Below are 45,858 nucleotides of genomic sequence, written 5' to 3'. Positions count from 1 at the left end.
AAGAAGTCCGCCTAATGGGATCTGCCGGGTCGGTAAGACCCGGCCCTGCGGCCGGCTCGGCAACCGCCTGGCCGACGTCCTGCACGGGTGCCTGAAGACCCGCACCCTCTACGACGAAGCGACCGCTCGGTCGCACCACGCACACCCCCATGCCGCTTGACACCGAACGACACGGGGTGTCCGACACCTCGCCGGGCACCCCCGGACCGAGGACACGCGGCCCCGCCACCGCCCCTTTCACCGCGTCCGTGGTGTGAGATGGCGCCAGGGGGTGGTGCACTGTGGCGCCGACGGATGCTCAGGGCGAATACCTGTTCGACGAGCTGGTCCGGTCGGTGCACGACCGGGCACCGCTGGAGGTCCTGGAGGCGGTCGAGTCCTACGCCGCGGCCATCGGCCTGGGCCGGATCATCGTCTACGTGGTCGACCTCCAGCAGCGCCTCCTGGTCCCGCTCACCGAGGGCGAACCCCTCCCGGTGGACGGCACCACCGCCGGCAGCGCCTACCGCTCCGAGACCCTGCGCCTGGCCGAGGGCGACGGCGAACTCGAACTGTGGCTGCCGCTGCGCGACGGGGTCGACCGCATGGGCGTCCTGTACGTGTGCGCCCCCTTCCTGGACGAGCCCACCCTGCGCCGCTGCCAGACCCTCGCCGCCCTGCTGGCCCTGATCATCACGTCCAAACGCGCCTACAGCGACACCTACGCCCGGCACACCCGCACCCGCCCGGTGCATTTGCGCACCGAGATGCTGCGCGCCTTCCTGCCGCCCCGCACCCTGGGCACCGCCCGCGGCATCTCCACCGCCGTCCTGGAACCCGCCTACGAGTTGGGCGGCGACGCCTTCGACCACTCCATCACCAAGGACGTCCTGCACGTGGCCATCCTCGACGCGATGGGCCACGACCTCGCCTCCGGCCTGACCGCGTCCGTGGCCATGGCCGGCGCCCGCAGCGCCCGCCGCAACGGAGCGGGACTGCGCGACCTCACCGCCGAGGTGGAGGAGGCGCTCACCACCTGGCTGCCCGAACGCTTCTGCACCGGTGTCTTCGCCACCCTGAACCTGAGCAGCGGCCTGTTCTCCTGGGTCAACTGCGCCCACCCCGCCCCGCTGCTCATCCGCAAGGGGAGACTGTCCCCGGGCGCCCTGGAACGCGACTCCGAACTCCCCCTGGGCCTGGCCGAGGTCGGCGCGGACGCCGGGGCGCGCACCGTCCATGAACTCCGTCTCGACCCGGGCGACCAGATCCTGCTCTACACCGACGGGGTGACCGAGGCCCACGACGAGCAGGGCCGCATGTTCGGCCTGGAACGGTTCGCCGACTTCATCATCCGCGCCACCTCCGCCGAGGAACCCGCCCCCGAGACGCTGCGGCGGCTCATCCACTCCATCCACGACCACCAGCGCGGCAGCTTCACCGACGACGCCACCATCATGCTGCTGGAGTGGACCCCCGACGGGCCCGGCGCGAAGGGGTGAACCACCCGCTCACCACAGGGCCAGGACCCGGCTGGGCCCGCCGGAGGCGTCCGCGCCCGGCAGCACGCCGACGGTGAGCAGGGCCCCCGCGGGCGGCAGCCGGTCCAGACCCCGCAGTGCCTCCAGGCCCCACCGGTCGGCCCGGCCCACCACTTCGTGGGCCTCGAACTCCGCGGACACGGCCGGGTCGGTGCTGAGCGTGTCCACCCCGGTGCCGACGATCCCCCGCCGGGAGATGAGGAAATCGCAGGCCTGGGCCGAGAATCCGGGGAAGTGCCACGACCCGTCCCCGGCCGCGCCGCGCACCGCGGCGTCGCCCCGTTCCCAGCGGGCGCTCCACCCCGAGTGCATGAGCACCGCCGAGCCACGCGGGATCTCCCCGTGCGTGCGCTCGAACGCCAGCACGTCGTCCACCGTCACGGCGGTGTCGGGATCCTCGGCGGCCCGGGCGGAGATGTCGATCACCACGGCGGGCGCCACCAGCTCCTCGGGGCGGATGTCGGGCACCATCCGGCCCCCGCCGATCACGTGGCCGGGCGCGTCCAGGTGGGTGCCGGTGTGCTCGCCCAGTGTCCACCGCTGCACGTAGAACCCGAACTCGCCGTCGGGGGCGGGCCCGGTGACCGTCTCCCGGCGCGGCTTCTCGTCGTCCCACCCCGGCAGGGTCGGCGTGATCACATGGCTGAGGTCGGCGACGTTCCGGTACCCCTGCGGCCACGGGAGGCGCTCCGCCGGAGACCGTCCGCCCCCGGAGACGGCGGCCCCGGCCGCCCCGGCCGCCCCGGCCGCCCCGGCCGTCCGGGCCCGGACGGTCTCACCGGTCCCGTGCAGACACATGTGCCACTCCTCGTGCTCGCTCCACCGCGGTACGCCCGGTCCACGGGCGCTGCCACCCTACCGGGGTCGGACAGGGGTTCGGCCGGGGGCGCGGCAGGGCAGGAAGCAGGGGCGAGCGCCACTGCGACCCCCGGAGACACCGATGCCCCAGACTCCCGGCGACCCCTGGTGGAAGTCCGCCGTCGTGTACCAGATCTATCCGAGCAGCTTCCAGGACGGGGACGGCGACGGAATGGGCGACCTCCCCGGCGTCATCGACCGGCTCGACTACCTGCACACCCTCGGGGTGGACGTGGTGTGGCTGTCGCCGGTGTACCCCTCGCCCCTGGACGACAACGGCTACGACATCAGCGACCACCTCGACATCCACCCCCGGTTCGGGACCCTGGCCGACTGGGACCGGCTGCGCGACGGCCTGCACGCGCGCGGCATGCGGCTCATCATGGACCTGGTCGTCAACCACACCAGCGACGAGCACCCCTGGTTCGTCGACTCCCGGGCGTCGCGGGACTCCCCCTACCGCGATTTCTACTTCTGGCGCCCGGGCCGCGGGGACGGCCCGCCCAACAACTGGGGCTCGGTCTTCTCCGGTCCCGCCTGGACCCGCGACGACGCCACCGGCGAGTACTTCCTGCACCTGTTCAGCCGCCGCCAGCCCGACCTGAACTGGGAGAACCCCAAGGTCCGCGCACAGGTGCACGCCATCGCCCGCTGGTGGCTGGACCGGGGCGCCGACGGGTTCCGGATGGACGTCATCAACTTCGTGTCCAAGGTCCCGGGGCTGCCCGACGGCCCCGTGCCGCCCGGGGGCCGGTACGGCCTGTTCGCGGAGTACTCCATCAACGGGCCCCGGCTGCACGAGTTCCTCGGCGGGTTGCGCGACGCCGCCTTCGCCGGGCGGGACGTGCTCACGGTGGGGGAGATGCCGGGGGTGGACGTGGAGCAGGCCCGCGCGCACACCGACCCGGAGGGCGGTGAGGTGTCCATGGTCTTCCAGTTCGAGCACGTGGACCTCGACCACGGGCCCGGCGGCAAGTTCGACCGGGTGCCACTGGACCTGCGCCGCCTCAAGGGTTCCCTGGACCGCTGGCAGCTCGGGCTGGCCGACCGGGGGTGGAACAGCCTGTACCTGAACAACCACGACCAGCCCCGGGCGGTGTCCCGGTTCGGCGACGACGGGGAGCACCGGGTGGCCTCGGCCAAGACCCTGGCCACCACGCTGCACATGATGAGGGGGACCCCGTACGTCTACCAGGGCGAGGAACTGGGGATGACCGACGCCGGCTTCTCCGACATCTCCGAGTACCGCGACGTGGAGACCCTCAACCACCACCGCCACGCGCTGGCCGCCGGGGCGGACGGGTCACGGGTGATGGCGGGGATCGCCCGGATGAGCCGGGACAACGCGCGCACCCCGATGCAGTGGGACGCCTCTCCGAACGCCGGGTTCACCACCGGCACCCCCTGGATCGCGGTCAACCCGAACCACACGGAGATCAACGCCGAGGCGGCGCTGGCCGACCCCGACTCGGTGTTCCACCACTACCGGCGGCTCATCGCGCTGCGCAAGGAGCACTCGGTGGTCGTGCACGGGGCCTACACCCCGCTGCTGCCCGACCACCCGGCCCTGTACGCCTACACCCGCACGCTGGACGGCACGGTGCTGACGGTGCTCGCCAACTGGAGCAGGGACACGGTGGCGGTGGCCCCGGACCCCGCCGTCGCAGGGCCCCGTCCGGAGCTCCTGCTGGGCACCCATCCGGCGGCGGAGGGGGTGTTCGCGCCGCTGCGGCCCTGGGAGTCGCGCGTGCTGCTGTCCCGCTGAGCCCGGCGGGGCGCGCCGGTGACCTGCGGGAGCCTTCCTCCGAAGCGATTTCAACTTTTTTGAAATGTCGGCGAAGTGAGGTTAGACTAACCTTCGTTTGTCGGGGTCATCCCGTTTCGCCCCTTTGCGCCTCCCCCGGGTCTCCCGACCCGTGCGCAGCGGCCGCCTGCCCAAAGCACGGCCGATCCCCATCGAGAAAGCACCTGTGCACATGGACTCCACCCTGCGCCGCGCCGGCGGCATCGGAATCGCGGCCCTGCTGACCCTGGGCCTCGCCGCCTGCGGGACCCCCGCCGAGGAGGAGGCTCCCGCGGCGGACTCGGCCGACGGAGCCTTCCCCGTCAGCGTCGAGAGCGCCCTGGGCACCGCCGAGATCCCCGCCCAGCCCGAACGGATCGTCACCCTGGGCCAGGGCTCCGCGGAGACCGCCATCGCCCTGGGCACCGTCCCCGTCGGCGTCGAGAGCTACGAGTGGGGCAGCGACGAGACCGGCTACCTCCCCTGGGTCCACGAGGCCGTCACCGAGGCCGGCGCCGAGCTGCCCGCCCAGTTCGCCGGGGCCGACGACATCGACTTCGAGGCCATCATCGAGCTGGAGCCCGACGTCATCCTCGCCCCCTGGTCCGGTGTCACCCAGGAGCAGTACGACGTCCTCACCGACATCGCCCCCACGGTCGCCTATCCCGACCTGCCCTGGAGCACCGACTGGGACCAGCAGATCGAGATCATCGGGCAGGCCCTGGGCAAGCCCGAGGAGGCCCAGGGGCTCATCGAGGAGATCGAGGCGCAGTTCGAGGAGGCCGCCGCCGCGCACCCCGAGTTCGCGGACCTGACCTTCTCCTACATCTACAACACCGGCCCCGGCACCCTCGGTGTCTTCCTGCCCGACGAGCAGCGCGTCGCCATGGTCCGCGGCCTGGGCCTCCAGGTCGACCCGATCGTGGAGACCTTCCCCGAGACCGAGGGCACCGACTCCGCCGTCATCGGCCTGGAGAACGCCGACAAGCTGGCGGACAGCGACCTGGTCTTCACCTTCTACAGCAGCCCCGAGAACCGTGAGGAGATCGAGGCCCAGGACCTGTACCAGGCGATCCCCGCCGTCGAGCGCGGCTCCGTCGTCGCCCCCGAGGACCAGCCTTTCGTCACCGCCTCCTCCATCATCAACCCGCTCACCGTCCCCTGGACGCTGGAGCGCTACGTGCCCCTCATCGAAGAGGCCGCCGCGAACCTCGACGGCTGACCCGCACCGGTAAGGCGACTGTGAGAACACGCACGACGCCGCCCCGGACCGGCCCCGCCCGCGCCGTGCTCATGCTCGGCGCGGGCGCCGCCGCGCTGTCCGGGGCGATCCTGCTCAGCCTCGTCGCGGGCGGCAAACCCACCCCGATCCCCGAGGTCTGGCGGGTGCTCACCGGCGGGGCCGACCCCTACATCACCACCGTGGTGCACAGCCGCGTCCCCCGCACCGCCCTGGGCATCCTGGTCGGGGCGGCCCTGGCCCTGGCGGGCACCCTCATGCAGGGTGTCACCCGCAACCCCCTGGCCGACCCCGGGCTGCTCGGCGTCAACGCCGGGGCGGCGGCCGCCGTGGTCACCGCCACCGCCCTGTTCGGACCCACCTCGGTCACCGGCACGGTGTGGTGGGCGCTGCCCGGCGCCCTGGCGGCGGGACTGGCCGCCTACGCCGTCGGCAGCCGTGGCGGCGACGCGGGCCTGGTCCGCCTGGTCCTGGCCGGGGCGGTGGTCTCCGCCGTGCTCATGGCCTACGTCCAGGCGATCGCGCTGAGCATGCCCGACACCTTCGACAGCTACCGCTACTGGGTGGTGGGCTCCCTGGCCGGACGCGGATTCGACGTGATCGCCGCGGTGCTGCCGGTCATCGGTGCCGGGCTGCTGCTCGCCCTGCTCACCATGGGCGGCCTCAACGCCCTGGCCCTGGGTGAGGAGGCGGCCACCGCCACCGGGGCCAACCCGGTCTGGACCCGCTCGGCCGGACTGGTGGCGGGCGTGCTGCTGGCCGCCGGGGCCACCGCCGCGGCCGGGCCCATCGCGTTCGTCGGCCTGGCCGTGCCGCATGTGGTGCGGGCCCTGGTCGGCGTCGACTTCCGCCTCCAGGTGCCCTTCGCGCTCCTGGTCGGCCCCGTCCTGCTGCTGCTCGCCGACGTGGTGGGCCGCACGGTGGTGCGGCCCATCGAGCTCATGGTCGGCGTGGTCACCGCGTTCGTCGGCGCCCCCGTGCTGCTGTACGCGGTCCGGAAGATGCGGACCATCTCATGAACCGAACCCTCACCGGGACCGCCCCGCAGGCTCCGGCCGCCACCCGACACGACCCCGTGCTGCGCCTGGGCCGGGCCGTGGCCCTGCCCGTCCACCCGCGCTCCCTGTTGTGGGGGGCGCTGCTGCTGCTCGCGGTGCTCGCCGTCGCGGTCGCCACACTCTCCCTGGGTCGGCTCGGCATCCCGCTGCCCCGGATCCCCGCCGTGGTCGCCGGCGGCGGCGAGGGCACCGAGACGTTCGTGTTCGAGCGCCTGCGCGGACCCCGGCTGACCGTCGCCCTGGGTACCGGAGCCGCGCTGGGCCTGTCCGGTGCGCTCTTCCAGTCGGTCACACGCAACCCGCTGGGCAGTCCCGACGTCATCGGACTCAGCGCGGGTGCCGGGGCCGGCGCGGCCTGTGCCGCACTGCTGCTGCCCGGCGTCGTCCCGGTACCGCTGGGCGCGCTGGCCGGTGCGGCCCTGTCCATGGCCGTCGTGGCGGCCGCCACCGGGACCGGGCTGCGCCACCCAGGGCGGCTCATCGTCGCCGGGATCGGTGTGGCTGCCATGGCCCATGCCTTCACCCACTTCGTGGTGTCGGTCCTGGCCCGCGACCAGGCGAGCGTGCTGTCGGCCTACATCAACGGCAGCCTGGGCGCCCGTGACTGGGACCATGCCGTGACCATCTGGGGCGTGGTCCTGCTCGCGGTGCCGCTGCTGCTGTACCTGGCCGGTCCCGTGGCCGTCAACGAGATGGGCGACGAGCTCTCCGACGCCCTGGGCGCCTCCGCGGCCCGCACCCGCACCCTGGCCATCGGCCTGTCGGTGGTGTTGTCGGCGGCCGCCGTGGCCGTGGCCGGGCCGATCGCGTTCGTGGCACTGACCGCGCCGCAGATCTCCCGCCGGCTCACCGGGGCGACCGGCCCCCACCTGGTCCTGTCCGCGATCACCGGCGCCCTCCTGCTGGCCGCCGCGGACCTGGGCGTCCAGCAGTCGCCCGTCGGCGACGGCCTGCCCGTCGGCCTGTTCACCATGGCCCTGGGCGGCGTCTACCTGGGCCACCTGCTCATCCGCGAATGGCGAAAGGGAGCCCTATGAGCCCGGTACTGTCCGCCGAGGCCCTCACCCTGGGGTACGGGGCCGAGCCGGTCGTGCGCGACCTGGACCTGAGCATCGCCGACGGCGAGTTCACCGTGATCGTCGGCCCCAACGGGTGCGGAAAGTCCACCCTGCTCAAGGCCCTGGGGAGGATCAACAGACCGATCTCGGGCCGGGTGCTGCTGCACGGCACCGACATCCGGGCCCAGCGCGCCAAGGCGGTCGCCCGCCGAATGGCCATGCTGCCGCAGAGCCCCACCGCCCCCGAGGGCATCACGGTGCGCGGGCTGGCCGCCCGCGGCCGGTTCCCGCACCACACACTGCTGCGGCAGTGGAGTCCGGCCGACGACGAGGCCGTCGATCGCGCCCTGGAGGCGACCGGGCTCACCGGCCTCGCCGACACCCGGGTGGGATCCCTGTCGGGCGGCCAGCGCCAGCGGGCGTGGGTGGCGATGGTCCTGGCCCAGGACACCGGGGTGCTCCTGCTCGACGAACCGACCACCTACCTGGACATCGCCCACCAGTACGACCTGTTGGAGCTGTTCGCCGACCTGCACCGGCGCGGCCGCACCGTGGTCGCGGTGCTGCACGACCTGGCCCAGGCGGCGCGGTTCGCCACCCGCCTGGTGCTCATGGACCGGGGGAGTGTGGTCGCCGACGGGGCCCCGGAAGAGGTCATCACGGCCGACCGGGTGCAGCAGGTCTTCGGATTGCCCTGTGACGTGGTGCCCGACCCGCGTACCCGCACCCCGCTCGTCATCCCGCACGAGCGGTCCTGAGCGCTCGCCCCGACGCACTCGGATGCCGTGACCATCCGGATGCGGGCGCCATCCGGAGGTGGCGCCCGCTGGGAACGGAGGCCGTCCGGGGGGCGGGGGTCCGTGTGCGGTGGTCGCCGGAACCCGGTGGGTTTTCGGATGTCGGTGTCATTCGCGTGTGGTCGGCATCGGGATGTTCGGCCCATCCGGGTGCGCGGGGTGTCGGTGTACGGGCGTGCGAACGTGGATGGCGTGCGAGTGCCGAGGCCGTCCGGGGGGCGGGTGTCCGTGTGCGGTGGTCGCCGGAACCCGGTGGGTTTTCGGATGTCGGTGTACGGGCGTGCGAACGCCGAGGCCGTCCGGGCTACTCCTGCCTGGCGGCCTTGAACTCCTCCCACTGGGCGAGGAGCGCGTCGTGGTGGTCGTCCAGCCAGGTCATGTAGTCGTGCATGTTCCGCAGCCGGGTGCGGGCGTGGGGCTTGAGCCCCGGCAGCCGCTCCAGGGCGTCGGCCGCCAGCGCCTTCTGCCGTTGGAGGTAGGTGCGCTCGTTGCGCAGGAACCCGCCCCAGACGTCCTCGTCCACGGTGACGCGGCGGGTCCGTTCGCCGGGCGTCTCGACCAGGTCCACGAACCCGGCCTTGCGCAGCCGGCGCACCGCCTCCGACACCGAGCCGCGGCTCACCCCGGCCCCCTCGGCGATCTGCTCGGCGCTGACCGCCTCGTCGTCGGCGACCAGCAGGTAGCCCAGGATGCGCCCCTCGGACCGGGGCCCGCCCTGAGCGTGCCAGTGGTCCGCGAAGCGTTGGACGAAATCGTTCCGGAACCCCTGTTCCGCGTGGTTCTCCCGCTCTTCCGGCATGGGCACGACCTTATCGGTCACCGCCCGGGTCGCGGGTCCGGTCCGCGGTCCGCGCGCAGCGACTCCAGCATGGGCTCCAGTGCCTCCCACACGGCGTCCAGGTCGCCCGGGCCGCTGCGGTCGGCCAGCCACAGTGCGGCCTCGTTCATCGCCCCGGAGAGCAGGTGCGCCGCGGGCTCCACCGGGCGGGGCGCCAGGATCCCCGCCGCCGCCAGGTCGGTCAGTGCCTCGGTGAGGTGGCGGGCCGAGTTGGCCTCGTCCATCTCCCGCCAGGTGCTCCAGCCCAGCACGGCCGGGCCGTCGACCAGCATGATCCGGCGGACGTCGGGGGCGGTCGCGGCGGCCAGGAAGGCCCGGCATCCGGCGGTGAGCCGGTCCCACGGGTCGGGTTCGGCGTCGGCGGTGGCCGCGACGGCGGCGGCGACCTCCTCCTGGACCTCGTGCAGGACCGCCCGGAACAGCGCGGGCTTGCCGTCGAAGTGGTGGTAGAGCGCGCCCTTGGTGACCTTCGCCGCGGCCACGATCCCGCTGAGGCCGACGTCCGCATAGCCGTGTTCGGCGAACAGGCGACGGCCCTCGCGCAGCAGGGTGCGGCGGGTCTGTTCGCGCTGCCGGGCGCGCACCCCGGTGGTCTCGGGCATGGGGTGTCCCTCCGATCATTGACATACCGACGGTATGTGAATATCCTAGTTCACATACCGATGGTACGCGAAAGGAAGCGTCATGAAGCTGAACTCCTTCTATCCGGTCCTGGGCACCACCCGCCTCCCCGAGTCCCGCGACTTCTACGTCACCTGGTTCGGCTTCGAGGAGACCTTCGCCGCGGACTGGTACGTCAGTCTGCGCCGCCCCGGTCCGCCCGACATCGAACTGGCCCTGCTGGACCCCACCCACCCCACCGTCCCGGAGGGCTTCCGGGAGCCCGCGCGCGGGATCCTGCTGAACTTCGAGGTGGCCGACGTCGACGCCGAGTGGGAGCGCCTGGTGGTGCGCGGCGGCCTGCACCCCGAACTGGGGATCCGTACCGAGGAGTTCGGGCAGCGGCACTTCATCGTGGCCGACCCCGCCGGAGTGCTCGTGGACGTCATCACCGAGATCCCGCCCGGCGAGGAGTACGCCGCGAACTTCCTGGACCGCTGAGCCCGCCCCGCCGCCTACCCTGGTGTCACCCCACCCCCGTCACACCCAGCGGAGGCGACACCATGGCCCTGACCCCGGCACAGGCCTCGGAGCTGGCCGCCCGCGCGCACGCCGGGCAGGTCGACAAGGCCGGCCGCCCCTACACGGAGCACGTCCACGCGGTCCGCGACCTGCTGGCCGCCCACGGCGAGCACGCCCAGATGGCCGGGGTCCTGCACGACGTGCTGGAGGACACCGGCCTCACCGCCGACGACCTGCGCGCCCGCGGCTGCCCGGAGGAGGTCGTGCGCGCCGTGGTCGCGGTCAGCCGCCGCCCCGACGAGACCTACGACGAGCTCATCGCCCGCGCGGCCGCCGACCCGCTGGGCCGCCTGGTCAAGCTGGCCGACAACGCGCACAACTCCGACGAGGCCCGGCTGGCCGCCCTGCCCGCCGAACAGGCGGGGCGGCTGCGCGCCAAGTACGCGCGGGCCCGCGCCGTCCTGGAGGGCGCCGAGATCCGGGGGACGCTCGTCGTCCTCTACACTCCACAGCCGGACGAGTGCCGCACCTTCTACCAGGCGCTGGGCCTGCGGTTCGTGCGCGAGCGCCACGGCGCCGGCCCCGAGCACCACGCGGCGGTCCTGGCCGACGGCCTGGTGCTGGAGCTGTACCCGGCCACGGAGAAGCGCACCACCGGCGCGCCGCGCCTGGGATTCACGGTCCCGGCGCACCGCACCGATCCCGCCCTGGAGCCGGGCCGGTACACGTTCACCGACCCCGACGGGCGCCCGGTCGACGTGCACGTGGCGTGACCAGGGCGACCTCTGGCACACGTGCGTTGATACCAGCCGGTCGGTATGCTGGACCGGACGTACGAACGGGTGCGCCGCCGGGGGCGGCGGCGACGAGATGGGGCGGGACATGGCGATGGCACGGCGCACGGCCGAGGCGGGGACCGGACGCGGATCGGTGCCCGAGCGCCTGCTGGACGCCGCGACCCGGCTGTTCGCCGAACGCGGCTACGAGGGCACCTCCGTCCAGGAGATCGTGGTCTCCGCCGGGGTCACCAAGGGTGCCATGTACCACTACTTCGGCTCCAAGGACGACCTGCTCTACGAGGTGTACGCCCGGGTGCTGCGCATGCAGACCGAGCACCTGGTGCGCATCTCCCGGCTCGACGCCCCGGTCACCGAGCGCGTGCACGCCGCCGCCGCCGACGTCATCGTCACCAGCATCGCCAACCTCGACGACACCGTCATCTTCTTCCGCTCCATGCACCAGCTCAGCGAGGAGAAGCAGCGCGAGGTGCGCAGCGAGCGCCGCCGCTACCACGAGATCTTCCGCGACATGGTCCAGGAGGGCCAGGACGCGGGTGTCTTCCGCGACGACCTCTCCGCCGACCTGGTGGTCAACTACTACTTCGGTTCGGTCCACCACCTGAGCACCTGGTACCACCCCGGCGGCGCGCTCACCGGCCAGGACGTGGGCCGCCACTTCGCCGACCTGCTCGTCGCGGGGCTGCGCCCGGAGAAGTAGCCCGGACACGGGGGAGAGGGGCCGGGGTCCTCCCCGGCCCCTCTCCCCGTTCCCGCGGCCGGACGTATCCGGTTCCCGCGGTCGGGCGTACGCGGTCAGGCGTACTTGCGCAGCTCGGCGCGGCCCAGCGAACGCAGATGCACCTCGTCGGGCCCGTCCGCGAGCCGCAGCGAGCGCGCCCCGGCCAGCCACCCCGCCAACGGCAGGTCCTGGCTGACCCCGGCGGCGCCGTGCGCCTGGATGGCCCGGTCCAGGATCCGCTCCACCGTGCGCGGGGTGGCGATCTTGATCGCCTGGATCTCGGTGTGCGCCCCCTTGTTGCCCACCGTGTCCATCAGCCACGCCGTCTTGAGCACCAGCAGCCGCAGCTGCTCGATCTCCACCCGCGACTCGGCGATCCACTCGCGCACCACGCCCTGGGCGGCCAGCGGGCGTCCGAACGCGGTGCGTTCCAGCACCCGGCGGCAGGTCAGCTCCAGGGCCCGTTCGGCCATGCCGATCAGCCGCATGCAGTGGTGGATGCGGCCCGGCCCCAGGCGGGCCTGGGCGATCGCGAAGCCCTCGCCCGCGCCGCCGATGAGGTTCTCCGCGGGCACACGCACGTCCTCGAAGACCACCTCGGCGTGCCCGCCGTGGTCGCCGTCGGCGTAGCCGTACACCGTCATGCCCCGTACGACCGTCAGCCCGGGGGTGTCGCGGGGGACCAGGACCATGCTCTGCTGGCGGTGCCGGTCGGCGTCCGGGTCGGTCTTGCCCATGACGATGAAGACCGCGCACTCGGGGTTGAGCGCGCCGGTGATGAACCACTTGCGCCCGTTGATCACGTACTCGTTGCCGTCGCGGACGATGCTCGTGCCGATGTTGGTGGCGTCGGAGGAGGCCACCGCGGGCTCGGTCATCGCGAACGCCGAACGGATCTCGGCGTTCAGCAGCGGGTCCAGCCACCGCTTCTTCTGCTCGGGGGTGCCGAACATCGTCAGCACCTCCATGTTCCCGGTGTCGGGGGCGGCGCAGTTGAGCGCGATGGGGCCCAGCCGGGGGCTGCGTCCGGTGATCTCGGCCAGCGGCGCGTAGGCGAGGTTGCTCAGCCCCCCGTGTTCGGGGTGCCCGGCCAGGAAGAGGTTCCACAGGCCGCGCTCGCGCGCCTTCTCCTGGAGCCCGCGCACCACCGGGGCGGTCGACCAGGGGTTCTCGCGCTCGGCCAGCTGTTCTTCCAGCACGGGCTCGGCCGGGTACACGTGCTCGTCCATGAAGGCGAGCAGCCGTTCGCGCAGCTCCTCGGTGTCCTTGTCGAAGGCGAAGTCCATCGGTCAGTCCTCCTTGAGCATGGAGTGGGCGGCGGCCACCAGGGGGGCGACCACCTCGCCGATACGGTCGAAGCCGGCGCCCACGGTCAGTCCTTGCGTGTGGCGGAAGTGGATGCCCTCGGCGATCACCGCCAGCTTGAAGCAGCCGAAGGCCACGTACCAGCCCAGCCGGGACACGTCCCGGCCGGTGGAGCGGGCGTACAGCGCCACCAGCTCATCGGCGGCGGGGTAGCCCTCCGCCGCGGTGGCGGCCGGTACCCCGACGTCCACGGGGCGGTTCTGGTAGACGAGCATCAGCCCCAGGTCGACCAGCGGGTCGCCCAGGGTGGCCATCTCCCAGTCCAGGACGGCGGAGATGCCGCCCTTGTCGGTGACCAGCACGTTGTCGAGCCGGTAGTCGCCGTGCACGATCGCGGGGGCCGACGGCTCGGGCAGCGTCCGGGCCAGCTTCTCGTGCAGCTCGTCGATGCCGGGGATGTCGCGGCTGCGGGAGGCGTCCAGCTGCTTGCGCCAGCGCCGCACCTGCCGCTCCAGGAATCCCTCGGGGCGGCCGAAGTCGCCCAGGCCGACCTGTGCCGGGTCCACCGCGTGCAGGTCGCCCAGTGTGGTGATGAGCGCTTCGGCGACCGCGCGGGTCCCCTCGGCGCCCAGCGGGGCGATCTGGTCGCGGGTGCGCATCGGGGTCCCCTCCACGTACTCCATGACGTAGAACGGGGCGCCCAGCACCTCGGGGTCCTCGCACAGCAGGTGGGTGCGCGGCACCGGGACCGCGGTGTCGCGCAGCGCCGTCATCACCCGGTACTCGCGGGCCATGTCGTGCGCGGTGGCGAGCACGTGGCCCAGCGGCGGGCGGCGCACCACCCAGGAACCGGTGCCGTCGGTGACCAGGTAGGTGAGGTTGGACTTGCCGCCCGTGATCACCCGTCCCGCCAGCGGCCCGCCGACCAGGCCGGGTGCGGCCAGGTCCAGGTGCGCGCGCAGCCGTTGCGGGTCCAGCCCGGGCAGTTCCTCAGTCATGCGTTCCCTCGTTGTCGAACACTTTGGCCTGCAACCGTCGCATCCCCGCCAGCCAGCGGTCGGGGTCGGCGGCGCGGCCCGCGTAGTAGTCGGCGACCTGCGGGTGGGGCAGGATCAGGAAGCGGCCGTCGGCCATCCCCTCCAGGACGGCGTCGGCGACCTCCTCGGGGGTGATCGCGTCCCCGGCCAGGATCGCCTTGCCCTGCGGTCCGCTCTCCTCCAGCAGGCCGGTGCGCACGCCCAGCGGGCACACGCACTGGACGGTGATGCCGCGGTCCCCGTAGGTCGCCGACATCCATTCGCCGAAGGAGAGGGCGGCGTGCTTGGTCACCGAGTACGGGGCGCTGCCCAGCATGGTGAGCAGACCGGCCGCCGACACGGTGCCGATGAAGTGCCCGCGGCCGCGCTCCAGCCAGCCGGGCAGCAGCTCGCGAGCGGCGCGCACGTGCGCCATCACGTTGACCTGCCAGGCCAGGTCCCAGTCGGCCTCGGGGGCGTCGGGGCCCCCGCCGACACCCACACCGGCGTTGGCGACGTACAGGTCGATGCCGTTCAGGTGGGCAGCGGCCTCGGCGATCAGTGAGGTGACCCCGGCCTCGCTCGCCGCGTCGCCGGGGACGGCCACCCCGCCGATCTCGGCGGCCACGGCGGAGGCGGCGTTCGCGTCGAGGTCGTTGACGACGACCCGTGCACCGGCGGAGGCCAGACGGCGGGCCAGGGCGGCGCCGATACCGTTCCCGGCGCCGGTGACGACGGCGCCGATTCCGTTGAGGTCCATCACACGCCTCCGGTCAGGGTGGTGCCGCCGTCCAGGACCAGGGTGCGCCCGGTGACCCAGGACGCGTCGTCGGAGAGCAGGAAGGCGACGGCGCCCGCGACGTCCTCGGGACGGCCCAGGCGGTTCAGCGGGTACTGGGCGGCGACCTTCTCCTCGCGGCCCTCGTACAGGGCGGCGGCGAACTTGGTCTTGACGACGGCCGGGGCCACGCCGTTGACCCGCACCGTGGGGGCCAGCTCCACGGCGAGTTCCTCGGTGATGTGGATGAGCATGGCCTTGGTGGCGCCGTAGAAGCCGATCCCCGGGGCGGGTTTGATCCCGGCGACGGAGGAGACGTTGACGATGGCACCGCCGTGCTCGGCCATCCAGGCCTTGTACGCCTTCTGCACCCAGGAGATCGCGGAGAGCGCGTTGACCTCGACGATCTTGCGGGCGGCGTCGAGATCGAGGTCGACCATGCGGCCGTACACCGGGTTGATGCCGGTGTTGTTGACGAACAGGTCGACACCGCCGAAGGCCGCGAGGGTGGCGGCGATGGCCGCGTCCTGGTGCTCGGGGTCGTCGGTGCGGCCCGCGACGCCGATGGCGTGCTCGGGGCCGCCCAGGGACTCGACGGCCTCCTGAAGGGGGCCGGGCTTGCGCGCGGTGATGCACACGCGGGCGCCCTCGTCGACGAGGCGCCGCGCGATGGCCAGACCGATGCCGCGGCTGGCACCGGTGACGATGGCGGTCCGGCCGCCGAACCGGGAAGTCATCACATTCTCCTTAGACCGACTGGTCGGTATGTTGCTGTGGACTCTATGCCCACCGGAAGCGCGCCGCAAGGGGCGCGCGGGGCGCGGGGCGGCACAATGGCCCCTGCGGTCCGCGCGGGGCCGCCGCAGCGAGACACGAAAGGCTTCCACCATGGCGACCGGAGTGGCCGACGCCCCCGAGAACGAGCGCTACGAGATCCGCGTCGACGGCGAGGTGGCCGGCTTCGCCGAGTACATCCTCACCGACGGGCTCATCACCTTCACCCACACCGAGATCGATCCGGGCCGCGAGGGCCGGGGGCTGGGCGGGGCGCTGGTCCGCGGCGCCCTGGACGACGTGCGCGGCCGCGGCCTGGACGTGCTCCCGCTGTGCCCGTTCGTCAAGGGCTGGATCCAGCGCCACCCCGACTACGCGGACCTGGTGTACGGGGTGTCCGGGGGGTGACGGTGATCGGGAGGGGGCCGCGCGTTCGCGCGGACCCCCTCCGCTCCGGCAATTCGGACATTTCATGATCTACGCCGTCAAGGTACTGCTTTCGGTCACCACGGATCCGGGTGTCCCGGGATCAGGCGGTGGGGTCGATCACGAGCTTGCCGATCGTGCCCCGCGAGCGCAGTGCCTCGTGCGCCTCCCGGGCCCGGGCCAGCGGGTGGACGCCGCCCGTGATCGTCCGCAGGTCGCCGTCGGCCACCAGCGTGAACATCTCCGTCATCGCCTGGCCCATCACGTCCCCCGGCAGCAGCCACACGTGCGGCAGCCACATCCCGGCCACCGTGGTGGAGAACCGCATGAGGTTGGGCAGCTTGACCGGGGAGGGGAGTTCGCGCGAGGCCATGCCGTAGAAGGCCAACCGTCCGAACGGGGCCAGGGCGCGCACGCTCTCGTCGGTGACCCGGCCGCCCACCATGTCCAGGACGACGTCGACCCGGCGGCCCTCGTTGGCCTCGATCAGCGCCGCCGTCATGTCCGGGGCGGCGGAGTCCACGACGGCGTCCGCGCCCAGCTCCAGGGCCAGGTCGCGCTTGTCCGCGCTGCTCGCCACCGCGATCACCCGGCCCGCGCCGAACAGCCTGGCCAGCTGCACGGCCAGGGTGCCCACCCCGCCCGCGGCGGCGTGCACCACCACGGACTCCCCGGGCTGCATGCGGGTGCTCTTGCGGAGCAGGACCCAGGCGGTGGCGCCCTGGACGATGAGGGCCAGGGCGGCCTCGTCGGAGACGCCCTCGGGGATGTCGTAGGCCATGTTCGGGTCGACCACGGCCTTCTCCGCGTAGCCGCCGCCGGTGGTCAGGGCGACGATCCGGCGGCCGTCGGCGGTGCGCCCGGCCACCTCCGAGCCCGGTACCAGGGGCAGGGTGGCGGGGGCCAGGTAGCTGTTCTCGGCCTGGTGGGTGTCGGCGTAGTTGATCCCGGCCCGGGTCACCTCGACCAGGAGCTCGTGCGGCTTCGGCTCGGGGTCGGGGAGCTCGGTGAGGGTGAGGACCTCGGGTCCGCCGAACTCCGTGATCTGAATGGCGCGCATGGCGGGTCTCCGTTCGTCCGTGTCATACCGACCGGATGGTATGTTACCCGCCGGTCGCCCGAAAGTCCTCCCCAGGGCCCAGGGGGCTTGCACCAAGTTACCTAACGCTGTTAGGTGTGGGGTGGGCCACAAGCAGAGGAGAGTGCGGCAGTGACTGAGAACGTGGTGACGACGACCGGCGGCCGGGTCCGCGGCACGGACTCGCCCCGCTCCGAGGACGGAAGCGTCATCGTCCACCGGAGCATCCCCTACGCGGCCGCGCCCTTCGGCGAGCACCGGTTCGCCGCCCCCGCGCCCGCCGCCCCCTGGGACGGGGTCCGGGACTGCACCGCGTTCGGGCCGCCCGCCCCCCAGCGCCCCCACCTGGTCGGTGCGGCCGCCTGGTCGCCGGAGATGTCCGGTGACTGCCTCACCCTCAGCGTCTGGAGCTCCGCCCGCCCCGGCGACCGCGCCCCCGTCCTGGTGTGGATCCACGGTGGCGCCTACATCGTCGGCGCCTCCTCCGAACCCGCCTACGACGGCACCCGACTGGCGGAGAGCGGCCTGGTCGTGGTCGGCGTCAACTACCGGGTCGGCTTCGAGGGCTTCGGCCACGTCCCCGGCCGCCCCGACAACCGCGGCCTGCTGGACCAGATCGCCGCCCTGCGCTGGGTCCGCGACAACATCGAGGGCTTCGGCGGCGACCCCGGTAACGTCACCGTCGCCGGGGAGTCCGCCGGGGCCGGGTCGGTGGTCTGCCTGATGGCCGCCCCCGACGCGCGGGGCCTGTTCCGACGCGCCATCGCCCACAGCGTGCCCGGCGACATGATCACCACCGGCACCGCGCGGTTCATCGGCGAGCGCATCGCCCGGGCCGCGGGGGTCCCCTACGAGGCCGAGAGCCTGGCCGCGCTGTCGCCCGAGAAGGTGCTGGACGCGGTCGACGCGGTCCTGGCCGACTCGCCCTCCGGCGGCTTCAAGCCCTTCACCTGCTTCACCCCCGTGGTCGGTGGTCCGGAACTGCCCGAGGAGCCCCTGGCGGCGATCGCTCGCGGCGGGGCGGCCGGGGTCGACCTGCTCACCGGGCACAACGCCCACGAGTTCCGGCTGTTCACCGAACTGGGCCAGGAGGTGCGGATCGACGAGGAGGAGGTCCTGCACGCGCTGGTGTCCCGGCTGGGGTTGCGGAAGGACGCCCTGGAGGTGTATCGGGGCACGCTGCCCGGAGCGCCGGTGCGCGAGCTGTTCAACGCGATCCAGAGCGACGCCATGTTCTGCGAGTACACCGCCCGGCTCGCCGAGGCGCACGTCGACGGAGGCGGTCGCGCGTTCTTCTTCCTGTTCGCCGCCCGGAGCACGGTGCTCGGCGGTCGCCTGGGCGCCTGCCACGGCCTGGACCTGCCGTTCGCGTTCGGCAATCTGGACGGCGACTTCGGGGCGTTCCTGTTCGAGGGCGGGCCGGGGGAGGAGCACCACGCCCTGTCGGCGCGGATGATCGCCGCCTGGCGCGACTTCGCGGCCACCGGCGACCCGGGCTGGCCCGCCTCGACCTCCGCGGCCCTCTCGGTCAAGGAGTGGAACACCCCCGACGCCCTGCACCCGGAGCTGGTCGCCCCGGCCCGCGCGGTGTGGGCGGAGGTCTCCCTCGCCCCCAAGTAGGAGCCCGGACACCGCGGTGCCCCGCCCCCCCTTCCGGGGACGGGGCACCGTGTCGTGCACGCGCCTAGCGGCCGAGTCCGGCGCGGCGCAGCGCGTCGGCCATCGCCCCCTGCGGGGCGGCCTGCCGCCCGCCGCGGTCGCCCGCGTTGCCGCCCAGGTCGCGGTTGCCGTTGCCCCGGTTGCCGTTGCCGCGGCGCCGGTCGCCCTGACCGCCGTTGCCGCCGCGCTCGCCCCGGTCCCCGCGGCGGTCCCGGTCCCCGCGGCGGTCCCGGCCGCCGCCCGCCGGAGCGTCGTCGGTGAGCCGCATGGTCAGCGAGATCCGCTTGCGCGGGATGTCGACGTCCTGCACCTTGACCTTGACGATGTCGCCCGGCTTGACGACCTCGCGCGGGTCCTGCACGAACCTGTCGGACATCGCCGACACGTGCACCAGGCCGTCCTGGTGGACGCCCACGTCGACGAACGCGCCGAACGCCGCCACGTTGGTGACCACGCCCTCCAGGACCATCCCCGGGGCCAGGTCGTCGAGCGTTTCCACACCCTCCTTGAAGGTGGCGGTGGTGAACGCCGGACGCGGGTCGCGGCCGGGCTTGTCCAGTTCGGCGAGGATGTCGGTGACCGTGGGCAGGCCGAAGGTCTCGTCCACGAACTCCTGCGGGCGCACCTTGGACAGCACGTCCTTGTTGCCGATGAGCGAGGGCAGGTCGACCCCGGTCCGGTCCAGGATGCGGCGTACCACCGGGTAGGCCTCGGGGTGCACGGCGGAGGCGTCCAGCGGGTCGTCACCGCCGGGTACCCGCAGGAAGCCCGCGCACTGCTCGAACGCCTTGGGTCCCAGGCGCGGCACCGACCTGAGCTGTTGGCGGGTGCGGAAGGGGCCGTTGGCGTCGCGGTGGGAGACGATGTTGCGGGCCAGGGTGGAGGTGATGCCCGACACCCGGGTCAGCAGCGGCACGGAGGCGGTGTTGACGTCCACGCCGACGCCGTTCACGCAGTCCTCGACCACGGCGTCCAGGGAGCGTGACAGTTTCGTCTCGGCCAGGTCGTGCTGGTACTGGCCGACGCCGATCGACTTGGGGTCGATCTTGACCAGTTCGGCCAGCGGGTCCTGGAGCCGGCGGGCGATGGAGGCGGCGCCGCGCAGTGACACGTCCAGGTCGGGCAGTTCCTCGGAGGCGTAGGCGGAGGCGGAGTACACCGAGGCGCCCGCTTCCGAGACCATCACCTTGGTCAGGGACAGCTCGGGGTGGCGTTTGAGCAGGTCGGCGGCCAGGCGGTCGGTCTCGCGGGAGGCGGTGCCGTTGCCGATGGCGATCAGGTCGACCCCGTGGGCCCTGCACAGCCGGGCCAGCCGGTCGATGGAGCCGTCCCAGTCGTTGCGGGGGGCGTGCGGGTAGACCGTGTCGGTGGCGACGACCTTGCCGGTGGGGTCGCAGACGGCGACCTTCACGCCGGTGCGCAGGCCCGGGTCCAGGCCCAGGGTGGCGCGGGTGCCGGCGGGGGCGGCCAGCAGCAGGTCGCGCAGGTTGGCGGCGAACACGTTCACGCCGTCGTCCTCGGCCTGCTGCCACAGGCGCATCCGGACGTCGATGTCGAGCCGGACCAGGATGCGGGTGCGCCAGGCCCAGCGGACGGTGTCCTGGAGCCAGCGGTCGGCGGGGCGGCCGCGGTCCACGATGCCGAAGTGGTGGGCGATGGCGTTCTCGTAGGAGGAGCGGGGGACGGTGCCGTCGGGGTTCTCGGCCGGGGTGTCCTCGGGCTCCAGGGTGAGGGTGAGGACCTCCTCCTTCTCGCCCCGGTACATGGCCAGGACGCGGTGGGAGGGGAGCGCGGTGAGGGGCTCGGAGAAGTCGAAGTAGTCGGCGAACTTGGCGCCGGACTCCTCCTTGCCCTCGCGGACGGCGGAGACCAGGCGGCCCTTCTGCCACAGGCGCTCGCGCAGCAGGCCGGTGAGGTCGGCGTCCTCGGCGAAGCGCTCCACGAGGATGGCGCGGGCGCCGTCCAGCGCGGCCTTGGTGTCGGCGACGCCCTTGTCGGTGTCGACGTAGGGGGCCGCGGTCTCCTGCGGGTCCAGGCCCGGGTCGCCGATCAGCGCCTCGGCCAGCGGTTCGAGTCCGGCCTCTCGGGCGATCTGGGCCTTGGTGCGGCGTTTGGGCTTGTAGGGGAGGTAGATGTCCTCCACGCGGGCCTTGGAGTCGGCCTCCAGAATGCTCCGCTCCAGGTCCTCGGTCAGCTTGCCCTGGGACCGGATCGACTCCAGGACGGCGGCCTTGCGCTCGTCGAGCTCCCGCAGGTAGCGCAGGCGTTCTTCCAGGGCGCGCAGCTGGGCGTCGTCCAGGGTACCGGTGGCCTCCTTGCGGTAGCGGGCGATGAAGGGCACGGTCGCCCCGCCGTCGAGGAGGTCGACGGCGGCCTTGACCTGGTGGGTGCCGACGCCGAGTTCCTCGGCGATGCGCTGGTCGATCGTGGGTGTCGCAGGGGTCGTCACTGGTGTGTGTCCACTCGTCGGGTGTTCGGTGCGGGCCCATTCTGCTGTCGCGGGCGGACATTGTCATTTCGGCCGCGCCCGTGTTCGGCGCGGGTCGCCGGCCCCGGGGGCGGGCAAGACGGGGCGAAGGCGGACAGCGCGCACGGCGGGTGTGCGGTGGGGCCCGTGTGCGGAGAACCGGGTGTCGACGGGGGCGCGGGGCGTCGGGTCCGGGCGGTCAGCCCTCGCCGCCGAGGTAGTCCGGGGCGTAGTACTCGTCCAGGGGGACCGGGCCGCGGTAGCCCTGGCACATGCACTGGCGGTAGGTGGAGCTCTGCGAGCCGGTCCAGCGGCCGGGGATGACGACCTGGGTCTGGCACTTCTTGGTCTGCTGGTCGTGGAAGACCAGGTGGTGGCCGCAGCCGCACAGGGGCTGCGGGGTGCGGTCGCCGGTGTTCAGGGCCCTGGCCTGCTCCTGTTTGCGCTGTTCGGCGACGGCCTCCCGGGCCTGGCGTCTCGTGACGATGCGGCCGACCACGAAGCCTCCCAGAGCGATCGCCGCACCGAACACCATGGAGAACGGATCCATCCGTCGCCACCCCTTCCCTCGACCCGCGGCCCCGCGTCCGGGGCCCGATCCCATTGTCGCCCATTGCCCTGTGGGACGACCGGGCCCCCGCGTAGGTTCCCCGGGTCGGTGTGTCGGCGCGGTCGCCGGGAGTATCCCAAAGATTTCTTTGCACATATATCTTTGCAAAGAAATCTTTGGGATAGCGTCGTGGCATCACCGACAAGGAGCCGCGCATGACCTCCGTACCCCCCACGGCCCCGGCCCGGACCGACCGCCTCGGCGGCGCCTTCCACCGCCTGCTGGCCGCGTCCGGGCTGACCAACCTCGGCGACGGCATGCTCGCCACCGCGCTGCCGCTGATCGCCGCGACCCTCACCCACGACCCGCTGGCCGTCGCCGGGCTGCTCGCCTCCCGGTTCCTGCCCTGGCTGCTCGTCGCCCCCTTCTCCGGGGTGCTGCTGGACCGCGTCGACCGGCTGCGCGCCATGGCCGTGGCCAACGCGGTCGCCGCCGCGACCGTCGCCGTGCTGGCGGCGGTCGTCGCGCTGGGCGCCACCGAGATGTGGATCCTGTACGCGGTCCTGTTCCTGGTGAGCACCTGTGAGACCGTCTCGGACCCGGCCGCCCGGATCAGCGTGGCCCGGCTGGTGCCGGGGCGGCTCCTGGACCGGGCCAACGGCAGGCAGGAGGGGATGCACCTGGTCGCCCAGGACTGCCTGGCCAAACCGGTCGCCGGGCTGCTGTTCGCGGTCGCCGCCCTGCTCCCGGTGGCCGGGGCCGCCCTCTCCTACGCGCTGTGCGCCCTGCTGGTGCTCTCCATCGTCCTGTTGCTGCGCCGCCGGCCGGAACCCGACGGCGACGCGGCCCCCGGCGGGCCGGACGGGGAGCCGAGGCCGGGAGTGCTGCGCTCCCTGCGCGAGGGGCTGGGCCACGTGTTCGGCGACCGCCTCCTCCGCCGCCTGATGTTCTCCAACGCCGGGACCATGGCGGGCATACAGACGGGCACCGCCGTGATGGTGCTGTACGTCCAGCAGGTGCTGGAGGTGCCCGCCGCCCTCTACGGCCTGTTCCTGGCGGCCATCGCCGTCGGCGGGGTCCTCGGGGCGGCGGTGACCTCCCGGCTGGTGCTCGCGATCGGCCGCCGGGCCGTGATGATGAGCGGCTACCTGGGCCTGGGCCTGGGCCTGGCCGCGATGGCGTTCACCACCGATCCCCTCGTGGCCGCCGCGGCCTGGGCTCTGGTCGGCCTGTCCATGAGCATCTCCAACATCGCCGGGTCGGTGTTCTTCCAGACCGTCGTGCCCGACCACCTGCGCGGCCGGGTGGCCGCGGCCCTGCGCACCGTCGGCTGGGGCACGGCCCCGGTGGGCGCACTGCTCGGCGGGCTGCTGGGCCGGATCGACCTCGCCCTGCCCTACCTGGTCGGCGGCCTGCTCATCGTCGTCACGGCCCTGGCCTTCCGACGCACCATCGCGGAGCTCGCCCGCCTGTGCGACGGGGCCACCGCGGACCTGGCCGGAGCGGGCCGATGAGGGGGACCGGTGCGACACCTGCCCGACCGCTACGGTGAAGCCATGTCCGACGAGCCCTTGACCGACGACGTGGACGCCTTCCCCCGAGAAGGCGAGTCGATGGAGATCGACGCGAGCGCCCTGCGCGGCCTGACCCACCCACTACGCGGGCGCCTCCTGGAGGAGCTGACCCGCAACGGCCCCGCCACCGCCACCATCCTGGGCCGACGCCTGGGGGAGAGCAGCGGCGCCACCAGCTACCACCTGCGCCAGCTGTCCCGGTTCGGGTTCATCGACGCCGCCCCCGGCCGCTCCGGGGGCCGGGAGCGGTGGTGGCGCATCCGGCCCGGCGGCTGGAACATGAAGGGGCACGAGTTCCTCGCCGACCCGAGTACCCGCGCGGCCGCCGAGATCGTCCTGGACCGCTACTACCACCAGCGCGAGGAGCACTTCCGGGACTGGCTGGAACTGGTGCGCGAACACCCCGACGGCCCGGACGCGCGCCGCTGGAAGAACTCCGCGAGCGACTCGCTGTCGCACATGCGGATGACCCCGGGGGAGACCGAGGAGTTCGCCGCGGCGCTGAACGGGTTCATACGCGACTACGGGCAGCGCTTCGAGGGCCGCACCCCCGAGAGCCACCCCGACACCGAGACCGTCGAGGTACAGGTCAACGTCTTCCCCACGCTGCCGCCGCCGCGGGAGCGGGAGGAGCGGGCCGGGGACGCCTAGCCGTCGCGGAGCTTCTTCAGGGTCGCCACGTCGGCTGCGTGCGGCCCGGCCGGTCCGGGGGTCTCCACCACGATCGGCACCCCCGCGCTCACCGGATGGACGAACAGCTCCCCGAACGCGTCCGCGCCGATGAACCCGGCTCCGATGTTCTCGTGCCGGTCCTTGTTGCTGCCGCACGGGGCCTTGGAGTCGTTGCCGTGGATCACCCGCAGCCGGTCGGCGCCCACCACCTCGCCGAACCGGTCCAGGGCGGTGCGCATCCCCTCCCGGGTGGAGATGTCGTGTCCGGCGGCGAACAGGTGGGCGGTGTCCAGGCACACGCCCACGTTCGGGTGCCATTCCAGCGCCTCGAAGTAGGGCACCAGGTCGTCGACGGTCGCGCACAGCACCTGGCCCTGCCCGGCCATCGGCTCCAGCAGCACCGGGGGGACGTCCTCGCCCAGGCGTTCCAGCAGCGGCAGCAGTCGCTCCCGCATGCGGGCCAGGCCCGCCTCCCGGCCGCCCGACACCGCCGAACCGGTGTGCACGACCACGCCGCGCGCCCCGATCTCGGCGGACCGGCGCAGTGCGTGCTCCAGGGAGGCCACCGACTTGTCGGCCACCTCCTCGGCGGGGGTGCCCGGGTTGATCAGGTAGGGCGCGTGGACGAAGACCGGCAGCCCGGCACCGGCCCGCTCGCGCATCCGCACGTCCTGGGCCGGGTCGCCCCCGTTGGTCGCCCAGCCGCGCGGGTTGGACACGAACACCTGGACGGTCTCGGCGGCGATCTCGGCGGCGTAGGCCAGCCCCTTGTCGGCCATGCCGCCGGCGACCGGGACGTGCGCGCCGACCGGGGACGGGGCCTGCGGGGATCGGGTGTGCTGCGTGGTACTCATCGGTCGACCAGCCTAAACCCTGTCCCGCGGCGGCCCGTCCCGGTCGGCCGGCCGTGCCGGGCCGGAAGGGCGCTACTCTCGTGGCCGTGAGCACGCAGACCGAACAACACCCCGCACTCGCCGACGTCGTCGCCGCCTTCGAGGACGTCTACCCGACCTCCTGGGCCGCCTCCTGGGACCGGGTGGGACTGGTGGTGGGCGACCCCGCGGACCGGATCGCCAGGGTCCTGTTCGCCGTCGACCCCGTCGAGGCGGTCGTCGACGAGGCGGTCACCTGGGGGGCGGACCTGATCGTCACCCACCACCCGCTCATGCTGCGAGGCGTGCACAGCGTCGCCGCCGACACCCCCAAGGGGCGCATCGTGCACCGGCTCATCCGGGCCGGGATCGCCCTGTACACCGCTCACACCAACGCCGACACCGCCGCCCCGGGGGTGTCGGACGCGCTGGCCCGCGCGGTCGGGCTCACCGGTCCGCTGCGCCCCCTGGAGCCCGACACGACCGACCCTGACGGCCGCCGCGGCATCGGCCGGGTCGGTGCCCTGGACGCCCCGATGACGCTGCGCGACTTCGCCGCCCGGGTCGCCGCGGGCCTGCCCGCCACCGCGCCCGGCGTCCGGGCGGCGGGTGACCTGGACCGCCTCGTCACCACCGTCGCGGTGTCGGGCGGGGCGGGGGACTCCCTGCTCGACGCGGCCCGCGCCGCCGGGGTCGACGCCTTCGTCACCTCCGACCTGCGCCACCACCCCGCCTCGGAGTTCACCGAGCGGCCGGGTGCACCCGCGCTCATCGACACGCCGCACTTCGCCGGTGAATGGCCGTGGCTGGCGGACGGGGCGGCCGCCCTGGCCGACTCCCTCGTTCGGCGCCTGGGCCCGGATGGGGCTAACGTGGAGGCCCGCGTGTCCACTACGGTGACGGACGCCTGGTCACAGGCGTTTCCGTCGGCCTGACACCCGCCCGGTACCGGGCATCCCGATCGGACCGCAGCACAGGGCGTCATCGAACCGCCAGGGCGTCATCGAACTGCACAGCGTTGTCGAACTGCACAGTGTCAAGGGCGCGGACGGCGTACCAGCCTTTCCGACCACACCAGGAGAACAAGTGAAAGCCGAACCCGCCGCTCAGGCCAGACTGCTCGACCTCCAGGAGCTGGACCTTGAGGTCCAGCGCCTGGACCACCGGGCCGCGACCCTGCCCGAGGTCGCCGAGGCGACCCGGCTCGCCGAACTCGCCGACCGCCTCGACGGTGAGCTGATCGCCGCCCAGACCCGCCTGTCGGACGCCGAGCGCGCCCAGCGCAAGGCCGAGAGCGACGTCGACCAGGTGCGCTCCCGCGCCGCCCGCGACACCGAGCGCCTGGAGTCGGGGCGCATCACCAGCGGCAAGGAGCTACAGAACCTCCAGTCCGAGATCGCCTCGCTGGGCCGCCGCCAGGGCGAGCTGGAGGAGGTCGTGCTGGAGGCGATGGAGCAGGTCGAGGCATTGTCCTCCGAGGTGGCCCGGTTGGCGACCGCCGCCGAGAAGGCCCGGGTCGACTACACCACGGTGGTCGCCCGCCGCGACACCGCCGCCGCCGGGATCGGGCTCGACCGGGCCCGCGTCGTCGAGAACCGGCAGCGGGTCTCCGAGGACGTCCCAGAACCGCTGCTGTCCCTGTACGACAAGCTGCGCGCCCAGTACGGCGGCATCGCGGCCGCCCCGCTGAGCCACGGCCGCTGTGAGGGCTGCAAACTGGTGCTGAGCCCGGCCGAGCTCGGCGAGATCCGCGCCGCCGCCCCCGATGACGTGGTGCGCTGCGAGGAGTGCCGCCGCATCCTGGTCCGCACCGTGGAGCCGGAGGTCCGGTGAGCACCGGGTGGGGTGCCCCCGACACCTCGCCGACCCGGTTGCTGCTGCTGCGCCACGGCCAGACCCCGCTGTCGGTGGAGCGCCGGTTCGCCGGCCGGGGCGACATCCCGCTCACCGAGGCGGGGTGCGCCCAGGCCGAGGCGGCCGCCCGGCGGTTGGCCGACCGGAAGGTCGACGCGATCGTCGCCTCGCCGCTGCTGCGGACCCGGCGCACCGCCGAGTACGCCGCCGCGGCCCTGGGTCTCACGGTGGAGGTCGACGACGGGTTCGTGGAGACCGACTTCGGCGCCTGGGAGGGGATGACCTTCGCCCAGGCGCGTGAGCACGACCCGGTGGCGGTCGACCGGTGGGTGTCCGACCCGCAGGCCGCCCCGCCCGGCGGCGAGGACTTCGCCGCGGTGTCGCGGCGCGTCGGCGCGGCCCGCGACGCCCTGGTGGAGCGGCACCGGGGACGCACCGTCCTGGTCGTCACCCACGTCACCCCCATCAAGACGCTGGTCCAGCAGGCCCTGCTGGCGCCGGTGCAGGCCCTGTACCGGATGCACCTGGACACCGCCAGCCTCACCGAGGTGGACGTCTACGCCGACGGACCCATGGTGATGCGGACGTTCAACGACACCTCCCACCTGGCCTGAACGTGGTCGAGGGGAGTCGGCCACCGGCGGTAGACTTCGTGGTCGAGGGGAGTCGGCCAGGCGGTCGCGGACCGCGCCGGGTGCGCGGATCCGAGGAAAGTCCGGACTCCACAGGGCAGGGTGGTCGGTAACACCGACCCGGGGCGACCCGCGGGACAGTGCCACAGAAAGCAGACCGCCACCGCTCGCGGTGGTAAGGGTGAAACGGTGGTGTAAGAGACCACCAGCGGCCGGAGTGATCCGGCCGGCTCGGTAAACCCCACCCGGAGCAAGGTCAAAAAGGGGATCCGAAGGATCTCCGCGCGGATGATCGAGGGCGGCCCGCCCGAGTCCGCGGGTAGACCGCACCGAGGTCGTCGGCAACGGCGATCCCAGATGGATGACCGCCCGGTCCGTTCGCGGACCGACAGAATCCGGCTTACCGGCCGACTCCCCTCCTTCCAGCCTTCTGACCTGTGCCGCAAGGCGGGGGAGTCGGCCCTGTTCCGGTTCTGTCCCTCCCGGGTGCGGGCCGCCGCTGTGCGCGGGGTCAGGTGTGTACATCCCCGTGGTGATGGTCGGCGGGCGGGAGCACCGATAGATTGGGCGGAGCGCTCCCCCGCCGCGGCCGCGGCGGCGGACACCCGCGACCGCCGGGGTCGGCGGCCGCGGGCAACGGCGTCCACGGAATGGGTGACTCTTGTTCGACTCGACCCTCTTCTGGGTGGTCCTCTTCGGCCTGCCGATCCTGGCGATCGGAGCGATCGTGCTGCTCGCCACCTACCAGGCATCGGGGGTTCAGGAGGACGGGCGTGACGACGCGCCCGAGGACTCCTCCAGCGGCTGACCCCGGTCGGCCGCCGGGCGGGGCCGCGGCACCGGATCGGCCACGTCGCACACGCCCTGGACCGGGGTGAACTCCCCGGTCCCGGCGTCCAGCAGGTGCACCCGGGCCGTCTCCAGGTCGTAGTACATCCCGGTCAGCTCCAGTTCCCCGGACTCCACCCGTTCGCGTACCAGAGGGTGCAGCATCAGATGGGTGAGCTGCTGGCGGACGTTGGCCTGGGCCAGACGGCGCAGTGCCTCCGCGGCGGGCAGCCCCGTCGGCTCCACGGCGGGTTCGCCCGCCCGGGCCAGGCTGGCGGATCCGTGGGCGAGCCAGCGGCGCACGTGCGAGGTGTCGGTGGAGTCGGGGTCCAGGTGGGCGCCCTCCAACAGTGCCTTCATCGCCCCGCAGTGGGAGTGCCCGCACACGACGATCGAGGGCACCCGCAGCACCGCGACCGCGTACTCGACGGCGGCGCCCACCGAGTCGTCGGCCGGGCCGTCCGGAGGCGGTACCAGGTTGCCGACGTTGCGCACCGTGAACAGGTCACCCGGGCCGCTGGCCGTGATGAGGTTGGGCACCACCCGGGAGTCGGCACAGGTGATGAACAGGGCGGTGGGGTTCTGCCCGTGGGACAGCCGGCTCATCACCGACCGCATCCGGTCGGCGGTGCTGGCGTGGTACTCGCGGGCCCCGGCGGCGAGCAGTCCGAGGGGGTCCACCTCTTCGGTCCCGGTGCCGCCGCGCATCCCCCAGGGCGCCCACCAGCGGGCCAGACCGCGCGGGGCGGTCTTGGCCGCCGGGGCCGATCGCCGGGTGCTGCGTTCGTACCAGCGTTCGTGCACCTCGTCGATGTCGACCGAGCCGCCGGTGCGCTCGTGGTCCACGCGCCAGGCGTGGATGGCCTCGAACGCGGCGTGGTCCATGAAGTCCACGTGCAGGTCCAGGTCGACGGCGGCGCCGGACGGGACGGTGCGCAGTACGTGCGCGAGCCGGGGCACCCCCAGGAACGTCAGGGATCCGTGCACGGTGATGTGGACGCGGCCGCCCCGCTCCTCGGTGGTGACGGTGAGCCGGGTCAGCCGACGCAGGGACACCACCATGGCCAGTGCGAACCCCAGGAACACCCCTTCCAGGAGCCCCGACAGCACCACGCCGGACAGGGTCACCAGGTACACTCCGGCCTCGTGGTGGCGGCGCAGGTCGCGCAGGTGGGCCAGGGAGACCATCTGCACGCCGATGAACACCAGCAGCGCCGCCAGTGCCGCCAGCGGGATCAGCTCGACCACGTGTGCGAACAGGGCGACGAACAGCAGGACCCACACCCCGTGCAGGATGGTGGACAGCGGGCTGTGGCCGCCCGCCCGCACGCCCGCGGTGCTGCGCACCATTCCCCCGGCGATGGGGAGCCCGCCCAGGGCGCCGCTGACGGCGTTGGCGGCACCCTGCCCGCACAGTTCGCGGTTGAGCATCACCCTGCGGCCGCTGTGCATCCGGTCCACGGCGATGGCGGAGAGCAGGGTCTCGACGCTGGCGACCATGGCGACGGTGACCACGGCGAGCATGACGCCGTTCCACTGGCCCGGGGCGGGGAGCGCCGGGCCGATCCAGCCCTGGGCGAGGGAGTCCGTGAGGGACACCGTCTCGACCTTCCAGCCCCCCAGGGTGGCGATGAGCGTGGCGGCGCCGACCGCGACCAGCGCGGCCGGGACGAGTGCGGGCCGGAACCGTCCGTATCCGGGCAGCCGGGTCCAACAGAACATGACGGCGATGGTGACGACCCCGACCGCGACGGCCGGGGTGTGGTTGTGGACGATCTGGTCGGGCAGGTCGGTGAGGTTGGCCAGGGCCGAGCTCTGCGGTTCGCCGCCCAGGACGACGTGCAGCTGGGCCAGGGCGATGGTGATCCCGACGCCGGCGAGCATGCCGTGGACGACCGCGGGGGAGACGGCCAGGGCCGCGCGGGCGATCCGGAAGGCGCCCAGGGCGAGTTGGACGAGTCCGGCCAGCAGGGTGATCAGGCAGGTGACCTGCCACCCGTACGTGGTGATGAGGCCGGCCACGATGATGGTCAGGCCGACGGAGGGGCCGCTGACCTGGACGGCGGAGCCGCCTGCGAGGCCGGCGACGATGCCTCCGACGGCGGCGGCGATGATCCCGGCGATGAGCGGCGCCCCGGAGGCGACGGCGATGCCCAGGGCCAGGGGGACGGCGACGAGGAAGACGACGAGGGAGGCGCCGACGTCGGAGGCGACGCCCCGGTGGTCGGGCCCGGGGGCGGGTTCTGGGGCGGTGTGCGGCTCGGGCGGTGTTCCCTGGGCGTCGTTGCGCAAGGTGGCTCCTGTTCTGTTCGGGCAGGCGATGCGTAGGCGCACGGGGACTTGAGGTGTCCGGACCGGGGGGCGCGCACGGCGGGGCGACTTTCGAGATGTCTCGAAGGGTGCCGTGTCAGTCACTAACTGTAGTCAATGGGAGTGGCTCTGTGTTACGGACTGTTGTGGTTTCGGTAACCATTTTCCCGTGTTCACATGAGGCGGGTGTGAATCCGGACAGAACAAAAGCCGAGGTGGCGGGTGTGAACCCGCCACCTCGGCGTTGTGAACCCCTGATCGCCCGCCGGCCCGGCCTCAGTGCGGGTCTGGGGCGTCGATCACGTTCGGTGCCCGATCACCGGAAGCGGCCGTCTCCGTGACCGTCGTCGTAGCCCCGGTGGTCCTGCTCGCGCCGGTCGTAGGGCTGCGCACCCCGGTAGGGGTCGGGTGCTCCGCCGCGGTGCCACTCCTCCAGCGGGATGTAGCCGTCGTACTCCGGCTCCGCCGGGCTCGACGGGTAACCGCCGAGCACGTCGTCGTAGCCGTCGCCCGGCCGGCCACCGAAGGAGGGGTTCTGGCCGGTGGGAACGTAACCCGCGCCCGGGCCGCCGCGCAGCGGGTCGGCGCCGGGTGGGCCGATCGGTGCGCCGAGTCCGGGCGGAACGCCGTACCCGCCGCCGTGGCCGGGTGCGCCGGAGGGCGTGTCGAACGGTTCGGGCCGTCCGGCCGGGGCCGGACCGCCGTACCCGGACGGCGCACCCGGCCGGGCGTTCTCGCCTGCGCCCCACAGCGGTTCACCGCCCGAGGGGCGGGAGTGAGTGCCGCTGTCGTAGGGCGAGCCGGCGGTGTCGTGACCGGGGCCGGGGTAACCGGGCCGGTGGTGGGTGCCGGTGTCGTATTCGGGCCGGGTGTAGGACCCGGTGTCGTAGGAGGGGCGGGTGTGTTCGCCGGTCTCGTACTCGGGTCGTCGGGGCGCCCCGTAGTCCGACCGCGTGTGCGTGCCGCTGTCGTAGGCGGCCGGGCCGGTGCCGTAGCCGGGGGCGGGGTGGCCGGGCCGGTGGTGGGTGCCGGTGTCGTATTCGGGCCGGGTGTAGGACCCGGTGTCGTAGGAGGGGCGGGTGTGTTCGCCGGTCTCGTACTCGGGTCGTCGGGGCGCCCCGTAGTCCGACCGCGTGTGCGTGCCGCTGTCGTAGGCGGGACGGTCCGGGCGGCCGTGCGCGCCCGGACCCGCCAGCGGGTCGGGCCGCCCCGGGACGGGGTACCCCCCGCCCAGCGGCTCGCCCGGAGTGCCCGGACCGACGCCGTAGCCGCCCGCCGGGCGCTGGTGGGAACCGGTGTCCATGCTCGACCAGATCGGTGAGCCCACGTCGGCGCCGGAGGAGGATGCCCCGCGGTACCCGCCGCCCAGCGGATCCGGGTCGTCGATGCGCCCGCGCCCGCCCGTGCCGCCGTCGTAGGGGGACGGGGAGGGCGGCGCCGGAGTGTAGGGCCCACCGCCCGGGGCCGGGGTCGCGCCGCTCGCCGACGGCGCGCCCAGCGGGTCGCGCGTCGGACCGCCGGTGCCCAGGGGGTCGCCGAGCGGGTCGCTGTGGGCCGCGGTCAGCCGGTCGGCCAGGGACGGGGAGCCCGGCGACGGAGTGGTCCGCACGTTCCAGGAACTGGAGCTGAGCGGATCGTCCTCCCGCGTCGCGGGCGTGGGTGGGACCGCCGGGTCGGGCTCGCGGGTGGGCGGCAGCTCGGCGCGCTCGGGGCGCGGCGGCAGCGCCCGGTCGTCGTCGGACGCCGGACGGCCGTCGTCGTTGCGGCCCAGGCTGGCCAGCATCGCGAGGTCCGCGGACGGGTCCGCGGCACCGGTCGCGCGCGGCAGCACCGTGGTGGCCTCGGGCGCACCGGTCGGCGCCTCCTCGTCGTCGTCCTCGTACTCGTACTGTGTGACGCTGGGCGCCCGGTCGTCCCCGTGGTCGTCCCGGTCGTCGTGGCCGCTCCGGCCCCGGCCCGGGCGTTCGTCGGCGTCGTCGCCCAGACTCGACCAGAAACCGCCGTCCTCGTCGTCGTCCCAGTCGGCCTCGCGTTTACCGCGCCGGGGCTTGGGCCTGGGGCGCCGCTCCGCCCGCCCGGCCGGGCGCTGTCCGCGGCCGCGCCCCCGCGGGGCGTCGTTCCCGCCGTCCCCCGGATCCGCGTCGCGCCCCTCGTCGTCCTCGTCGTATTCGTAGTCGTCCTCGTAGCCGTCGTCGCGCGACCCCAGGTTGAGCGCGCGCATGCCCAGCAGCAGGAGCAGCAGCACGGCCAGCACGACGACGATGGCGATGATGATGACGGTGAGGGTCATGGTGTTCGCTCTACCTTGGGGAGGTCGGCCGCGCACCCGGATCCCTCCGGGGACAGGCCCGGGCGAGGGCCGGTCGGAGCGGGGCGGCGACCGCCTGGGCCCGTGGAGGGGCGGCCTGCGGAGAGGGTGGGGTGCAGGCGACTCCTGTGCGGTCTCAGGTCAGCGTGCCGCGCGGCGAGTGGACGGGTAACGGTCATCTGAAAAGGGGCGGGGGGCACTGCCCCACTGTATGCGCTGTCGTGCCCTGTGTGCAGAGGGCGATGGGGGCTTCCTCGGGGAATCGGGAAAAGGACTGCCGTCCCGGGACGCGTGCGGGCGGCCCGGGACGGTGCGCGCGTGACGACCCGGATCACTCCGTGCCGGTGACCAGGGAGCCCCGCGCGATCGCGCGGTCGGCGATCGCCTCCAGCGTCGATGACAGCTCCGCGCCCTCGGGCAGGTCCAGCGGGGCGCTCAGCGCGTACACCGTGAACCGGTAGCCGTGCGGGTCGTCCTCCTCCGGGCAGGGCGGGTGGTAGGCGGCCCCGCCCGTGCTGTTCAGGCCCTGGCGGGCGGCCGCGGGCACCGTGTTCTGCCGCAGTTCGCCGGACTGCGGGTCCAGGTCGAAGAGCACCCAGAACACCTCGGCGGCCTCGGGGTCGTCCACCACCACCGCGAGGGACTCCGTTTCCTCCGGCAGTCCCGACCAGCTCAGCGGAGGCGAGTACGTCTCCCGCTCGCCGTCCTCATCCGGCTCGGAGCCGACGCAGGTGTAGGCGTCGGGCAGCGGGCGGCCCTCCTGCATCAGCGGGCTGGCGACGTTGATGTCGTCGGGCACGTCCCCGTTCTGCCCGGGGGCGAACAGGCCGCAGCCGGTGGTCAGCGTCAACGCCGTCCCCGCCACCAGAGCGCCGGTGAGCGCGCCGGGGGAGGTGCGGGGCGCACGGCGCGCCCCGGTCGTCCGGAGGGAAGGGAGGGCCGGGAACAATGTGGGACTCCTGCTGAACTCTGGAAGAACGCGGAACGCCGTAGGGACGGGGCGCCCCGCAGGACGGAAACGGCCGCGGCGCGGTGTCCGGAACGGTCCCGGCGCCGGGCGCGGCGAAGGCGACGTGCGCGAACACCCGCACACGTTCCTCAGCGAACCTTACTGCGGACCCGACCCGCCCGGGGCGGCCCGTCGTGTCCGACATCGTCCCTGTGGACAACGCCCCCCACCGCCTTCGGGAGGCCATGATGGAGGGGTGCGGTTCTCCATTCTCGGCCCCCTGCTGGTGCACGACGCCTCCGGGGAGCCCGTGACCATCGGTGGTGCCCGGTTACGCACCCTTCTGGGGCTGCTGCTGCTCCGTCCCGGCCAGTGGGTGGCCGCCGACCACCTGCTCGAATCCGTGTGGTCGGGCGCCCCACCGGTCGGGGCGGCCAACGCCCTACAGGCGCTGGTGTCGCGGCTGCGCCGGGCGCTGGCCGCCGGGGCGGCGGTGGAGGGCGGGCCGCAGGGGTACCGGCTGGACGTGGCGCCGGACCGGGTCGACCTGTGCGTGTTCGAGGAGCTGGTCCGGGCGGGCCGCGGCCACCGCGCGGGCGGCCGCCCCGGCCCGGCCCTGGCGGACCTGGACCGGGCGCTGGGGCTGTGGCGGGGCCCGGCCCTGGTGGACCTGACCGCCCGGGGGTTGGCCGAGGGCGTCGCGGCACGCCTGGACCAGACGTACCTCACCGCCCGGGAGGAGCGGTCGGCGGCCCTGCTCGATCTGGGCCGCACCGCCGACGCGGTGGCCGAGGCCCGGGCCCTGACCGGGGCCGGACCGCACCGGGAGCGCCCGGTGGAGCTGCTGCTGCGCGCCCTGGCGGCGGCCGGGCGCACCGCCGACGCGCTGGCGGCCTACGAGCGCTTCCGCGCCCGCCTGGCCGACGAAGTGGGCCTGGACCCCTCCCCGCACCTGGAGGACGTCCACCTGCGCCTGCTCCGCGGTCAACTGTCCGCCCCCGCCCCGACCGACACGGCCGCGCCGCCCGCGTCACCACCCGTTTCCGGGACGCCCCTCCCGACCGGTGCCGCCCCGACCCCCGGCGCCGGCGCCGCCGTCCCTGCGGCCCCGGGCACGGCACCGGTGTCGACCGGCACCGGCACCGGTGCGTGGGCCGGCGCGCCCTCGGACCCGGGGGCCCGGGCGATCGGTACCGGTGGCGAGGCCGCCGAGAACAGCGCCGCCGGGGCGCTCGGCCGAGCGGGCGGGGTGCCGTTGCACCTGCCGGTGCCGCTGACCGGGTTCGTGCCGCGGGCCGAGGTCGGCGTCGCCGTCGACCTGCTCGCCCGCGGCCGCCTGGTCACCCTGCTCGGCCCGGGCGGGGCGGGCAAGACCCGACTGGCCGTCGAGGGGGCCACCGCCTTCGCGGTCGGGCACCCCGACCTGTCGTCCCACGGCGCCTGGTTCGTCGAATTCGCCCCCCTCACCGAGGGCGCCTCTCTGGCCGAGGCCGTCGCCGACACCCTGGGGCTGCGCGAGCACGCCCTCCTCCAGGCCCGCTCCGTTCCGCCGCCGTCACCCGCGGAGCGCATCGCCGCGTTCATCGCCGACCACCCCGTCCTCCTGATCCTGGACAACTGCGAGCACCTCGTCGACGACGCCGCGCGCCTGGCCGCGCAGTTGCTGGCGCGGTGCCCGCGCCTGCGCGTCCTGGCCACCTCCCGCGAACCCCTGGGCACGCCGGGCGAGCACCTCCTGCCCGTCCCCTCCCTGCCCCTGCCCGCCGAGCACGCCCGTGCCGCCGAGGCCGCGGCGGCCTCCTCCGTCGTCCTGTTCGCCGAGCGCGCCCGCGCGGTCCGCCCGGGTTTCGACATCACCGACGACAACGTCCCCCACGTCGTGCGCATCGTCCGCGCACTGGACGGCATGCCGCTGGCGCTGGAACTGGCGGCCGCCCGCCTGCGCGCGATGACCCCCGCCCAGCTCGCCGAACGGCTCGACGACCGCTTCCGCCTGCTGGGCGGCGGCGTCCGCCGCACGCCGCGGCACAGCACCCTGCGCGCGGTCGTCGACTGGAGCTGGGACCTGCTGGACGAGGCCGAACGCCGCTTGCTGCGCCGCCTGTCGGTGTTCGCCGGTGGCGCGGACCTGGAATCGGTGGAACACGTCTGCGCCGACCCCGACGCCCCCGGCACCGTCGCCGGACACGACGTGTGGACCGTCCTGTTCGCCCTGGTCGACAAGTCCCTGGTGATCGCCGAGGAACCGCGCCGCGTCGACACCCCGCCCCGCTACCGGCTGCTGGAGACCGTCCGCGCCTACGCGGCCGAACGCCTCGCCGAGGCCGGGGAGGGCGAGGCCGTCCGGGACGCCCACGCCCACCGTGTCCGCGACCTGTGGAAGGCGGCGGAACCGCTGCTGCGCGGCCCCCGCCAGGGTGAGCTCATCGCCCGCCTGCACGACGAGAACGACGGTTTCGCCGCGGCCATGCGGTGGGCGGTGGGGCGCCGCGACGTCCACCTCGTCCTGGACCTCATCGAGTACTCCCAGTGGTACTGGACCCTGACCGACTCCTGGGAGCCGCTCGGCCGCTGGGCCGGGCAGGCCCTGGACCTCATGGGCGACGACGTCCCGCCCGGCCGTGCGGTGGGCCACGCCGCCTGCCTGTTCCACCGGGCGGCGGCGACCACGGACTCCCTCGACGACGTCCAGGGCCATGTCCGGGCCATCGAGGAGGCGCTCGCCGCAGAGGGCCGCCTCCCCGAGGAGCACCCCCTGCTCATCTACTGCCTGATGTACCGGGCGATGACGGAGGGCGGCGACGGGGAGACCCGGAAACGGATCGCCCGTGTTCTGGACGGGTCCGACCCGTGGATGCACGCCATGGCGTGCACGCTGCTGTCCCTGGTGGACACCCTCGTCGGCCGCTTCGACTCGGCCCTGGAGCGGGCGGACACGGCGCTGGAGGAGTTCCGGGCGGTCGGCGACGGGTGGGGCGTGTGCCAGGCCCTGGCCCAGGCGGCCGACCTGTACCGCTTCGTCGACCGGGGGCACAGCGCGGAACTGCTGGAGGAGGGGGTGGCCCTGGCCGACTCCCAGGGGCTGGAGGGCATGGCCGCGGTGTTCCGGGTGCGCCGGGCCCAGGCCCTCATCGACCGAGGGGACCTGGACCCGGCCCGCGCCGAACTGGACGGGTTGGCGGGTCGGCCCCCGATCCAGCCCGAGCACACCGTCCTGTTGCTCCTGGCCCAGGCGCAGTGGGAGAGCGAGGCGGGCGACCGCTCCCGGGCCCGTGCCCTGGTGGAGCGGATCAAGTCCATGCTGGACAGGCTCGGCGGGTTCGCGCCCGTCTACATCGCGGTCGGAGCGTGCACCCTGTCGGCGACCATCTCCTGGTACGAGGGCGATCCGGAGCGTGCCCGGCGTGAGGCCGCCTGGTCGTGGTGGAGTGTCATCGGGGTCATGGGTCCGATCCGGGCCGAGATCCTCGACGTGCTGGCGGCCGTGGTCGTGGAAGGGGAGCCGCGGTCGGCGGCCCGGCTGGCCGGGTGGGCGCGTGCGCTGCGCGGTGTCGCCGACACCGCCGGTCCGTTCGCGGTGCGCACCGTTCAGCGCCTCCGTGAAGAAATCGGTGCCCGGGAGTGCACCCGCCTTGTCGAGGAGGCGGCCGCCCTGACCCCGGAGGAGGCGCTCGGCGCCGCCTCCCGCTGGTTGGCCGAGACCGTCCCGGAGGAGGTCCCGCACGAGCGTCGCTGAGCAGCCGTCCGTAGCCGGTCGCCTCGGGCCGTCGAGCGGTCGGCGTGGTACCCGGGACGGTGGTCCGGGGCGGACCCCGGGCCACCGCGGGTCGACCGTCGCCGTCCGGGGGCGTGGTTCAGGTGCGGCGCCGGTAGGCCCACACCGCGGGTGGGAAGAAGACCGCGGTGATGATCGCCGCCCACACCAGCGTCCACGTCACCGGCCCGGCGACGTCACCGCCGATCATCAGCCCGCGCATGGCGTCCACGATGTGCGTCACCGGGTTGTTCGCGGCGATCACCCGCAGCCAGGAGGGCATGCTGTCGGGGTCGACGAACGCCGAGCTGGCGAACGTCAGCGGGAACATCAGGATCATCCCGAACGCCTGCACGGCCATCGGCGTGCGCACGATCATGCCCACGAAGGCCGACATCCAGCACAGGGCGAACGCGAACAGCAGCACCAGCGCCCCGGCGGCGACCACGCCCACCAGGCCGCCCTCGGGCCGGAACCCGATGAGCACGCCGACCAGCAGCACCATCACCACCGTGATCGTGTACCGCACCAGGTCGCCCAGGATCGCGCCGATCAGCGGGGCCGACCTCGCGATGGGCAGTGAGCGGAACCGGTCGAAGATCCCCTTCTCCACGTCCTGGCTCAGGGCGAACCCGGTGCCCAGCGTCGCGAAGATGACCGACTGCGCCACGATGCCGGGCATCAGGAAGTCCCGGTAGGCCTGCCAGTCGCCCATGAGCGCCTGGCCGAAGACGAAGACGAACAGGGTCACGAACATGACCGGTTGGAGGATGAGCCCGAAGACCTCCTCGGGGTTGGCCTTGATCTTCAGGATGCTGCGCCAGGCCAGCTGGAGCCCGTTGCGGACGGTGGTCAGCGGCGTGATGTGCCGGGGGACGTGGGACACGGCCCCGGCCTGCACCGACCGCTCCCGTGTCGTCACGGCGCTCATGCGGGTACCTCCTCGGTCTCGCTCTCCGTGGTGTGCCCGGTCAGGGCCAGGAACACCTCGTCCAGGCTGGGCTTGCGCAGGGACAGCTCGGCGACGGCCACCCCCTGCTCGTCCAGGCGGCGCACCACCTCGGGCAGCACGCCCGCGTCGGTGACGGGCACACGGGCCACCAGGTCGTCCCGGGTGACCGGGGTGCTGGTGACCGCCTCGATGATCTTGGTGGCCAGCGGCAGCCGGTCGGCCTCGACGGTGCGCAGTTCCAGGACCTGGCCGCCGGTCCGGTTCTTCAGCTCCTCCGGGGTGCCCCGGCTGATGACCCGCCCGTGGTCGAGCACCAGCAGGTCGTCGGCGAGCCGGTCGGCCTCCTCCAGGTACTGGGTGGTGAGCAGGACGGTGACCCCGTCGCCGACCAGGTCGCGGACCACGTCCCACAGGTCGTTGCGGCTGCGCGGGTCCAGGCCGGTCGTCGGCTCGTCCAGGTACAGCAGGGCGGGTCGGCCGACCAGGCTGGCCGCCAGGTCCAGGCGGCGGCGCATGCCGCCCGAGTAGGTCTTGGCGGGACGGCCGCCCGCGTCGGACAGCGAGAACCGCTCCAGCAGCTCGTCCGCCCGGGTGCGGGCCCCGGCCCGGTCGAAGCCCAGCAGCCGGGCGATCAGCACCAGGTTCTGCACGCCGGTCAGCTCGTCGTCGACGGCGGCGTACTGGCCGGTGAGGCCGATCAGCCGGCGGACCTCGTGGGGCTCGCGCACCACGTCGAAGCCGGCGACCTCGGCGCGTCCGGCGTCCGGTCGCAGCAGGGTGGCCAGGATGCGCACCGTCGTGGTCTTGCCGGAGCCGTTGGGACCCAGGACACCCAGCACGGCCCCCGTCCTGGCGGTCAGGTCCACCCCGTCCAGGGCGCGCTTGCCCTTGAACTCCTTGACCAGACCCTCCGCGCGTATGGCGTCTGTCATCTGCTCCTCCGTTCGCACGTTCGATGACCAGTCTCGTCGGCGGTTCTGACAGAACGCTGACATCCGGGGCCGCGACGCCTACACCTCGCTGACGCCGTCGCCCCGGGATCACCGGGCCCGCAGGGGATCGCGGGCCCGGGGCGGCCCTAGACTCGTGTCCGTGAACGACACCCCGCCCGACCTCCCCATGGATCCCTCCCCACCGGAGCCGCCGCGCGCGGCCGGACTGCGACCGCCGGAGCACAGGGTGAGCAGGCGCGCCATCGGCGTGTGGACGGTGCGCCTGCTGATGGGCGGCCTGTTCCTCACGGCACTGCTGAGCGCGGCCGCGTGGGCGCTGACCTCCCTCGGGTGGACCTGGCCGCCCGGGTGGGTGCGCGAGTACGCCCCGTTCGTACCCGTCGTCTACGGTGTGTACGCCCTGATCCGGGTGGCGGTCGTGCCGTCCTGGCGGTACCGGGTGCACCGCTGGGAGGTGACCGGGGACGTCATCTACACGCGCTCGGGTTGGGTGAGCCGAACCTGGCAGCTGGTGCCGGTGAGCCGCCTACAGACGGTCGACCACACCCAGGGGTGGCTGGAGCGCCTCTTCTCCGTGGCGACCCTGGAAGTGCAGACGGCCTCCTACGCGGGGTCGTCGACCATCGAGGGACTGGACGCCGACCAGGCGCGCGGCCTGAGCGAGGAGCTGGCCGTGCACGCCGGAACGCTGCGGGACGATGCCACTTGACCTCCCCCGCCTGAAGGCGGGGATTCCGGAACCACCTATCGGCGGTCCGGGGCTCTCGCCCCGTCGCGGGTCGTCCCGCGGCCTTCCTGCTTCGACGCCGACCGCCCCGTCCGGGAGGACTCCCGTTGAGGTCTCACACCGGCTCCCGCCCCTACTGTGCAGGCTTCGCCGTCATCGCACAGCGGGGTCCCGGCAGCGACCGCCGGCCCGGCGGCCCTGATGTCGTTCGCCGCGTTCACATCACGGTCGTGGACCGTCCCGCACCGGGGACAGGTCCACTCCCGCACGTCCAGCGGCAGCCTCTCGTGCACGTGCCCGCACCCGGGGGCCGAGCAGAGCCGGGTGGAGGGGAAGAACCGGTCCACCACGACCGGCTCCCGCCCGTATCAGCCGGTCTTGTACTCCAGCATCGACCGCAGCTGGGACCAGGCGGCGTCGGAGATGGCGCGGGACAGTTTGCGGTTCCTGACCAGGGTGCGCACGGTCAGGTCCTCGATCACGACCACTTGGTTTTCGCGGACGAGACGGGTGGTGAGCTTGTGCAGGAAGTCCCGGCGCCGGTCGGCGATCCGGGCGTGCACCCGCGCCACCCTCCGCCGGGCCTCGGCCCGGTTCGCCGACCCCTGCTGCTTGCGCGACAGCTCCACCGCCTGCGCACCGGTGGGGTGGAAGCGGTATCGGTACGCCCGCTTCACGATTGTCCTGGTCATGTGCCGTACTGTAGCGAGCCGGTCACCTCGGTGTGAGGGAAGCCGGGGAAGTCATCGAGAACACGAACGAGAACACGAGCTGTGAGAGGAGACGGGTGTTTCCTCCCCGTCCTGAAGGACGGGGTCTCCACACCCAACAACCAAATGACCGACGGAACCGGTGACGAGGGCCGCACGACACCGCGCTCCCCCTCTCCGCGGGACCGCGCCCCCGCGACGCCCGAACACACCGGTCCCGACACTCCGGCCGCCGGCGAGGCCGTTGAGGCCCCGGTGTCCGCTCGTTCGGGTGGGTCTGGGAGTGCCGACGGTACGGCCGCGTCCCCCGCGCCCGACGGGGCGGATGAGGACACCGCGCGTCCCGGGCCGGAGGCGTTCGGGGAGGTGCCCGGTCCCGCCGCGGCCGAGGGGCCGGGAGGGACCCCCGGGCCTTCAGGGACCGGCGGGTCCTCCGTGCCGGATACACCGAATGTGTCTGATGTGCCGAATATGCCGGGAGAGATGGCCGAGGCCGCCCGGGACGGGACGCCGGGGGAGCCGTACGAGGCCTCCGGGCCGGGGACCGGCGGCTTCGAGGCGGAGCGGGCGCGCAGGCTGAGCCCCCGGACCATGGTCGTGGGGCCCGTCAACCAGCTGCGCAGCCTGCTGCTGCCCATCATCGCGGGCCTGGTCGTGGGCGGGTTCAACCCGTGGGTGATGGGCGCCGCCGGTGCGGGCGTGGTCGGCCTGCTCGTCGGCGGCTTCGTCACCTGGCGGACCACGAGCTACGAGGTGGCCGGGGACCACCTGGAGATCCGCAAGGGCCTGCTGAGCCGGTCCCGGCGCACCATCCCGCTCGAACGCATCCGGGGCGTGGACGTCACCAGCACCCTCCTGCACCGGATCCTGGGCGTGGCGGTGGTGCGCATCGAGGCGGCGGCCGGGGCGGCGGGCGGCAGCGAGGACGGCAAGCTCGACGCCGTGGACACCGCCGAGGCCGAGCGGCTGCGCCGGGTCCTGCTGCACCGCCGGGCGGTGCTGGCCGGGCGGGCCGGGGCGGCCGACGGCGCCACCGCCGACGGCGGACCCCGTCCGGCACCCGGGGCCGACGCCCCGGCCGCCGACGAGGGGACCGTCCACTTCGCCATCCCCCGCTCCTGGTACCTGTACGGCGCACTGAGCCTGGGCTACCTGCTCACCCCCTTCGCCGTGCTGTCCGCCCTGTTCGGTGCGGTCCAGCAGACCGCGGGGGAGTGGGCCACGGACGCGTTCGTCGACTGGGTGCAGGCCTCCGACCGCAACGGCCTGGTGTCGGCCGCCGTCGTGGCCGCCGTGGTGATCGTGCTGCTCATGCCGGTGTTCGCGGTGGTCTCCTACGCCTTCACCCACTGGGGTTTCACGCTGCGCGAGCGCGACGGCTCCCTGGTGGCCGAGCGCGGTCTGTTCACCCGGCGCAGCGTCACCCTGGAGAAGCGGCGCATCCGCGGGTACGAGCTGCTGGACAACCCCCTGGAGCGGCTGCGCGGCGCGGTTCGCCTGCGCGCGATCGTCACCGGGCTGGGCGACGCGGCCGGACGCTCGGTGCTGCTGCCGATCGGCCCGCGAGCCCGGGTCGAGGAGGTCGTGGACCACGCCCTGGGCCGCTACACCGGCACGCTGCGCCGCCACCCCCGGGCCGCCCTGCGCCGCCGTCTGGTGCGCTCGGTGGGCCCGCCCGCGCTGGCGCTGGCGCTGACGGTCGCGTTCGCCCCCGGCTGGGCCGTGGCCCTGGCCCTGGTCCTCACGGTCGCCGGGGTGCCCCTGGGCGTGGACCGCTACCGGTCCCTGGGGCACGGCCACGACGGGGAGCGGGTGAGCGTCCGCTCGGGCTCGCTGTCGCGTTCCCAGGCCACGGTGGAGCGGTCGGCGGTGATCGGCTGGACCTGGCGCCAGACCCTGTTCCAGCGCGGGCCCGGTCTGGCCGACCTCCAGGTGACCGTGGGCGCGGGCGCCGGGGGCTACACCGCCGGGGACGCCTCCTTCGAGGAGTCGGTGGGCTTCGCCGCCGAGATCACCCCGGACATGGTCCGCCCCTTCCTGGCCGGCCCGCGCCCCTGACCGGGCCGGCTCAGCCCGCGTCCAGGACGTGCGGCTCGGCCCGCTCGGACCAGGAGGGCCAGCCGGGGTCGCCGTCGCGGACGAAGTCCACCCAGGCCCGGTGCGTCCGGTCGGCCAGCCCGGCGGGGGCGTCCGGGCCGGTCAGCGCCAGGGCGCCGGGGGTGCCCAGCCGGTCGAACACGAACGGCAGCTCCATGCAGTGCGCCGCGCCCAGGGCCGCCACCGGGCTGCGCCAGGCGAATCCGAACACGTGCGAGGCTACGCCCCGCCCGGCACGGGCCCGCGCCACCCGCCGTACCGGCCGCTCCAGCACCACCTCCCCGACGAGCGCCCCCGCCAGCATCCCCACGCTCATCCCGGGCCGCCGCGAACGCAGCCTGCGCAGCGTCGCCGGGCCCACGCCGAACCGCAGCGCGCCCAGGGCCAGCAGCGGCCACCCCAGGTCGCGGTCGGCGCCGGTGGGGGCCAGCCACAGCCGGTGCTCCTCCAGGGTGGTGCCCATGAGCAGGTCCACGTGGTCGGCGGCGCCCGCGCGCAACGCGTCGTAGGGGGAGCGCGGCACCAGGTCGCCGTCCACGGCCAGGGAGAACGCGGGGCCGCCCGCCAGCGGGTTGCCCGACGCCATCGCCCGGTGCTGGGCGGTGACCAGGTCTTTCGGCTCCACTTCGGCGAAGGCGTCCCGGGTGGCGGGGATCCCCAGGTCCTGCGCGATGAGCCGGGTGATCCGCCCGGCCCGGTCGGGGGCGGCTGCGGTCAGCGGTCCGCTCTGGATGATCGCCCGCCGCACCAGCCGCCCGGCCTCGGGGTGCGCGATGAGCGCGGCGGTGGTGCCCGCCCCGGCGGACTGCCCGGCGACGGTGATCCGCTCCGGGTCGCCGCCGAACGCGGTGATCTCCCGCCGCACCCAGCGCAGCGCGGCCAGCTGGTCGGCGAGCCCCAGGTTGAGCGGGGCGCCCTCCAGAACGGAGAACCCCTCCGAGCCCAGCCGGTAGTTGGCGGACACGAACACGATCCCGTCGCGGGCGAAGGCGGTCCCGTCGTAGGCGCTCAGGGAGTTGGCCCCGCGTACCAGCGCCCCGCCGTGGAACCACAGCAGCACCGGCAGCGAACCGGGTTCGGCCCCCTGCGGCGCCCACACGTTGACGTGCAGGCAGTCGTCCCCCAGGGCGTCCACCGACGGCAGGATCTCCCCGATGGGGCCCTCGTAGGGCGCCTGCGGGGCGCCGGGCCCGTACACGGTGGCGTCGCGCACCCCCTCCCAGGCCGGGGCTGGGGCGGGAGCCGAGAAACGGTGCTCCCCGACGGGCGGTGCCGCGTAGGGGACGCCCAGGTGGCGGACGATCCCCTGCTCGGTGGTGCCGCGCAGTGCTCCGGTTCCGACGCGCACGGTGGGTCCGTCCGTCATGGCTGGTCTCCTCGGGGGAAGGCGTGGTGCAGGGCGATCGTACGCCTTCCGGCGGGGAAGGAGTCCAGGCGGCCCGACGGGTGGGAGGACTCCACCGGCACGGGGGAGTCAACCCGGATCCGCCCGTCCTCCACGGCGACCTCCACGAACCCGTGCGGGGTGGGCACCCGCCCGGCGATCCGCAGGTGCACGGGGGTGCCGTCCCGGGCCCCGCGTTCGTCGACCCCGTGGTCGGCCGGCGGGCTGCGGGTGAACATCGCGGCCCGGTCCAGCAGCAGGTCCCGCACGCGTTCCCGCCGCCGCGGCGGCACCAGGTGCGCGCACACCGCCGCCGCGGCCGTGTGCTCGCTGACCCCGCGTCCGGGGCCCGCGGGGTCCAGGGTGTCGCGGTAGGCGCCGCGTTCCCCGTCCCGGAACGCCTCGAACCCGTCGGCCAGGCGCGCGTGGGCGTCCCGCGCCCACAGGGCCCGCCCGGGGTCGCCCGACCAGGCGGCCATCTCGGCGTAGTCGGCGAGGGCCCGGCCCCACAGTGCGTTGAGCGCGGCCGAGTACCCGGCGACCTGCACGGGGGACCGGTCGATCAGCACCCGCCCGGGCACGTCGTGCAGCAGGCCGTCGGGGCGCGCGTGCCGGGCGAACCAGCGCAGTACCCCCTCGGCGGTGTCCAGCAGCTCCGCCACCGTCTCCCGGTCGCCGGTGTACCGGTACAGCAGGTGCACCGACCGGATCCAGTGCAGCGCTCAGTCGGGGATGGGCGGTACCCCGTCGCGGGCGAAGTCGCCCACGGCGACCATGGGGAGCATGCCGTCGGGGCGTGCCCGGGCGAGCAGCCGGGGGTTCCACACGGCCAGCGCCCAGTCGGGGTCGGTCGCCAGGTCCACCGCCTGGTGTACGACGGCGTCGCCGACCCAGGCGCGCGACTCCCGGGTGGGGCAGTCGAGGTAGGCGTCCTGTGCGGTGAGGTCGACGGTGCGCAGCGCCACCGCGAACAGGTGTTCCAGGAAGGGGTCGGAGCAGTCGGAGCCGGCCCCCGCGGGCCGTGGGCGCAGGGCTTCGCGCACGGTCGCCGTCACCCGGACGTCGGGTCCGTCCACGGGCACCACCAGGTACCGGCCGCCGGAGGGGACCGCGGCGCGACTGCACGTCCACCCCGACACCGTGGACTACCGTCTGGGGCGCGCGGCCGCGCTGCTGGGCCTGGACCTGTCCCGGGAGTCCCACCGCTCGCTGGCGGCCATGGCCCTGGCCGCCCGCCGTGTGGCCGCGTCCCGCTGACACATGGAACGGGGGCGGCCGACGCGTCGGCCGCCCCCGTGGGAAGCGGTGCGGGACCCCGGACGGTCACTCGTCCTTCTTGGCCCCGAACATGATCTCGTCCCAGGACGGCACCGAGGCGCGGCGGCCGCGTCCCTTGCGCTTGGGCGCGGGCCGGTCCCCGCCCGCCGCGGCGGCCGGGAT

General features: G+C 73.8%; 40 protein-coding genes, 1 other RNA gene and 1 pseudogene. 22 read left to right on the top strand and 20 right to left on the bottom strand.

The window, feature by feature from the left end:
- Positions 1 to 281: 281 nt before the first annotated feature.
- Entirely contained in the window at positions 282 to 1,478 is a 1,197-nt protein-coding gene (locus QJS33_RS21520) for a PP2C family protein-serine/threonine phosphatase (protein ID WP_306369842.1), read from the top strand.
- 9 nt (positions 1,479 to 1,487) lie between these two features.
- On the opposite strand, the gene QJS33_RS21515 is transcribed toward QJS33_RS21520, so the two are convergent.
- Complete coding sequence (locus QJS33_RS21515; RefSeq protein ID WP_306369841.1) at positions 1,488 to 2,315, bottom strand: cyclase family protein; 828 nt, start codon at positions 2,313 to 2,315, stop codon at positions 1,488 to 1,490.
- A gap of 142 nt (positions 2,316 to 2,457) precedes the next feature.
- Here QJS33_RS21515 and QJS33_RS21510 point away from each other — a divergent pair, with 142 nt between their 5' ends.
- From QJS33_RS21510 to QJS33_RS21490, 5 genes are all read left to right on the top strand, one after another.
- A complete protein-coding gene (locus QJS33_RS21510) occupies positions 2,458 to 4,140 on the top strand; it encodes an alpha-glucosidase (RefSeq protein ID WP_306369840.1) in 1,683 nt (560 codons plus the stop codon).
- A 211-nt stretch (positions 4,141 to 4,351) separates the two neighbouring features.
- Positions 4,352 to 5,380: an iron-siderophore ABC transporter substrate-binding protein gene (locus QJS33_RS21505; RefSeq protein WP_306369839.1), complete on the top strand. Its 1,029-nt coding sequence runs from the start codon at positions 4,352 to 4,354 to the stop codon at positions 5,378 to 5,380.
- 71 nt (positions 5,381 to 5,451) lie between these two features.
- Positions 5,452 to 6,417, top strand: coding sequence for an iron ABC transporter permease (locus tag QJS33_RS21500; RefSeq protein WP_306369845.1), 966 nt, complete (start codon positions 5,452 to 5,454; stop codon positions 6,415 to 6,417).
- Positions 6,414 to 7,493 (top strand): iron chelate uptake ABC transporter family permease subunit, encoded by a 1,080-nt coding sequence (locus QJS33_RS21495; protein WP_306369838.1) that lies wholly within the window; start codon positions 6,414 to 6,416, stop codon positions 7,491 to 7,493. The genes QJS33_RS21500 and QJS33_RS21495 overlap by 4 nt, the downstream gene beginning before the upstream one ends.
- Positions 7,490 to 8,272 carry an ABC transporter ATP-binding protein gene (locus QJS33_RS21490; RefSeq protein WP_306369837.1) on the top strand — a complete coding sequence of 261 codons (783 nt, stop codon included), beginning with the start codon at positions 7,490 to 7,492 and terminating at the stop codon, positions 8,270 to 8,272. Before QJS33_RS21495 ends, QJS33_RS21490 begins: the two co-directional genes overlap by 4 nt.
- Positions 8,273 to 8,615: 343 nt before the next feature.
- Here the strand turns inward: QJS33_RS21490 and QJS33_RS21485 are convergent, their stop codons facing one another.
- Together QJS33_RS21485 and QJS33_RS21480 are read right to left on the bottom strand one after the other, a co-directional pair.
- A complete protein-coding gene (locus tag QJS33_RS21485; protein ID WP_306369836.1) occupies positions 8,616 to 9,110 on the bottom strand; it encodes a GbsR/MarR family transcriptional regulator in 495 nt (164 codons plus the stop codon).
- A 17-nt stretch (positions 9,111 to 9,127) separates the two neighbouring features.
- Positions 9,128 to 9,751 carry a TetR/AcrR family transcriptional regulator gene (locus tag QJS33_RS21480; RefSeq protein WP_306369835.1) on the bottom strand — a complete coding sequence of 208 codons (624 nt, stop codon included), beginning with the start codon at positions 9,749 to 9,751 and terminating at the stop codon, positions 9,128 to 9,130.
- Between the two features lie 82 nt (positions 9,752 to 9,833).
- Between QJS33_RS21480 and QJS33_RS21475 the strand changes: the two genes are divergently transcribed.
- The 3 genes from QJS33_RS21475 to QJS33_RS21465 all read left to right on the top strand — a co-directional run bounded on the left by QJS33_RS21475 (position 9,834) and on the right by QJS33_RS21465 (position 11,768).
- Positions 9,834 to 10,250, top strand: a complete 417-nt coding sequence (locus QJS33_RS21475) for a VOC family protein (protein ID WP_306369834.1) — start codon at positions 9,834 to 9,836, stop codon at positions 10,248 to 10,250.
- Positions 10,251 to 10,312: 62 nt separating this feature from the next.
- Positions 10,313 to 11,044, top strand: coding sequence for a VOC family protein (locus tag QJS33_RS21470; protein ID WP_306369833.1), 732 nt, complete (start codon positions 10,313 to 10,315; stop codon positions 11,042 to 11,044).
- A gap of 109 nt (positions 11,045 to 11,153) precedes the next feature.
- A complete protein-coding gene (locus tag QJS33_RS21465) occupies positions 11,154 to 11,768 on the top strand; it encodes a TetR/AcrR family transcriptional regulator (protein WP_306369832.1) in 615 nt (204 codons plus the stop codon).
- Between the two features lie 95 nt (positions 11,769 to 11,863).
- On the opposite strand, the gene QJS33_RS21460 is transcribed toward QJS33_RS21465, so the two are convergent.
- The 4 genes from QJS33_RS21460 to QJS33_RS21445 are packed head-to-tail and all read right to left on the bottom strand — an operon-like array spanning position 11,864 to position 15,625.
- Positions 11,864 to 13,075, bottom strand: a complete 1,212-nt coding sequence (locus tag QJS33_RS21460) for an acyl-CoA dehydrogenase family protein (RefSeq protein WP_306369831.1) — start codon at positions 13,073 to 13,075, stop codon at positions 11,864 to 11,866.
- Positions 13,076 to 13,078: 3 nt separating this feature from the next.
- Positions 13,079 to 14,092 carry a phosphotransferase family protein gene (locus QJS33_RS21455; RefSeq protein ID WP_306369830.1) on the bottom strand — a complete coding sequence of 338 codons (1,014 nt, stop codon included), beginning with the start codon at positions 14,090 to 14,092 and terminating at the stop codon, positions 13,079 to 13,081.
- The gene (locus QJS33_RS21450) at positions 14,085 to 14,870 is read right to left on the bottom strand and encodes an SDR family oxidoreductase (protein ID WP_306369829.1); all 786 of its coding nucleotides are present in this window, start codon (positions 14,868 to 14,870) and stop codon (positions 14,085 to 14,087) included. The genes QJS33_RS21455 and QJS33_RS21450 overlap by 8 nt, the downstream gene beginning before the upstream one ends.
- The gene (locus tag QJS33_RS21445) at positions 14,870 to 15,625 is read right to left on the bottom strand and encodes an SDR family oxidoreductase (RefSeq protein ID WP_306369828.1); all 756 of its coding nucleotides are present in this window, start codon (positions 15,623 to 15,625) and stop codon (positions 14,870 to 14,872) included. The genes QJS33_RS21450 and QJS33_RS21445 overlap by 1 nt, the downstream gene beginning before the upstream one ends.
- A 151-nt stretch (positions 15,626 to 15,776) precedes the next feature.
- Between QJS33_RS21445 and QJS33_RS21440 the strand changes: the two genes are divergently transcribed.
- Positions 15,777 to 16,070, top strand: coding sequence for a GNAT family N-acetyltransferase (locus QJS33_RS21440; RefSeq protein ID WP_306369827.1), 294 nt, complete (start codon positions 15,777 to 15,779; stop codon positions 16,068 to 16,070).
- A 121-nt stretch (positions 16,071 to 16,191) separates the two neighbouring features.
- On the opposite strand, the gene QJS33_RS21435 is transcribed toward QJS33_RS21440, so the two are convergent.
- Positions 16,192 to 17,148 (bottom strand): NADPH:quinone oxidoreductase family protein, encoded by a 957-nt coding sequence (locus tag QJS33_RS21435; RefSeq protein WP_306369826.1) that lies wholly within the window; start codon positions 17,146 to 17,148, stop codon positions 16,192 to 16,194.
- 150 nt (positions 17,149 to 17,298) lie between these two features.
- On the opposite strand from QJS33_RS21435, the gene QJS33_RS21430 reads away from it, so the two are divergent.
- Positions 17,299 to 18,786 (top strand): carboxylesterase/lipase family protein, encoded by a 1,488-nt coding sequence (locus tag QJS33_RS21430; RefSeq protein ID WP_306369825.1) that lies wholly within the window; start codon positions 17,299 to 17,301, stop codon positions 18,784 to 18,786.
- 64 nt (positions 18,787 to 18,850) lie between these two features.
- Here QJS33_RS21430 and QJS33_RS21425 read toward each other — a convergent pair whose 3' ends face one another.
- Together QJS33_RS21425 and QJS33_RS21420 are read right to left on the bottom strand one after the other, a co-directional pair.
- Positions 18,851 to 21,274, bottom strand: a complete 2,424-nt coding sequence (locus tag QJS33_RS21425) for a Tex family protein (RefSeq protein ID WP_306369824.1) — start codon at positions 21,272 to 21,274, stop codon at positions 18,851 to 18,853.
- A 217-nt stretch (positions 21,275 to 21,491) separates the two neighbouring features.
- Entirely contained in the window at positions 21,492 to 21,842 is a 351-nt protein-coding gene (locus tag QJS33_RS21420) for a hypothetical protein (RefSeq protein WP_306369823.1), read from the bottom strand.
- Between the two features lie 215 nt (positions 21,843 to 22,057).
- Here QJS33_RS21420 and QJS33_RS21415 point away from each other — a divergent pair, with 215 nt between their 5' ends.
- Positions 22,058 to 23,356 carry an MFS transporter gene (locus QJS33_RS21415; protein WP_306369822.1) on the top strand — a complete coding sequence of 433 codons (1,299 nt, stop codon included), beginning with the start codon at positions 22,058 to 22,060 and terminating at the stop codon, positions 23,354 to 23,356.
- Positions 23,357 to 23,398: 42 nt separating this feature from the next.
- Positions 23,399 to 24,067 carry a transcriptional regulator gene (locus QJS33_RS21410; RefSeq protein ID WP_306369821.1) on the top strand — a complete coding sequence of 223 codons (669 nt, stop codon included), beginning with the start codon at positions 23,399 to 23,401 and terminating at the stop codon, positions 24,065 to 24,067.
- On the opposite strand, the gene QJS33_RS21405 is transcribed toward QJS33_RS21410, so the two are convergent.
- On the bottom strand, positions 24,064 to 24,942 hold the full coding sequence (locus QJS33_RS21405) for a deoxyribonuclease IV (protein WP_306369820.1): 879 nt from the start codon (positions 24,940 to 24,942) through the stop codon (positions 24,064 to 24,066). The two genes, QJS33_RS21410 and QJS33_RS21405, sit on opposite strands and share 4 nt — an antisense overlap.
- Before the next feature lie 80 nt (positions 24,943 to 25,022).
- Here QJS33_RS21405 and QJS33_RS21400 point away from each other — a divergent pair, with 80 nt between their 5' ends.
- From QJS33_RS21400 to QJS33_RS21380, 5 genes are all read left to right on the top strand, one after another.
- Complete coding sequence (locus QJS33_RS21400; protein WP_306369819.1) at positions 25,023 to 25,895, top strand: Nif3-like dinuclear metal center hexameric protein; 873 nt, start codon at positions 25,023 to 25,025, stop codon at positions 25,893 to 25,895.
- A gap of 151 nt (positions 25,896 to 26,046) precedes the next feature.
- Positions 26,047 to 26,793, top strand: a complete 747-nt coding sequence (locus QJS33_RS21395; RefSeq protein ID WP_306369818.1) for a zinc ribbon domain-containing protein — start codon at positions 26,047 to 26,049, stop codon at positions 26,791 to 26,793.
- Positions 26,790 to 27,428, top strand: coding sequence for a histidine phosphatase family protein (locus tag QJS33_RS21390; protein WP_306369817.1), 639 nt, complete (start codon positions 26,790 to 26,792; stop codon positions 27,426 to 27,428). Before QJS33_RS21395 ends, QJS33_RS21390 begins: the two co-directional genes overlap by 4 nt.
- A gap of 48 nt (positions 27,429 to 27,476) precedes the next feature.
- Positions 27,477 to 27,865: RNase P RNA component class A (gene rnpB / locus QJS33_RS21385), an RNA gene on the top strand.
- 242 nt (positions 27,866 to 28,107) lie between these two features.
- Entirely contained in the window at positions 28,108 to 28,254 is a 147-nt protein-coding gene (locus QJS33_RS21380) for a hypothetical protein (RefSeq protein ID WP_306369816.1), read from the top strand.
- On the opposite strand, the gene QJS33_RS21375 is transcribed toward QJS33_RS21380, so the two are convergent.
- The 3 genes from QJS33_RS21375 to QJS33_RS21365 form a co-directional block, all read right to left on the bottom strand.
- Complete coding sequence (locus QJS33_RS21375) at positions 28,206 to 30,566, bottom strand: bifunctional SulP family inorganic anion transporter/carbonic anhydrase (RefSeq protein ID WP_306369815.1); 2,361 nt, start codon at positions 30,564 to 30,566, stop codon at positions 28,206 to 28,208. The genes QJS33_RS21380 and QJS33_RS21375 overlap by 49 nt on opposite strands.
- 334 nt (positions 30,567 to 30,900) lie before the next feature.
- Positions 30,901 to 32,874, bottom strand: a complete 1,974-nt coding sequence (locus QJS33_RS21370; RefSeq protein WP_306369814.1) for a hypothetical protein — start codon at positions 32,872 to 32,874, stop codon at positions 30,901 to 30,903.
- A 349-nt stretch (positions 32,875 to 33,223) separates the two neighbouring features.
- On the bottom strand, positions 33,224 to 33,841 hold the full coding sequence (locus QJS33_RS21365; RefSeq protein WP_306369813.1) for a YbhB/YbcL family Raf kinase inhibitor-like protein: 618 nt from the start codon (positions 33,839 to 33,841) through the stop codon (positions 33,224 to 33,226).
- 256 nt (positions 33,842 to 34,097) lie between these two features.
- Between QJS33_RS21365 and QJS33_RS21360 the strand changes: the two genes are divergently transcribed.
- Positions 34,098 to 37,577 (top strand): BTAD domain-containing putative transcriptional regulator, encoded by a 3,480-nt coding sequence (locus QJS33_RS21360; protein ID WP_306369812.1) that lies wholly within the window; start codon positions 34,098 to 34,100, stop codon positions 37,575 to 37,577.
- A gap of 118 nt (positions 37,578 to 37,695) precedes the next feature.
- On the opposite strand, the gene QJS33_RS21355 is transcribed toward QJS33_RS21360, so the two are convergent.
- Together QJS33_RS21355 and QJS33_RS21350 are read right to left on the bottom strand one after the other, a co-directional pair.
- Positions 37,696 to 38,526: an ABC transporter permease gene (locus QJS33_RS21355; RefSeq protein WP_306369811.1), complete on the bottom strand. Its 831-nt coding sequence runs from the start codon at positions 38,524 to 38,526 to the stop codon at positions 37,696 to 37,698.
- Positions 38,523 to 39,479 (bottom strand): ATP-binding cassette domain-containing protein, encoded by a 957-nt coding sequence (locus QJS33_RS21350; RefSeq protein ID WP_306369810.1) that lies wholly within the window; start codon positions 39,477 to 39,479, stop codon positions 38,523 to 38,525. Before QJS33_RS21350 ends, QJS33_RS21355 begins: the two co-directional genes overlap by 4 nt.
- Positions 39,480 to 39,666: 187 nt before the next feature.
- Between QJS33_RS21350 and QJS33_RS21345 the strand changes: the two genes are divergently transcribed.
- A complete protein-coding gene (locus tag QJS33_RS21345; RefSeq protein ID WP_306369844.1) occupies positions 39,667 to 40,209 on the top strand; it encodes a PH domain-containing protein in 543 nt (180 codons plus the stop codon).
- Positions 40,210 to 40,244: 35 nt separating this feature from the next.
- On the opposite strand, the pseudogene QJS33_RS21340 reads toward QJS33_RS21345, so the two are convergent.
- Positions 40,245 to 40,946, bottom strand: a pseudogene (locus QJS33_RS21340) (RNA-guided endonuclease TnpB family protein); the annotation flags it as partial.
- 462 nt (positions 40,947 to 41,408) lie between these two features.
- Between QJS33_RS21340 and QJS33_RS21335 the strand changes: the two are divergent.
- A complete protein-coding gene (locus QJS33_RS21335; RefSeq protein ID WP_372339693.1) occupies positions 41,409 to 42,995 on the top strand; it encodes a PH domain-containing protein in 1,587 nt (528 codons plus the stop codon).
- A 10-nt stretch (positions 42,996 to 43,005) separates the two neighbouring features.
- Here QJS33_RS21335 and QJS33_RS21330 read toward each other — a convergent pair whose 3' ends face one another.
- The 3 genes from QJS33_RS21330 to QJS33_RS21320 are packed head-to-tail and all read right to left on the bottom strand — an operon-like array spanning position 43,006 to position 45,557.
- Positions 43,006 to 44,400, bottom strand: a complete 1,395-nt coding sequence (locus QJS33_RS21330) for a carboxylesterase/lipase family protein (protein ID WP_306369809.1) — start codon at positions 44,398 to 44,400, stop codon at positions 43,006 to 43,008.
- Positions 44,397 to 45,119, bottom strand: a complete 723-nt coding sequence (locus QJS33_RS21325; protein ID WP_306369808.1) for a hypothetical protein — start codon at positions 45,117 to 45,119, stop codon at positions 44,397 to 44,399. The genes QJS33_RS21330 and QJS33_RS21325 overlap by 4 nt, the downstream gene beginning before the upstream one ends.
- A gap of 21 nt (positions 45,120 to 45,140) precedes the next feature.
- Positions 45,141 to 45,557 (bottom strand): hypothetical protein, encoded by a 417-nt coding sequence (locus tag QJS33_RS21320; RefSeq protein ID WP_306369807.1) that lies wholly within the window; start codon positions 45,555 to 45,557, stop codon positions 45,141 to 45,143.
- Position 45,558: 1 nt separating this feature from the next.
- On the opposite strand from QJS33_RS21320, the gene QJS33_RS21315 reads away from it, so the two are divergent.
- Entirely contained in the window at positions 45,559 to 45,675 is a 117-nt protein-coding gene (locus QJS33_RS21315) for a hypothetical protein (RefSeq protein ID WP_306369806.1), read from the top strand.
- The last annotated feature ends 183 nt before the right edge of the window (positions 45,676 to 45,858 follow it).

Source organism: Nocardiopsis sp. CC223A (assembly GCF_030766825.1).
GTDB lineage: Bacteria > Actinomycetota > Actinomycetes > Streptosporangiales > Streptosporangiaceae > Nocardiopsis.
The sequence above is the reverse complement of the archived record's forward strand: the minus strand, read 5'-3'. Positions and strand labels throughout refer to the sequence as shown.

Excerpts from the sequence above, each read along its gene's own strand:
- QJS33_RS21515 (WP_306369841.1), bottom strand. The coding sequence starts at position 2,315 with ATGTGTCTGCACGGGACCGGTGAGACCGTCCGGGCCCGGACGGCCGGG.
- QJS33_RS21510 (WP_306369840.1), top strand. The coding sequence starts at position 2,458 with ATGCCCCAGACTCCCGGCGACCCCTGGTGGAAGTCCGCCGTCGTGTAC.
- QJS33_RS21505 (WP_306369839.1), top strand. The coding sequence starts at position 4,352 with ATGGACTCCACCCTGCGCCGCGCCGGCGGCATCGGAATCGCGGCCCTG.
- QJS33_RS21500 (WP_306369845.1), top strand. The coding sequence starts at position 5,452 with ATGCTCGGCGCGGGCGCCGCCGCGCTGTCCGGGGCGATCCTGCTCAGC.
- QJS33_RS21495 (WP_306369838.1), top strand. The coding sequence starts at position 6,414 with ATGAACCGAACCCTCACCGGGACCGCCCCGCAGGCTCCGGCCGCCACC.
- QJS33_RS21490 (WP_306369837.1), top strand. The coding sequence starts at position 7,490 with ATGAGCCCGGTACTGTCCGCCGAGGCCCTCACCCTGGGGTACGGGGCC.
- QJS33_RS21485 (WP_306369836.1), bottom strand. The coding sequence starts at position 9,110 with ATGCCGGAAGAGCGGGAGAACCACGCGGAACAGGGGTTCCGGAACGAT.
- QJS33_RS21480 (WP_306369835.1), bottom strand. The coding sequence starts at position 9,751 with ATGCCCGAGACCACCGGGGTGCGCGCCCGGCAGCGCGAACAGACCCGC.
- QJS33_RS21475 (WP_306369834.1), top strand. The coding sequence starts at position 9,834 with ATGAAGCTGAACTCCTTCTATCCGGTCCTGGGCACCACCCGCCTCCCC.
- QJS33_RS21470 (WP_306369833.1), top strand. The coding sequence starts at position 10,313 with ATGGCCCTGACCCCGGCACAGGCCTCGGAGCTGGCCGCCCGCGCGCAC.
- QJS33_RS21465 (WP_306369832.1), top strand. The coding sequence starts at position 11,154 with ATGGCGATGGCACGGCGCACGGCCGAGGCGGGGACCGGACGCGGATCG.
- QJS33_RS21460 (WP_306369831.1), bottom strand. The coding sequence starts at position 13,075 with ATGGACTTCGCCTTCGACAAGGACACCGAGGAGCTGCGCGAACGGCTG.
- QJS33_RS21455 (WP_306369830.1), bottom strand. The coding sequence starts at position 14,092 with ATGACTGAGGAACTGCCCGGGCTGGACCCGCAACGGCTGCGCGCGCAC.
- QJS33_RS21450 (WP_306369829.1), bottom strand. The coding sequence starts at position 14,870 with ATGGACCTCAACGGAATCGGCGCCGTCGTCACCGGCGCCGGGAACGGT.
- QJS33_RS21445 (WP_306369828.1), bottom strand. The coding sequence starts at position 15,625 with ATGACTTCCCGGTTCGGCGGCCGGACCGCCATCGTCACCGGTGCCAGC.
- QJS33_RS21440 (WP_306369827.1), top strand. The coding sequence starts at position 15,777 with ATGGCGACCGGAGTGGCCGACGCCCCCGAGAACGAGCGCTACGAGATC.
- QJS33_RS21435 (WP_306369826.1), bottom strand. The coding sequence starts at position 17,148 with ATGCGCGCCATTCAGATCACGGAGTTCGGCGGACCCGAGGTCCTCACC.
- QJS33_RS21420 (WP_306369823.1), bottom strand. The coding sequence starts at position 21,842 with ATGGATCCGTTCTCCATGGTGTTCGGTGCGGCGATCGCTCTGGGAGGC.
- QJS33_RS21415 (WP_306369822.1), top strand. The coding sequence starts at position 22,058 with ATGACCTCCGTACCCCCCACGGCCCCGGCCCGGACCGACCGCCTCGGC.
- QJS33_RS21410 (WP_306369821.1), top strand. The coding sequence starts at position 23,399 with ATGTCCGACGAGCCCTTGACCGACGACGTGGACGCCTTCCCCCGAGAA.
- QJS33_RS21405 (WP_306369820.1), bottom strand. The coding sequence starts at position 24,942 with ATGAGTACCACGCAGCACACCCGATCCCCGCAGGCCCCGTCCCCGGTC.
- QJS33_RS21370 (WP_306369814.1), bottom strand. The coding sequence starts at position 32,874 with ATGACCCTCACCGTCATCATCATCGCCATCGTCGTCGTGCTGGCCGTG.
- QJS33_RS21355 (WP_306369811.1), bottom strand. The coding sequence starts at position 38,526 with ATGAGCGCCGTGACGACACGGGAGCGGTCGGTGCAGGCCGGGGCCGTG.
- QJS33_RS21350 (WP_306369810.1), bottom strand. The coding sequence starts at position 39,479 with ATGACAGACGCCATACGCGCGGAGGGTCTGGTCAAGGAGTTCAAGGGC.
- QJS33_RS21345 (WP_306369844.1), top strand. The coding sequence starts at position 39,667 with ATGGATCCCTCCCCACCGGAGCCGCCGCGCGCGGCCGGACTGCGACCG.
- QJS33_RS21335 (WP_372339693.1), top strand. The coding sequence starts at position 41,409 with ATGCCGGGAGAGATGGCCGAGGCCGCCCGGGACGGGACGCCGGGGGAG.
- QJS33_RS21330 (WP_306369809.1), bottom strand. The coding sequence starts at position 44,400 with ATGACGGACGGACCCACCGTGCGCGTCGGAACCGGAGCACTGCGCGGC.